The sequence below is a fragment of the Exiguobacterium sp. RIT341 genome (assembly GCF_000632205.1).
Taxonomy (GTDB): Bacteria; Bacillota; Bacilli; order Exiguobacteriales; family Exiguobacteriaceae; genus Exiguobacterium_A.
In genome coordinates this window covers 1-56,761 of sequence record NZ_JFYW01000009.1, presented here as the reverse complement: position 1 = coordinate 56,761, position 56,761 = coordinate 1, and the positions used below count along the sequence as shown (strand labels likewise).

The following is a 56,761-nucleotide window of genomic DNA, read 5'->3' as shown; positions in this document are numbered from 1 at the left end:
CGGAACATCAAAACCGGTCACACGGGCAATTGGTGCCCGTAAATAAAGAAACGCCGTATCGTTGATCAACGTGACGAGATCATTCCCGAGACCACCCATCGCTGCGGCTTCATGCACGATGACGGCACGACCGGTCTTTTGAACGGAAGCAGCGATTGTGTCCCGGTCAAGCGGATAGAGCGTCCGTAAGTCGAGGACTTCGCAAGAGATACCGTGTTCCTGTGCAGCCATCGCTGCCTTGTGAGCCACTTGGACCATTGCCCCCCAAGCGATCAACGTCACGTCCGTCCCTTCACTGACGCAGCGCGCTTTTCCGATCTCGACGGTATAGGACTCGCTCGGTACGACTTCCTTGAATGAGCGGTAACTACGCATCGACTCGAGGAACAACACGGGATCTGGATCTTCAATCGCAGCAATCAATAACCCTTTTGCGTCGTACGGTGTCGCCGGACAGACGACCTTGAGACCGGGCATTGATGTAAAGAGCGCCTCCGTACTATCGGAATGGATTTCCGGTGCCCGGATGCCGGCACCATAAGGCGCACGAATGACCATCGGCACACTATAGCGTCCCATCGTTCGCATCCGGATACGGGAGACGTGGGTCATGATTTGTTCATAGGCAGGGTAGATGAAGCCGAGAAATTGAATCTCGACGATTGGTTTAAAGCCATTGATGGCAAGTCCGATCGATGTACCGACGATGCCGGCTTCACTGAGCGGTGTATCAACGATCCGGTCTTCACCGAACTCTTCTTGTAAGCCGTCCGTCGCTCGGAAGACGCCACCGTTTTTTCCGACATCTTCTCCAAGAACGAGTGTCGTCTCATCCTCCGACAATTTTGTCCGCAGGGCATCCGTGACAGCTTGAACGAGTGTCATCTCTGTTTGACGATTGATTGGTGTTGCCATCTCATTTCCCCCTTGCTAGCAAATACGCTTCTTTTTGTTGCTGCACATCAACCGGTAAAGTCGCGTACGTATGATCGAACAAGTCATTGATGTCTGGCGCCTTGAATTGCTCCATCGCAGCTACTGCCGCTTCGACTTCTGTTTGATGCCGTTCCTGCAGCTGTTGCATCCATGTTTCGTCAAAATAGCCTTGGTGTTTTAAGAAGTGTTCGAGTCGATCGAGCGGATCAACTCGGTCGCGCGAGCGTGCTTGATCCCGGTATTTTGTTGGATCATCTGCTGTCGTATGGGCACCAAACCGCCACGTGACAGCTTCGATCAATGTTGGTCCACCACCAGAGCGGGCACGTTCAACGGCTGCTTGCATCGTAAAATAGACGGCAAAGGCATCATTTCCATCAATCCGAACACTCGGCATCCCGTAGGCAATCGCTTTTTGCGCAATCGTCTCAGAATGCATCTGTTTTTCGATCGGAACAGAGATCGCGAACTGATTGTTTTGGTTAAACAGGATGACTGGTGCTTGGAAGACGCTTGCAAAGTTCATTCCTTCATGGAAATCCCCTTCAGACGTCGCTCCGTCACCAAAGTAGGCGACCGCGACATTCGTCGTGCCTTTTCGTTTTTCCGCCCATGCGGCACCGACGGCATGCGGAATTTGCGTTGCAATCGGCACAGCAGGAGGAAAGATGTGTTTCTCAGACGGGACGCAGCCTTCAACACGACCGTTCCAGTAGAGGAGTGTCCGCACCATGTCGGCACCGAACGTCAACGTTGCGCCGTGATCCCGGTACGTCGGGAACAACCAGTCTTGATCGGACAACGCGAGTGCACTACCGACTTGCGCTGCCTCTTGTCCTTCGAACGGTGCATAAGTGCCGAGGCGCCCTTGGCGTTGTAAGTTGATCGCCTTCCGGTCGAACGTCCGGATCCGGTGCATCTGTTCATATAGGGTGAGGGCAAGCTCTTTTGTCAGATCGTGTTCTTTTGAGCCGTCGATGATACGACCTTCTTCATCGATAATGCGTTGAGTCGGAAAATGTTGCTCCATGTCAGTCCCTCCTTCAGTGGTTACGGATATCCCATTTTGGTTTTGTCGTGTTCGTGAAGATGTTGTTGTGTTTCGCCCGAATCTGCATCCGTTTTTCACACATCCGGTTCGCCGCTTCGACCGTCGTGATGTTTTCTGCTTGCGACTCTTTGAAGACTTCGAGAACTGCGTCATAGATGTGACGCGTTTTTAGGAGAACCCGTTCGTGATTTGCTCCATACAGTTCGTCTGCCACTTGGATCAGCCCACCACCATTGACGATATAGTCTGGGGCATATAAGATGCCACGATCCATCAAGACGTGCGCAAGTTGTTCTTCCGCGAGTTGGTTGTTCGCCGAACCACAGATGGCTTTGCACGGTAAGAGCGCGATGTTTTGAGCGTGAATGACACCACCGTATGCACACGGTACAAAAATATCAGCATCCGTCAGATGAATTTCATGAGGCGAGACGACGCGAACCGTGCCAGGCGCCATTTCAGCTTGGGTTACGATTGCTGCTAGTGCCGCTTCATTGACGTCAGAGACATAAATCGTCGCCCCGGCGAGCAACAGTTGTTCGGCGACCTTAAAGCCGACTTTTCCGAGTCCTTGGATCGCGTAGGTTGCCCGACTTAATTCATCTGAACCGAATAACGTCTCGATCGTCGCCCGCAGTCCATAGACGACACCTTCAGCCGTTGGAATCGATGAATCACCACTACCACCAAATGCTTCCGGAATGCCGACGATCCGTGATGTTTCTCGGCTAGCATGAACGAAATCATCCATCGTCGTGCCCATGTCCGTTCCCGTGTAGAACCGACCACCGAGCGAATCGACGAAGCGACCGAAGGCACGGAAAAGCTCTGGTGATTTATCCGTCGCTGGATTACCGATGATGACGGCTTTACCACCACCAAAATCAACATCAGCGGCAGCGCATTTGTACGTCATACCGCGCGACAAACGCAGCACATCGTCAAGTGCTTCATCAACAGAAGCATAAGGCGCCATGCGGCATCCACCGAGAGCAGGACCGAGCGTCGTATCATGAATGGCGATGATGGCTTGTAACCCCGAGACAGGGTCGTTGCAAAAGACGACTTGTTCGTGACCAGCGATTTTTTCCATGATCGAGAGCGTTGGATTCGTAGATGGGTTTAACATGTTCATAGTAGAGTCCTCCTCTATCAAATATAAGTAAGCGCTTTCATTTTGTCGGAACATTATTTTGTAATTTTTCTTGAATCCGGCTTTTTTCTAAAATGAATTGTGTGACTTCCCCTGTACCGATGATCGTTTGTCCGTCTCGGACTTCAATGCTCGCGTCAACGCGACGTGAGGTCATCGACGTTACTGTCGCGGTTATGATCAATCGTGCTCCTTCCGCTGCCATACCAAGATGCTTCAGTGAAACTGCACCCCCAACACCTTCTTCACCAGCTTCTAGGTAAGGCAAGATTAGTTGACGTGCTGCCCATTCCATGTGATAAACCATCGAAACGGTGGAGTATGCTGGATGAACGAGCTGACCTTCGAATCGTGCAAACATATCTTCCGAGACGACCGCTTGAATCTCTGCTGTATCCCCGACAGCTAACCCTAGTTTCATCGTGATCCCCTTTCACAACACGGCATCTTTATTCAACCAAGTGGTCTTACCAAAAATAGTATAACACTTGTCACACGATATTTTATCAACCCGTTACAAAATGAGCAAATCATTTCAAAAATATTTTCCAAAAAAAGACTGTCTATCATGAAATCTCTTGTTTAATGTTGATTAATTTATCGATAAGGTGCGTTGAAGTGATAGAGTGAGAATCGTTTGGGAGCATTTAACAAAACAAGATTGACAACATTGTGAACGTATCGTACGTTAAACATATAACTAAAAACAAACGACCGTTTTATTATTGTATACATGATGAGGAGGTGCAGATATGTACGATCAACATCACGAAACGATGGATGCTCAAACGCGGGAGCAGCTACAGATGGAGCGATTGCGCCAAACGATGGAACACGTCACGCGCGTCCCGTTCTATCAAGAACGTCTGCAGACCTTACAGATGACGGCGAACGATTTTCAAACGATCGAGGATCTACGAAAGTTTCCCTTCACACGTAAACAAGATTTACGCGATCATTATCCGTTCGGACTATTTGCCGTCGAACGAGAAGAGGTCACCCGGATTCATGCCTCGTCTGGAACGAGCGGTAAACCGACCGTCGTCGGATATACGCAAGAAGATTTAGATGACTGGGCCGGTGCCGTGGCACGCAGTTTAGTCTTAGCCGGTGGATCACCAGCTGATTTGCTGCACAATGCGTATGGTTACGGATTGTTCACAGGTGGTCTCGGGCTTCATGCAGGAGCAGAAAAACTAGGCATGACGATCTTACCGATTTCCGGTGGCAACACGGATCGCCAAATCACATTGATCGAGGATTTCCGACCGGACGGAATCTGTGGTACGCCTTCGTATATTTTACGCTTGGCAGAACGCATGATTGAACGTGGTATCGATCCACGGAAAACAAGTATGCGTTATGGCATCTTTGGGGCCGAGCCCTGGTCTGAGGAGATGCGGCAGACACTCGAACAGACCTTTGATCTGCAGGCATTCGATATCTATGGACTCAGCGAAATCATGGGACCGGGTGTCGCAATGGAGTGTCAAGAGCAGGCAGGTCTGCATATCATGGATGACTTATTCATTACGGAAGTCGTCGATCCCGTTACGGGGGAACCGTTACCAGATGGCATGGTCGGGGAACTCGTTTTTACAAGCTTGAAAAAGAAAGCGCTTCCAATCATTCGATACCGGACAGGCGACTTAGCTTCGATCACACGTAAAGTGTGCGCTTGTGGTCGGACGACGACACGAATGTCACGTGTCAAAGGGCGGACGGACGACATGCTGATTATCCGAGGGGTCAACGTCTTTCCGTCAGAAATCGAGCGGGTCTTGCTCCAACAACCGGACGTGACGCCACATTATCAAATCCATCTCGTACGTAAAGCCGGACTCGATGCTGTTGAGCTACATATCGAATTCGAAAATATCTCAGAACGACAAATGCGTTCGATATGTGACGCCATCAAGTCGGAATGTCTCATTTCCATTGATCTCGTCTGTCACCCGCATCAAGGGTTACCACGATCTGAAGGTAAAGCCGTCCGGGTCGTTGATCGACGCTCGACATCACTCGTCTGATTCAAAGGAGGAACTAGCATGTATGATGCAACACAACTGTTCGAACCCGTCCAACTGACGGAAGACGAAAAATTAGCACGCTTCAAAGAACGAATCGAGCAAGGTGAAAAGATCGAAGCCGATGACTGGATGCCTGCTTTTTACCGAGACACACTGATTAAACTGATTTCGATGCACGGTATCAGTGAAATCATGGGTGCACTTCCGGAAAAAGAATGGGTTCCAAAAGCACCATCGCTTCGACGAAAACTTGGCATCATGGCGAAGGTCCAGGATGAGATGGGACACGGGCAATTGTTGCTTCGTGTCGTTGAGGATTTGATGAAGCCATATGGCAAGACACGTGGGGATTTGATGGATGATTTATTTACGGGACGATTGAAATTTCACAACGTCTTCCACATGCCGACACGGTCATGGGCCGATGCCGGAATGATTGGTTGGCTTGTCGATGGGGCGGCAATTATCACGCAGACGAACATGCTCGGCGCTTCGTACGGACCGTACGCGCGTGCCTTGCAACGGATCTGTGCAGAGGAAGTCTTCCACGCACAACATGGGGAGTCAATCATCATGGCACTCGCAGAAGGAACACCGGAACAGCGGGCAATGATTCAAGAATCACTGGATGAGTGGTGGGAATCCTTGTTGATGTTCTTTGGACCAGCCTCGAAAGAGACGACCGGGACATCGAAACAGGACGTGACGATTGCTTATAAGATTCGGACGAAAACGAATGAAGAGCTCCGGCAAAACTTCTTTACAAAGTACGTGCCGCGGATTCGTTCGCTCGGACTCGTCATTCCAGACCCGACGTTACGTTTTGATGAAGAGACAGGGCAATGGGAATACGCACAGCCGGACTGGACGAAATTCAAGACGATCATCCAAGGTGGAGGACCGCGTTCGAAAGAGCGACTAGATCTGCGCCGGACATCTTATGAGAATAATGCTTGGGTACGGGATGCACTCGCTGAAACGAAGGCATGAGAGGGGAAGGTACGATGAACGAGACGTTCTATCACGAATTCGAAGTCTTTAGCAAACGGACGCCGAACGCGGCGTTCACGCATCAATTCAGTTTACTTGCTCCAAATAAAGAGATGGCGTTACTGATGGCACAAGAAAACTTCATGCGCCGGGAACCAGTCGTCGATATCTGGGTCGTCAAACGTGAAGATATCCGTGGTTTGTCACCGGATGAAAAGCAGATGCTCCAACGGCTCGACAATAAAGATTACCGGACGACGAAAGGATACGGCTACTTGAAGAAAAAATGGCGGCATTATGAGCAACAGATGCTCGATGAAAAAGAAATCATGTCGTGGCAAGGAGGCGATTCGAAATGACGGAACAAGAACGGACGGCACTCGCCTCTTTACTGTATCAACTCGCAGATGATGACTTTCTCTATGCGTATCGTGGTTCGGAATGGCTCGGGCTTGCACCGCATATCGAAGAAGATGTCGCTTCATCCTCGATCGCGCAAGATTCGATGGGGCACGCGGCAATGTATTACCAACTCCTTGAGGAACTTGGTGAAGGGAATGCCGATGCATTAGCTCATGTCCGACTGGCGCATGAACGAAAGAATTCGATTCTCGTCGAACGTGTCAATGGACCCGGCTACTATATGGAAAAACCCGAATATGACTGGGCATTCGCTGTCGTCCGGAACTACTGCTACACGGTCGCGAAAAAGATCCGGATTGACGCGTTGAAATCGAGCAGTTACGAGCCCCTTGCTGCTGCTGCCGTCAAGATCAACATGGAGTTGTACTATCATTTGCTGCACTGGCAAACGTGGTTCACCCAGCTCTATCAATCGACAGAAACAGCTCGCCAGAAGATGGATGCAGCCCTAGAGAAAGTCCTCTACGACTTCGGCGACATGTTCGATTATGGTGAACACGGTCAACTGATTGAAGAGATGCGATTGATTGAAGGGCAAGGAATTTTACTTGATCGTTGGTATCAGACGATCACGCCGTTACTCGTCGAATTGAACGTGACCCTTCCAGAAATGCAGATGACACACAATGGACGGGACGGCGATCACACAGAAGACTTGAATGACGCACTCGCGACACTCGGAGAAGTCTATCTGATTGATCAAACGGCGACGTGGTGAAAGGAGAGGGAAGCATGACGACACTTCAACATGCGATCCGTGAAGCCCTGAACGGCGTGAAGGATCCAGAAATCGATAGCGTCAGCATTTTAGATCTTGGCATGGTCGAGACGATGGGCGCGGAAGCGACGGCGCATGGCTACACGGTGCACGTCACGCTTCTCCCGACGTTTCTCGGTTGTCCGGCGCTTGAAATCATTAAAAAAAATACCGAAGCTGCCTTGCAGGTGATTCCGAACGTCGAACAGGTCGATGTCCAGTTCCGGTTTGATCCACCGTGGACGTCAGACCGGATCACAGAACAAGGGATGCAAGGATTAAAAGCATTCGGCATCGCACCCCCTCGATTCGAACAAGGAAAGTGGGAGATTGACTGTCCGTATTGTGGATCAACGTACGTGACGATGGAAAACCTATTCGGACCGACGGCATGTCGAAGTATTCTCTACTGTAAATCGTGTAAAAATCCATTCGAGGCGATGAAACCCGTCTCTACTCTCATGTGAAGGAAGGTAATCAAAATGGCAAAATTAATCGCATTGTACAAACACCCGGAAAACAAGGAAGCATTCGATCAGCATTACTTTGAGGTCCATGGTCCATTGACAGCAAAAATTCCAGGACTACAAGAAATGAACGTCACGAAAATCGTCGGTTCACCGATGGGCGGAGACGGAAAATATTACTTGATGTGCGAGATGGTCTATGAAAGTCAGGAAGCGATGCAAGCAGGCATGCGTTCGCTCGAAGGAAAAGCGTCCGGGAAAGACTTGATGAGCTTTGCGGGGGATCTCGTCACATTGATGATTGGTGAAGATGTCCATGCCGACACAACAGTACGTTAAGACGGAAATGGTTGATCGGATCGGTCGGATTCGACTCGACCGAACGGCACGATACAATGCGCTGAACCGGACGATGGTCCGGGAAATCGTCGAGGCGATGGAGACATTCGACCGAGACGAAAGGGTGACGGTCATCGTCTTGACCGGAAACGGAAAATCGTTCTCAGCGGGCGCCGATATCGAGGAGATGCTCGAGGCGACACCGATCTCGATGGAACTTCTCGATCCATTCGCGGACTGGGACCGGATCAGCCGAATCAAAAAGCCGATCATTGCAGGTGTCCACGGTTTTGTTCTCGGAGGCGGCTTCGAACTGGCGCTCGCTTGTGATTTAATCTACGCCGATCCTGCGACACAGTTCGGTTTTCCAGAAGTCGGACTCGGCGTCATGCCGGGAGCAGGCGGGACGCAACGTTTGACGAAATGCATCGGTCGGACGCGGGCGCTTGAATGGCTCTTCACGGGTGATCGGATGCAGGCAGACGAAGCAGAACGACTTGGCATCATCAATCGAGTGACGACGGACGTCGAAGCGACGGTGCTTGCGATGGCAGAGCGGTTATCGAACCAGCCGAGCATGGCGTTACGACTGATCAAGGACGCAGCAAACAAAGCCGTCGATTTGTCGTTGCAAGATGGTATGGAGCACGAACGCCGGAACTTCTATCTGTTGTTCGCAACAGCCGATCAAACAGAAGGCATGCAAGCTTTTCTCGAAAAACGCCCACCGATTTTCAATCAACAGGAACAGGAGTGAATACAATGTCGACAGTACATGAAAAAACACTTGAAATGAAACGGTCCGTCTATCACTTGCTCATCAATGGCGAACAAGTCGAAGGTGCAACAGGCGAGACATTTAAAACATATAATCCGGCAACAGGTGAAGTGATTGCGGAAGTTGCAAAAGCGTCGAAGGAAGACGCTGATCGTGCCGTTCAAGCTGCACGGGATGCGTTTGATCACGGGAAGTGGAAGATGTGGCCAGTCGGACGTCGCGCGCAAATCTTAAATAAAATTGCGAGCATCATGCGTTCCCGCTTCAACGAAATCGTCGAACTTGAGATTCTCGATACAGGGAAATCACTAGCAGCGGCGCAAGGACAAGTCACGCAAGCGATTGAAGACTTTGAGTTCTACGCAGGTGCGATCGTCGGTCATCGTGGTGTCGTCAATAACGTGCCGGGACAATTCCATAACTACACAGAAAAAGAAGCGGTCGGTGTTTGTGCGCAAATCATCCCGTGGAACTATCCATTGATGATGGCAGCTTGGAAAGTCGCACCAGCGATCGCAGTCGGTTGTTCGGTCGTCGTCAAACCAGCGACATTGACGCCGTTGACAGCGATCATTCTTGGTGAGATTTGTCTAGAGGCTGGTGTACCAGCGGGTGTCGTCAACGTCATTCCGGGATCTGGACGCGAAATCGGCAACCATCTCGTCGAGCATCCAAACGTCGATAAAGTCGCTTTTACGGGCTCGACACCAGTCGGAAAAGACATCATGGGACGTGCCTCGGAAACACTAAAACGAGTCACGCTCGAACTCGGTGGGAAATCGCCGAACATCGTTTTTGAAGATGCAGACGTGACAGCAGCCGTTGATGGTTCGTTGTTCGGAATCTTCTATAACAGCGGTCAATCGTGTGAAGCACGCTCGCGTTTGTATGTTCACGAAGAGATTTACGACGCGTTCATGGAGCAATTCGTCGCGAAGACAAAACAACTCGTTCTCGGCAATCCATTTGATAAAGGGACACACGTCGGAGCGATCATCGACCAACAACAAGTCGATGTCATCGATGGATACGTCCAGTCAGCGAAAGCAGACGGAGCGACAATCGTCACAGGTGGTCACGCTTCAGCACCAGAAGGATACGAAAAAGGCTTCTGGTACGCACCAACGATCATCACGGACGTCACGCATGAAATGAAAGCGGTCAATGAAGAAATCTTCGGACCGGTCGTCGTCGTCATGCCGTTCAAAGATGAAAAAGAAGCGATTCGTCTAGCGAATGATACGTCGTTTGGACTCGGATCAGCGGTTTGGACAAAAGACGGTGCAAAAGCGACGCGCGTTGCAAACCAAATCAAAGCCGGTATCGTCATGGTCAACTGTCCGTTCTCTGCTTTCCCAGGTACACCGTTTGGTGGGTATAAGCAATCAGGATTCGGTCGTGAACTCTGTATCGAGACACTTGATCTGTACACGGAAACAAAAAGTATCTTGTCGTATTACGGCAGTCGTCCACTTAATCCGTTCGGACTATAAGCAAGAGGGAAGGCTGGAGTTCCGTCGGGAAGTCCAGCCTTTTTTAACAGCACAGGGGATAAGGGGGAAATCAGATGATAGAACAAATTGTTGTCGTCGGATCCGGCGTCATGGGACGTGGCATTGCGTACGTTGCCGCACACCGTGGATTTCAGGTGACACTCGTTGATATTAAAGAAGCGTATGTCGAAAGTGCCTATCAAGAACTCGAACGCATCGCGGAGAAAGGCATCGCGCGGGGGAAAATGTCCGCGAGTGAAGTCGAGGGACTGTTCGATCGATTAAGTTTGTCGACGGATTTAGCAACAGCTGCACAACAAGCGGATCTCGTCATTGAGGCGGTACCGGAACAACTCAGCATCAAACAGCAAGTCTTTGAAACGTTAGAAGCGAATGCACGTCCGGACTGTTACTTTGCGACGAACACGTCGACGATGAGTCCGACGGAAATTGCCTCTTTTACGAACCGGGCGGACCGGGTCATGGCGATGCATTTCTTCAATCCGGTTCATTTGATGCCACTGATCGAGCTCGTTCGTGGTCTTGAGACGTCGGATGAGACGGTTGCAGCTCTTGAACAGGTAGCGCGTCAGATGCAAAAGGAAACGGTCGTCATCCGTGAGTTTCCCGGGTTCGTGACTTCACGGATCAGTGCGCTCGTCGGAAACGAAGCGTTTTATATGTTGCAAGAAGGGCTTGGAACACCGGAAGAGATCGATAAAGCAATCAAACTCGGCTTGAATTATCCGATGGGACCCTTTGAACTGGGTGACTTGGTCGGACTCGATACTCGACTCCACAACTTAAAGTATCTCCATGAGAAACTCGGTGAAAAATACCGTCCGGCACCACTGCTTGAACAGTATGTCAAAGCCGGTCGACTCGGTCGTAAAACAGGTCGTGGGGTTTACGACTACACGAATCGTGAGGTGACGTCATGAAACGTGTTGCCATCATCGATGCCGTTCGGACACCAATCGGTCGCTATAACGGCGCGTTGCGTCAAGTTCGCCCGGATGATTTAGGGGCACGTGTCATCGAAGCGTTGCTGAAGCGCAATCCACAAGTCGATCCAAAGACGATCGAGGAAGTCATTTTCGGCAATGCGAATCAGGCGGGGGAAGATAACCGGAACGTCGCCCGGATGTCCGGACTGCTGGCTGGTCTACCGGTCGAAGTCGCCGGTACGACGATCAATCGCTTATGTGGATCAGGACTCGACGCCGTCATCGCAGCAGCGCGTGGGATTGCCTTAGGTGAAGGGGACATCTATATCGCTGGAGGAACGGAAAGCATGACACGTGCACCGTTCGTCCTCGCGAAGCCGGATCAAGCCAACCCGCGTGGCAATCAGACGATGTATGATACGACGATTGGCTGGCGGTTCGTCAATGATCGCTTAGCAGATCAATATGGAACGGATTCGATGCCGGAGACAGCTGAGAACGTCGCCCGTCAGTACGGCATCTCACGCGAAGCACAGGATGACTTTGCGTTCGAAAGCCAGCAACGCGCAAAACGAGCCATCGAGGCAGAGCGCTTCACGGAAGAACTAGTTGCGGTTACGCAAACGGATCGGAAAGGCAACGTCAGCGTCTTTGATCAAGATGAACACCCACGCCCTGAGACGACACGTGAGAAACTCGCGACGCTTCGTCCTTTATTCCCGAACGGTACCGTGACGGCGGGAAATGCATCTGGCGTCAATGATGGTGCGTCGGCGCTGTTATTGATGAGTGAAGAAAAAGCAAACGAACTCGGCTTGACACCGCTTGGGTATTACCGAGCGAGTGCGACAGCAGGCGTTGAACCCGCCATCATGGGCATCGGACCGATCGATGCGACGGAAAAAGTTCTCCGGCGGGCAGGATTGACGGTCGAACAGCTCGATCAGATTGAGTTGAACGAAGCGTTTGCGGCTCAAAGTCTTGCTTGTATTGAAGCACTCGGTCTACCGAGCGAAAAAGTCAACGTCAACGGCGGAGCGATTGCCTTCGGTCATCCGCTCGGCGCAAGTGGAGCGCGGATTTTGACGACGTTATTGCATGAGATGCGCCGGACGAACCGGACATATGGTCTTGCCACGATGTGTGTCGGAGTTGGACAAGGGATCGCACTCGTCGTCGATCGGGAGGGACTCGTATGATTCATTTGGAACGAGAAGGCTATATCGCGATCGTCCGGATCGATCGCCCAGAACGGTTGAACTGTCTCGATTATCCGACACTTGTCGCCTTAAAGGAACAAGTCGATATGTTGTCAGTCGACTCGGAAGCGCGGGTCGTCCTGTTTACAGGAACCGGTAAAGCTTTCAGTGCCGGCGCCGATTTAAAGGAACGTGTACATTTGAATGAAGAAGAAGTCCGACGTAATGTCCTTGCGATTCGCAACGTCTTCACCTCGATTGCACAATTACCCCAACCGACAATCGCTGCCGTCAATGGGCACGCGCTCGGTGGTGGCTTTGAATGGATTCTTGCCTGTGATTTCCGGTTTCTCGTTGAGGATGCACTCGTCGGGTTGACGGAGACTAGCTTCGGAATCATTCCTGGGGCTGGCGGAACACAACGCTTGCCGCGATTGATCGGGGAGACACGAGCAAAGGAACTGATCTTCACGGCGAAAAAAATCGATGCGATGACAGCAGAACGTTACGGACTCGCGACAGCCGTCGTCGCCCGGGAAGCGTTGATGACGACCTGTCTTGAGTTTGCCGGTCAGATGTTACAAAACGGTCCGATCGCCTTGCGCCAAGCGAAACGAGCAATTGATCAAGGACGGGATGTCTCGCTCGAGAAAGGACTGCAGCTCGAGACGGAAGCTTATGAAGTCGTCATTCCGACCGCCGATCGTCAGGAAGCGCTACAAGCCTTCGCTGAAAAACGACCACCACGCTTTGAAGGAAGATGAGGATGGTCGACGTTTGAAATAACCCGTATACTAACGATACACACTATGAACGACTGAAGAGAGAGTGAATACCATGAGTGCGAACACCCAATCAATGATCTTTACGATTTACGGGGATTATATCCGTCATTACGGCAATCAAATCTGGGTCGGGAGTTTAATTCGACTCGTCAAAGAGTTCGGACATAACGAACAAGCCGTTCGGGTCGCAGTATCCCGGATGGTCAAACAAGGCTGGCTCGTCTCCGAGAAGCAGGGGAGTAAAAGCTTCTATTCGTTGACGCCACGTGGGGTGGAACGTATGGAAGAAGCAGCGCGCCGGATCTATAAATCAACACCGCACGACTGGGACGGGAAGTGGCGGACGTTAATGTACACGATTCCTGAGGATAAGCGACAGATTCGCGATGAGCTCCGTAAAGAACTGACGTGGAGTGGGTTTGGCAACTTATCAAACGGGGTCTGGATTTCGCCGAATCCGCTTGAAAAAGAGGCGGAACGATTGATTAAAGCGTACGAAATCGAAGAGTATGTCGATTTCTTCGTCGGTGAATACCACGGTCCAAAGCAAGACCAATCCCTTGTTGAGCGCGCTTTTCCACTAGAGGAATTGCAGGAACGTTACGAAACGTTCATCACGGATTATAGCCGGCAATACATCGTCCATCAGAGTCAGCTCCAATTAGGAGAAATGACGGATGAGCAGTGTTTCGTCGAACGGACGATGCTCGTACATGAGTACCGAAAATTCCTCTTCACGGATCCGGGACTCCCGCAAGAACTATTACCGGATGCTTGGAGCGGACACCATGCGGCACTGTTGTTCGAGCAATATTACCGTCTGCTTGCGCAACCAGCGAGCCGGTTCTTTGAATCAATCTTTGAAGAGACACACGATGTGTCACAACGTAGCGCTTCGTATGATGCAACAGAACACCCGCTGTTTGCGGAACGATGATATATAAAAAAGCGGGACGGATCACGCGATCCGCCCCGCATTCGTGTCATTCAGATGTGTTTTGTTCGGTTGATCCTGCGAGAATGTTTCGGAAAGCGTAACCTTTATCGACATAGGAATCAATCGACTCCTGAATCATCGCGAGGTCCGCTTCCGTCAGTTCACGCACGACTTTACCCGGTGAGCCGATGATCAGCGAACGGGGTGGGAAGACTTTTCCTGATGGAATCAACGTGTTCGCCCCGATGATGCATTCTTCACCAACATCTGCGTGATCAAGAACGGTCGCGCCCATTCCGACGATCGAACGACGTCCGATTTTACAGCCGTGTAAAATCGCGTTATGTCCGACCGTCACTTCATCCTCGATGACGACAGGTGCGCCTTCGTACAGATGAATCGTTGCGTTGTCTTGGATACTGCAGCGTTTGCCGATTGCAATCGGTCCTTCGTCACCGCGTAAGACAGCGTTGAACCAGATGGTAGACTCGGAACCGATCGTGACGTCTCCAATCAGATAAGCGCCAGGAGCGATGAATACATCGGATGCTACGTTCGGATGAATCGATTGATACGGAATCTTCATAACAGAACGACCTCATTTCTAGGATAAGATGAACTACTATTCATTCCCTGTCAGTATATCATGCGGTGGGAGTCGAGAACGGAGGAAAGATATGTTTCCGATTTGTGAGCTATTCAACATTCGTTATCCATTGATCCAAGGAGGGATGGGTAACATTAGTCATGCAGCACTCACGGCAGCGGTGTCGAATGCCGGAGGACTCGGAACGCTTGGGTGCGGTACGTTGTCGGTCGATGAAGTAGCGTCTCGGATTCAGGAGACACGAACCCTGACGGAGCAACCATTTGCCTTGAACATCGCGATTCGTGTATCTCCTTATACGGAAGCACTGATCGATCTCGCGATTGCAGAAAAGATTCCGGTCGTCTCTTTGTCGGCAGGAAATCCGGCACCATACATAGAGCGACTACAAGCCGCTGGCATCAAAACGATTGCGGTCGTCGCCTCGGTCAAACAGGCAGTAAAGGCAGAACAGGCAGGCGCTGATGTACTCGTAGCAGAAGGGGTTGAAGCGGCAGGTATCAATTCCCCGCTTGAACTGACGACCCTCACTTTGATTCCGCAGCTTGTCGACCGGGTCAAGATTCCAGTTCTTGCAGCGGGTGGGGTTGGCGATGGGCGTGGGCTAGCAGCTGTCCTGTTGCTTGGTGCTGCCGGCGTCCAGCTCGGAACACGGTTGATCGCGACGGAAGATGCGAAGGTCCACCCAGTTTATAAATCGCGCTTAACGGATGCGACAGATACCGATACACGCATCATCGGACGTTCCGTCGGATTCGTACGACGTGTCCTTGATGGTCCTTACGTCGAACACCTCACAGCCGAGACACCTGCTGCTTTTCTCGATCAGACGAATGAGTCGTATCATATTACAGGCGCTCTTGAAGGCGATGAAGAGAAAGGATATGTCAACGCTGGACTGGTTGCCGGTTTGATTCGTGATGTGCCAACGGTTGCTGAGTTGTTTACGCGCATGATGGAGGAAGCAGAGGAACAGCTGAAGCGGACGACTGCTCGTTTTGCGACATGAACATACAATGATGACCCGTAAACCCGCTTGTGGAAAGCGGGTTTTTTCATGTTTTTTGAAAATGGGACATTTGTCCTTTTCAAGTGAGGCACGAATAAGGTCTACTCTAGTGTAGAGATTAAAGGAGGAGATGACGTGCAAGGAGTCGTGTTTGCTTTGATGAGCGGTCTGTTCATCGCCCTGCAAGGTATATTCAATGCGCGCCTTGCGACAGGCGTCGGACCGTGGTTATCCGTATTGATCGTCCACTTTGTTGGTCTGATGGGTTGTTTAGTCATTTATAGCTTCGTACGAGATCGGAAAATCGGCGGATTCCGTCAGTTACCGTGGATTTATGCGAGCGGTGGTTTGATTGGCGTGCTAGTCGTCGTAACGGAACTCACAGCGATCCAAAAACTCGGGATGACATGGGCGATGTGTTTGTTACTCGTCGCGCAGATTTTATGTGCCTTTCTGATTGATTTAAAAGGATGGTTCGGTGTCTTAAAAAAACAAGGAAATCGTGGTCAGTGGGTTGGTGTGGGTCTCATGCTTGCAGGAGTTGCGATTTTCTCACTTGCCTAAAGGGAGGGAATGAACATGGAAACCGTCATCCAACAATATGGACTGGATACGATTTTAACGGAAGAGACGCGCGCTTGGTTGCGTGAAGAAACCTTCCGAAAAGGAGAACTCCTCTGTACGACCGGTGCGACAATCGACCGGATGTACTTCATCGTCGCAGGCAAGGTCAAGATTTCTGCTGCTTCGTCAGAAGGGAAACAACGGATTTTACGATTCAAAACACCACTGACAGTGATTGGTGACGCCGAGTTCATCAATGAACGAGAAGTGTTGAATACAGTTGAGGCGGTGACCGATGTCGAGGTGTTGAGCGTACCGTATGCGATTTTACGCGAGCACAATACAACGAACGTCTTTCTGCAATTCTTATTACGCACGATCACAGCGAAGTGGTATGCCGACTCGAAATCAGCGTCGCACCATGTATTGTATACAGTTGAAGAGCGATTTGCAGGGTATTTGTTGTCGATTGCTTCTGAAGCCAGTGACAGTTTATTTTATCAGGAGATGCGGACGTCGAACCTGCATGACGTTGCTGACTGGCTTGGAACGAGTTATCGCCATCTCAACCGGATCATCACGAAATTATGTGAAGAAGAGATTCTCGTTCGACGACGCGGGAAAATCATCATTGTCGATCTGGAGCGGATTCGCGAGAAGGCGAACGGCAACAGCTATGAGTAAGGAGGAACGAACATGGTAATAGGCATCGTGTGTGCCGTATTGGCAGGGATGCTAATCAGTTTGCAGACGGTATTGAATGCTCGGATGAGTGATGCATTCGGCGCATGGGCGACGACAACGCTGGTTTTCTTCGTCGGCTTCATCGGAGCAAGCATCACGTATGTCCTGTTTCATGGTGGAACGATCGGACAGATTCAAAATGTGTCACCACTCTACTGGTTCGGTGGACTCGTAGGTGTCGGTGTCGTCTTTTGTGTCATGCGCGGGATTCAATTGCTTGGTCCGTCCGTCGCGATTTCTGTCGTGTTGATTTCGCAGTTGAGCTTTGCCCTCGCTGTTGATACGTTCGGTTGGTTCGGTTTGCCGCAAATCGACTTATCGTTTGGTCAGCTCATCGGTCTCGCTGTCATGGTGTGTGGCATCTTCGTCTTGAAACGGTATCAAGTCGTGGCACCGGAACAACAGGCAAAGGATCAAGTAGAACGTGTTTCATGACTTACTTTTTCCATAACAATGAAACAGGTCAGCAAACCAACGTTTACTGACCTGTTTTTATATACATTTTTTTGAATCAGACCGTCGTCGTATCTTTCCATTCCTGTTCGATGAAGGCATCACGACCAGAAGCAGCACGATCTTTTTTGTAGTGTTCTGGATTTTTCTTATGGAAGTCTTGGTGGTACTCTTCCGCTGGATAAAATTCAGAAGCAGCATTGATCCGCGTCACGATTGGCTGTTTGAAACGGTTGCTTGCAGCAAGAGCGTCACGAGAAGTAATCGCAGCTTCATGCTGCGCATCCGTATGATAGAAGATTGCTGGCGCGTACTGCGTACCGCGATCTTGGAATTGACCTTCTGCATCCGTCGGATCCGTTTGGGGCCAGTAGAGTTCAAGTAAACGCTCGTACGGGAACAGGCTCGGATCAAACGTGATTTGGACGACCTCGAGGTGTCCCGTCGTTCCTGTTTTGACTTGCTCGTATGTCGGGTTATCGACGTGTCCGCCCATGTAACCTGATACGATTCCCTCGATTCCTGGTAATTCTTCAAATGGTGTCACCATGCACCAAAAACATCCACCTGCAAATGTTGCTTTTTCCATCTGTCTCTTCCTCTCCGTGGGAAATCCCCATTGTATGTCTGACAGCGAGAAAACGAAAACGACTCCTTCGCTTGGTTGCAAAAGGAGTCGCCGCTTTTTATCAACCAAAGCTTTCGCTTTGCTGGTCGTAGCACCTTGCTATGCGCAGGTTGCTGGGACGTCATCGATCCAGATCTCTCGGTCCACTCTTGATAAGGGTATATGAAGTTGATGTCATTCGTTATCATTGTTGTGATGATACCATTCACAAAGAAATAAAGTCAATCCTTAGAATTTAAGGCACGTAAAACGGTTGCTCCAAGTGTCTTCGCACCGATCAACAACGCTTGTTCATTGATCTCGTACTGTGGATGGTGCTGCGGATAGTTGACGCGACCGTCCGTATAGCCAGAGCCGGTAAAGAAATAACTACCCGGGACGTGTGTTAAGTAATGTGCGAAGTCGTCCGCCGCCATCATTGGTGTGAGTGCCCGGACGGATGCTTCCGGTAAGAAAGCAGCAGCTTCCTGAACGAGTTTTGTCTCATCCGGGTGATTCCAGAGCGCCGGGTAACCAGTCGTGAAGTCAATCGAATACGAAGCACCGATGCCGGCACACGTCGTCTTAGCGACAAGATCGACTTCTTGCCGGAGCTGATGCCGAAGTGTCTCATTGAACGTTCGGATTTCCCCGACAATGCGTGCCTCACCCGTAACGATATTTGGTGCTGTTCCTGCATGGAAAGAACCGATTGCGAGAACAGCCGGCTCAAACGGATCAACCCGTCGACTAACGAGATGTTGTAAGTTGCAGACGAGTTGCGCTCCAGCGACGAGAGCATCTTTTGTTTTATGCGGTGCCTGGGCATGCCCACCTTGACCATGGACGATGATTTCGAATTCGTCGATCGCACACAATGTATGTCCTTCCCGGAATCCGATCGTGCCAACCGGTAAATCATTTTCGAGATGTGTCGCGAAAATTGCATCGACCCCTTCGAGGACGCCGGCTTCGATCATTTGGATTGCTCCACCGGGAAAGACCTCTTCTCCATGCTGGTGGATGATCCGAATCGTTCCTTGCAATTGATCGCGTAACGGATAGAGTGTAGCAGCAAGGGCCATCACGATCGCCGTATGACCATCGTGTCCACATGCATGCATGACACCGGGATGGATCGACCGGAAGGCAAGCGTCGTCTCTTCTTGAAGTGGTAAAGCATCAAAATCGGCACGGACCGCAATCGTCGGACCAGGCTGTTTGCCTTCGATCGTCGCGACGACACCACGACCTCCGACGGCTGTTTGATGAGGAATGCCCTGTTCTGCGTAAAAGGCGGCAATCCGTTCTGGTGTGCGGACTTCCTGGAAAGAGAGTTCCGGGTGTCGATGAAAATCGCGACGTAACGCGATCATTGTCGGTTCGAATTGTTCGAGTGCTTCAAAAAGTTGAGTTTGCATGTTCAAGCTCCTTTAACGTGTGTCTTTTCGCGAAAATGGGTACAGATACAGGTAATCACGAAAGGGGATAATGTAACATGGGAGAAATCGTCGTCAATGCTGTACTTACAATCAAAGCTGGACTTGCGGATCAAGTCTTCCCGATTTTACAAACGGTTTATCATGCTTCACAAAAAGAAGAAGGATGCTTACGTTATTCCTTGCACCAATCGATCGAGGATGAGCATCAATTCATGTTGTATGAAGTGTATCGGGACGAAGAAGCGCTTGAAGCGCATATCGCATCCGACCACTATAAAGCCTACCGTGAACAGATCGAATTATACTTGATGGACCGACAAGTGGCGAAATACGTCGAGATGACTTTCTGACGTGTTGCGATAAGAAGAGACGAACCCGTCGAAACCGACGGATTCGTCTTTTTTATTACATCGATTTAAAGCCGAGGAAATGCTCCTGCCAACGCGGTTCATAGATTGAATTGATTTGCAGCTGTGAACCACCCGCATGGATGAAGTGTTCGTTATCAAGCATGATTCCAATATGCGATGGACCGTCTGTATAGGTGTTCTGGAAGAAGACGATATCTGAGCGTTTACCACTTGAGATGCTCGTCCGGCGATTCGTGAAGAACGCACCGTACCAGTAGCCACGAACGTTCGTCCGACCACCGTATTTTCCAGCCTTGTTCGTCGCATAGTGAATCAAACCGGAACAGTCAAAACCACCGTTCACGGCATCTTGCGAACCCCATGTGTAGGGTGTGCCGATATGCTGGACGGCTGCTTGGATCAGCTTTTCACCACGCGTATTGTTCTTTTTGACGACCCGTTTATCCGACGTGATCGTCACAGCGGATACAGGAAGATAGACAGGTGTCCAACCTGACTGGATGACATAGAAGTTTCCGACCCGGTGACGCGGATAGACGCGTTTGCCTTGTTCAACAAGTCCACTGCCTTTTGGGCTCGTCGGACTTGCGAAAAAGGATGTCGTCTGTTTGACGGTATAGATTTTCGCCCGGTCGATCGCTTTTTGTGCCAGGCTCATATCGGGTTTACTTGTGCTGATATAAGGGTTGAGGACATAACCGGTTTGACCACTGACTAAGCGGACTTGCCAAAAGTCATCATCAATCGATTTCAAACCGACTAATTTCGTCCCTTTCTTCAAATAAGCGGCCGGACGACTGTAAGCGACGTCGGCAGAGAAGAGGGGAGTTTGATCTAGATGAACATAAAACGTCGTCCCTTTTTTTGCTTTTGCCATCGGTTTGTTCAGTCCGATACGACTCGAATCGACGAAACCAAAGGTATTTTTGTATTTGACACGTGTATAATAACCGCTTTTTCCGTAGATCGAGATCGAGGCCCCTTTTTTTAATGTACCGATTTTTTTACCCGACAGTTTTGCCTGCGACCTGATGACGACGTCGTCTTCGGTCACGTAACGTTGACCAGAGACATCATACAGATCCGGCTTTTTTGTCACGAGATCCGTCGTCTTGACGTAACCGTAGATCGATCCTTTTTTCAAGCGTGTGTAACTACCGCTCGTTCCGTAAATCGTCAATTGATCAGCCCGTTTAACAGTATAGACTGTTTTACTGCTCGTCGAAGCCGACGTATAAACAGACAGGTTGCGTTTCGCGTATCGTGTCCCGGTTGATGCATAGACTTTTCCAGTACCGAGATCAGCTGTCTTGACGTAAGCATGAATCCCGCGGAAGATGATTCGACTATAGGCACCGTTCGTCCCGTAAACGGTCAGTAAAGTATTCGTTTGATGTTGCTTTAAGATAGGACTTGAAGATTTGGCATCCGAATAGATGGGTGTAGCGCGCTGAACATAGAGGCGTGCGGTCTTCGGATAGTACTTTAGTGTCCCAAGATGTGCCGTCAACACATAGGCGTAATCGTCGTTTCGTTTGATTCGTGTAAACGAACCCTCGATTCCGTACGTCTGAAGCGAGGTATTTACAGAAATCGATTGAAGGACTTTCCCTTTCGTAGTCGCAGTAGCATAGACTGTCGTCTGCTGTTGGACGTAACGCACTCCTGTTTCCGGATGGTTCACGACCGGCGCATCAGCTAAATCAGTCGTCAATACGAAAGCGTAACCCGTTTTAGTCGCCACACGCGTAAAAGTACCCGTCGTACCAAACGTTTCGAATACTTGATTTTGAACGATGGCTGTCTTCGTACTCGTCGTCTTCGGCTCAACGAAAAGGGAAGTTGCTCGTTTAACATAACGCAGTCCTGTTTCCGGATAATTTTCGACCGGCGCATCTGCTAAATCAGTCGTCAATACGAAGGCATAACCTGTTTCAGTCGCCACGCGCGTAAAGGTACCCACCGTACCGAATGTCTCGAATGATTGATTTTGAGTGACGGCTGTCTTCGTACTTGTCGTCTTCGGCTCAACGAAAAGGGAAGTTGCTCGTTTGACGTACTGTGTTCCAACCAATTTCGGAAGTTGCTCGAGTTGTGTCGTAGGTACGTAGACGTATTGCTCTTTCCATTTCAGGCGTGTGAACGTGTCAAAAGTGCCGTATGTATCGATTCGCTGATAAGCGGGAAGTGTCGTCACGACGGTGGAGTCAAAAGGTGAAGCGACTAATGAGAGTGGACTTTTCGAAGTCAACGTTGCTTGTTTTTGGAAGACAGGCGCTGTTTGCGTTAACGCACTTGTTGCGACATAAGCAATTCCTTCTTGCCAACTGACACGAGTGAAGTCACCGTCCGTATCGAGCGTCTTGAATGTCATTCCTGCTGGTAGTTGTTGGATGACAGCGGTAGAGTCAGCTGTTTGTAGCAATGCGGTATTCTCTTTCAAATAAGCCGTTCCTGTCGTTTCTGTGACTGTTTGTACTTCTGCCGTCGGTTGAGCAGGTGGCGATTCAGCGAAAGCAGGTGCGGGTAGAACCGAGCTCAACATCAATGTTGCAGCGAGTCCAGCAACATGAGCAGTCCATTTTTTCATCAAGAGGTTCACTCCAATTCTTAAAATTTGTCATTAGGAATAGTGTAGCATGCGCTTGTTTAAAAATTGATAAAAATCAAAAAAATAGGAGATTGGGCATAAAAAAACGGTATGCCGAAGCACACCGTTTGAAGTCATATTTTAGTCATCGTCCTCATGATCGACTTGCCATTCCCAGTCGAGCATGCCGTAAATCAAAGAGTCGCGCCAGTGGTCTTCTAAATAGACCGTCTCGCGAAGCTGTCCTTCCTTTGTCATACCGACTTTTTGTAAGACACGTTCAGAAGCGACGTTCCGTGGATCACATGTCGCTGTGATTCGGTGTAATTCTAGTTTTTCAAAACCGAATTGAAGAAGGAAAGAGGCAATTGACGTCGCGTACCCATTTCCCCATTCATCGGGTGAGAGGACATATCCGATTTCGGCGATTTTATGTTCCACGTCTGTAATGACGAGTTCACCGGCACCGATGACGACGTCACTTGGAAATGTCACGGCAAAGACATAACGACGTCTTGGTGTCTCGAGTTCACTTTCTAGTGCATCGTGCAGGAATTGTTTCGTATCGGTCTCGGAATTCGGTCCCCACGACTGAAATTGGCTGACGATGGGTTGTGACGCATAGGCGTGGACCGCTTCTACGTCTTCCGGTGTAAAACGACGAATCCGAAGTTGGTCATTGATTTTATAACGCATGCAGCATCCTCCTCTTTCAGATGAAGTCACTTTAATTCTATTAGACAAATCGAAGACGAATTCCTGTTTGACACGGGAAAAAGGGCGTGCTAGGGTGGACGTATCGAATGAAATAGGCAGTATCCTCTAGGGTTCCGTACGGCTGGACCGAGGGAGGAACATGGACGTTTGTCCATGCAACGGAGGGATAAAAGCCCGGGAGTAAAGCGAATCGTCTCGCTTGCTCCCGGGCTTTTTCATTTGAAATCATCTATTAGGAGGCAATTACTATGGCAAAGTATTGGATCGGGATCATTATCGCAGCGTGTTTTGAAGTCGGTTGGGTCATCGGGTTAAAACATGCGGCAACACCATTCGAATGGGGAGCGACAGTCATCTGTATCATCGTTAGCTTCACCGTATTGATTAAAGCAAGTAACCATTTACCGGTCGGAACGGTCTATGCTGTCTTCGTTGGTCTCGGGACGGCAGGGACGGTCTTGACGGACATCGTGTTGTTCGATCAAGCGGCTTCCGTGATGAAATTAGCATTGATCGCTGTCTTACTCGTTGGCGTCATCGGTCTAAAATTAGTCAGTGGAGAGGAGAAATCAGCATGAGTTGGGTGTATTTAGTCATTGCCGGAATCTTTGAGATGTTTGGTGTCGTCTTGATCAATACATTTAATCAAAATAAGAATGCGAAGAATCTACTGTTGATGGGAACAGGGTTCGGACTCAGTTTTCTATTCTTGACGCTTGCAATGAATGGCTTACCGATGGGAACAGCGTACGCGGTCTGGACAGGAATTGGAGCAGCGGGCGGAGCGATTCTCAGCATGGTGCTTTATAACGAATCAAAAGACTGGAAACGGCTCGTCTGTATCGGTCTTGTCTTAAGTGCGACGATCGGTTTAAAACTTGTCGGCGAATGACCGTTTACATGTCAAACAGATGACGTTTTAACGGAACCCATATTTTTTGGCATATTTTAATGCAAAAGAGGAAATACTCCTTATAGAAGCCACGCATGACAAATCGTGTTAATAAGGGGAGAACATCCATGAAAACGAAACAATATATCGGAACGTTCTATTCAGAAGACGAATTGATCTCAAAAATGGACGAACTACACATTCAAGGACATCGGGAAGAAGACTTTTACGTGATCGTCAAGGAGAAGTCGAATATCGCACTCGTCCGTAGCCAGATGGACGCAGAAATCGCGACAACAAAACCGTCTTGGATGGACCGGATTCGTGGGAACAAAGGTCGTGATCAAGAAGTCGATGATCTGTTCGAGTCACTTGATCTATCAGATAATGAAATCGAACAACGAAAAACGGAAGTCGAAGGTGGGGGCTTTGTTCTGTTACTTGAAGTCCAAGACATCCAGTTCGATCCACATTTAAATACAGACAACACACATCCTGATGTAAAAGTCCGTTATGGTAGTGGAGAAGAAACGCATACGTCATCAGACGCTAATTCTAACGCACAGCTTGGCTCAGGTAATTCGCTTGACGTTGATAAGGATTCAAAGGAAGAGCACGCGGAGATTGATTTGCATCGCGCAGGTACCGATAAGATGCCGCAAGACGAGCAGGCGATCGATCATTCGAAAAAGCTCGATGGAAACCGAGAACCGAATATTGCGATGCGTCGGGATGATGATTTCCGGCGTCCGGAAACAGAACGAGAAGAAAAGGAGCACGACTCAAAGCAGGATGGAGAAGGACATCGTCAATCAAAAGAACACTCAGATGACATTGCAAAACAAGACTATGGAAATAGTTTGGACCGTTAAGGAAAAATAAAATTGTTTCATAGATGAGGGTAAGAGTGTATTGACTTACAGGAATAGAAGAAGGTACTTTCCGGATCACGTCCGAAAAGTACCTTTTTTGAATAGATATTAGACGAGCACATTCATCTGTGGATCATTTTTCATCCGGATTTGATCCTGTACGCACATTAGCGTTCAATTGATCAATCGCTTGCATATCAGTGTCTGACAAGCTGAAGTCGAAGACATCGAGATTTTCGCGAATCCGGCTTGGTGTGACGGATTTCGGAATCGCGACGATGTCATGTTGCAAGTGCCAACGGAGAACGACTTGAGCAGGTGTTTTCTGATGACGGTCGGCGATATCGACGATGACCGGATGCGTCAACGCATCGCGTCCTTTCATCAACGGACTCCATGCTTCGACGACGATACCTTGCTTGCGGCAAAAGTCTCGAATCGCTTCTTGGCTAAGAAACGGATGGAGTTCAATCTGATTGACGGCAGGAACAACCGATCCTTCGGCTAAAATTCGTTCCAAGTGAGGAATATGGAAGTTCGAGACACCGATGGCACGCGTCTTCCCTTCTGCATAGAGATGCTCGAGCGCTCGCCATGTCTCGACATAGCGATCTTCTTTAGGCATTGGCCAATGAATCAGATACAAATCAACATAATCAACGCCGAGCTTTTGCAGACTCGTCTCAAAAGCGGCAAGTGTCTCTTCGTAGCCATGATCGGAATTCCAGACTTTCGTCGTCAGAAAGATCTCTTCCCGGGGAATACCCGAGTCACGCAGAGCACGACCGACGCCTTCTTCGTTCTCATAAATCATCGCCGTATCGATTGAGCGATACCCGGCGCGAAGCGCTTCGCTGACCGCTTCATATACTTCTTCTTCCGGTACTTTAAAAACACCATATCCGAGTTGGGGCATGCTGATACCGTTATTTAACGTGATCTGTTGCATCGATTCATCGACTCCTTTATAGTAAATTCTTTTCTTGTCTAGTGTACGCGCTCCTCCTATAAAAATCGAATGATTGCCGAAGCGCGTTCTTTTGCGTATACTGAGCGATAACAAATATTAGGAGGCGATTCTGTGATTCGACAAGCTGTTTTACAATACATACATGAGGAACACGCACTCGATCAACTCGAAGAAATAATAGGTAACCGTTCGGCAGTCTTGATTCATGGACGTCAAGCCTACGAAGCAGCTGCTTTTGCTTTACCGGATGTTCCCCGCTTTTTATTTGAAGGACATTGTACGGATCAACAGGTGGCATTCTTCAAACAAGTATGTGCTCCGTATGATGTGATTCTCGCACTCGGTGGTGGGAGTGTCATCGATACGGCAAAACAGGTCGCGTTTCAATTACAACGTCCTGTCATCGTCATTCCGACGATTGTCTCGAACTGTGCCCCGTGGACTCCGCTCAGTGTAATGTATAACGAACAGGGACAGTATATTCGATTTGACACGTTTCCTGTCGTGATTGAAGCTCTTTTACTCGATCATCGTATCATCGCAACGAGTCCGTATGATTATTTTGTCGCCGGACTCGTCGATACGCTAGCAAAATGGTATGAAGCACGTGCCTTGAGTGGGTCTACAGCAAGCGATCCCGTCATCGAGACGGCACTCCGGACAGCTGAGCGATGCAAGGATCTCATTTTGTCGACGAATGTGACAGAAAAACGTTTTCGTGAATATCCAGCTGAAATCCAATACCTCGTCGAGACCGTCATTCCATTAGCCGGAAGCATTGGAGGTTTTGGTGATGCGGCGACACGCGGTGCAATCGGACACGCGGTACATAACGCATTGTCTCCTTATCCAGAAACTCATGCGTTCTTACATGGGAGTAAGGTCGGTTACGGGTTACTCGTCCAAGAGAAGCTGCTCGGACATGATGATGATTATATAGAGTTGCGTGACTACCTTCTTGCACAAGAGCAGCCAACGACCCTCACTGATTTCGGAGTTTCGCTCAACATTGTCGAAGCACTTGCTTTTCAAACATCGAAAGAGGAGCTGTGCCGTCTGTTGCGTCCAATCGTATCAGCAGAACAACTAGTCGATGCCATCACACAGAACGAGACAGTTTCCGTTTCGACTTCTTAACCTAAAAATACGCACATGTTCCGAATCAGACGGTCCATGTGCGTATTTTTATTGTGCTTTCGCCAAATGAGCGTAAGGAGTGGGACGACCGAGTAGGTATCCTTGACCAAGATCAAAGCCGAGTTCGCGGCAAAAATCGAGTTCTTCTTGACGTTCGATGCCTTCAGCTAAGATTTGAATCCCCATTTCTCGCGTTAGATAACGGGCTTTTCGTAAGAACGCTTCGTTTTCTGAGTTCGTATCGCAGTGATTGATGAAGGAACGATCGATCTTAATATAATCCGGTTGAAGCAAGGACAACATATCAAGTGTTGAGAAACCAGCGCCGACATCGTCTAGTGCCACTTGAATGCCTTGCTTTTTATACTGTTCGAAGACGTGTTTCAAATGGTTGACGTCTTCAATTTTTTCCGTTTCGACGACTTCGAAGACAAGCCGACTTGGATCAACTTGATAACGCTCAACGATTTCAAACGTATGGCGCAGGCAGTACTCCGGATTATAGATCGTCGAAGGGAGAAAGTTGATGAACGTTTTTGTTGTGCCACCGATATGATGTGTCGCGCGAATCGCTTCTTCGCGCGCCCGTTGATCAAGCCGAGAATGAAGCCCCATCTTCGATGCTGTTGAGAATAGGACACCTGGTGAGATAGGAGTGTTGTCATCTGCTGCTCGCAGTAATGCTTCATTCGCAACGAGTACATTTTGTTGAATATCATAAATCGGTTGCAAATGGCTCGTCATGACACCGTGTTGGATAAAATCAATTGCTGACCGATGCTTTAGTTGTTCTAGAAGTGCTGAAGCTAGAATGGGTGCTGTCACATAACGCGATTGTGTGGCGCGACAGGATACCGAATAATCCGCTACACGCAAGAGCGATGTTAGTAACTGTTCGAGTTGTTCGAACGATTGATAGGAATAGATTTCTGGTGTTGGTGATTGGATATGGAGTGCTCCAGCTTCGACGAAACGGATTGATGTCGTACATTCGGCGCAAGGATGCCACATAAAAGATGTCCACCTCTCGATACATCAAAAGATGTATTTATTAAATTAGTTAAACTCTTTACCCTGAGAGAAAAAGAAATTAAACCTATTTTTCATAATCATTGACCTCATATAAAAAAGAGAAGGAAACGACGGATGCATTTCCGTACGTTCTCTTCTCTATCGGTCACATGATTTCATTGTGAAGTGTAAAATATCCAGAAAGCGAGATGCAACACAGCTGCAAGTGGCACCAACCATTGAAATTTCGCTTTCCGTGTCTTGTGCCGGACTGTATACATACCGATCCAAGAACCAAGCGCACCACCGAGAAAAGCAATCGTCAATAGTGTCGCTTCCGGTGTCCGGTAAGCATGTTGTCGTGCTCGACGTTTATCCTGCCACATCGAGCCAAATCCGATGAGTGTCAGGAGGATGTAATAGCCTAAGATAATCCTCATGAAAACCGACTCCTTTTCTAACGTTCGGCACCACCGCCGCCGGAACTTCCGCCACCACCACGACTACCGCCGTTTCCACCACCGCCACCGCGCATGATTGCGGAAAAAATGTTCAAAATTGCAAAGAAGAACATACCGCCAGTGAACTTCATATCGAGGAACAATAAGATCAGTAATCCGGCACCGATCAGAATCTTCGTCCACAGCGGAAGCCCACCATCATTTTGAGATTTCGGAGGGTCTTGCGACTCAAGCGACTGATCTTTTGAAATGACACTGACGACAGCTTTGTATGTTTCGCTTGCTGCTTTTCCATACTGACCATTCTCTTTATAAGGAACCGCGTATTGATCGAGGATACGACCGGCCGTGATATCGGTCAGAACCCCTTCGAGTTTATAACCGACCTCGATCCGAAATTGGCGATTCTTTTCGTTCGGAGCGACGACGACGAGTACACCATTGTCTTTTCCTTTTTGACCGATTCCTTGTCGCCGGAATGTTTCATTGGCGTAAGAACTTAAGTCCTGTCCTTTTAGATCGGGAACCGTCTTCAGCACGACTTGCGCCGTCGTGTACTGTTCGAGTTCCTGACCGAGTTGCGCGAGTTCGGCTTCTTCCGACGGTGTGAGCAACTGAGCATCATCTTGAATGAAAAAGGCTGCTCCCGTTCGTTCTGAAACGGCACTAGCCGTCGGAACGAAGAGGAAGAAGACGAGGAACGCGCTCAACAGAAGTCGCGTCCACCGCCGAATCATTTCGAATCACTGTTAAAGTCGACAGTCGGATTTTCTCGGTCGCTGTCTGAAATTTCGTAATACGGCTTTTTCTCAAATCCGAATGCAGAGGCATAGAGTGCTGTTGGGAAGCTCCGACGTTTTTTGTTATAAAGCGTCACGGCATCGTTGTAATCCTTGCGGGCGATCCCGAGACGATTTTCTGTTCCTTCCAGCGTATCCATCAATGATTGGAATCGTTCGCTTGATTTTAGTTCCGGATAAGTGGTTTGCAAAGCAATCAATCCACGAAGCGAAGACGTGACTTGTTGATCGGCTTCAATCCGTTGTTCGGTTGACGCGGCGCGCGCAAGACCAGCTTGAGCTTCAGCGACTTTGCCGTATACTTTTTCTTCTTGACCCGCGACACCTTTGACCGTTTCGACGAGGTTCGGAATTAAATCCGCACGACGCTTGATCTGGTTATCGACTTGCGACCATTTATTCGATACATCTTCTTCTACATTGACGAGGCTGTTGTATTGGCCGATTGCTAAAAACGCAATCACGACGACGACAACGACTCCGATGATTAATGGGAGTTTTGATCGACTCCGACTTCTGCGTGCCATATGGCGTTCACTCCTTTAAGTATGTCTCATCCCTATATACCCTTAACCGAATGAATTAGTTTCAAAAAAAATAAAAAACCGTCAGCTAAAATAGCTAACGGTTAGAATTTACATGTAGACGATGACAGCAAGAACAGCTGCTAAGACAAGACGGTAGATCGCGAACGGGACGAGTTTGATCTTGTTGATCAGCTTCAAGAAGAAGCGAATCGATAAGAGGGCAAACACGAACGATGCGATAAATCCGACGGCATAGAAACCGAAATCACTCGCATGAATGTTATCCCAGTTCTTAACGAGTGAGAGGAAACTGGCACCGAACATGATCGGTACGGCCATGATGAACGTGAAGTCAGCTGCCGTCCGGTGATTCATGCCGAGGAAGACCCCTCCTGAAATCGTTGAACCAGAACGGGAGAAGCCAGGCCAAAGGGAAATACATTGGAACAGACCGACGAATGCTGCTTGGCGATATGTAATCTGATCAAGCGATGTCGTTTTCGGTTCCTTTGGTCCGAGTTTGTCGGCTGCAATCATCAAGAGGGCACCGACCGCAAGACCGATGATGACTGTTTCAATCGAGAAGAGGTTCTCATCGATGAAGTCTTCGAATAACAATCCGAGAATAGCAGCAGGTAATAGACCGATCAAAACGTGACGTAGTTTTAACTTGTGTGTACCCGTCGCATCGTGTTCTCCTTCAATTTTATACAGACCAATCAAACTGAAGAGACGTTTCCAAAAGACGACGATGACCGCAAGGATTGATCCGAGCTGGATGACGACCTTAAAGGTGTTCGCTGAGTATTTACCGAGAAATTCGGTTGTTTGTAACCACATGTCATCAACGATGATCATATGACCTGTTGAAGAGACAGGTGCGAATTCCGTCATTCCTTCGACGAAACCGAGTAAAAGAGCTTTCAAGAGTTCAATGATATGCATGGTAATCTCCTTCTATAATGATGTGCTATGTAAAAACATATCATGTTTTATTCTTGTGAGATAGAACCAATCGGAATATCGGGCGCAGGTCTGAGGGAACGTGACCAATCTGATCCGTGAAGACGCACTTCGATCATAGAAAGCAAGAGAGACGAAATACTTAGGACAGCAACGCAAACTTCAAGACGAAGTTTGTGTGTAGGACGGCATCTTGAATAAAATCCTCCGCTTATCACACAAGGTCAGGACAACTTCAAATTGAATAATGATTCGAATGGGAATAGATAAACGAGCAGTGGAGGATTCAATCCACTGCTCGTTGCTTTTGAGCTCAACCTAAAGCGACATCGAGAATCATCATGACCGTGAAACCGACCATTAGACCAAGTGTCGCTAAATCGGATCCGTTCTCTGCTTGTGATTCCGGAATCAATTCTTCGACGACGACGAAAATCATCGCACCAGCAGCAAACGATAACGCATATGGTAGAAGTGGTTGAACGAAGAAGACAGCCGCCGCACCGACCATCGCGGCAATCGGTTCAACGATTGCTGACAATTGACCGTAATGAAAGGCACGCCGGCGCGACATCCCTTCACCGCGTAACGGAATCGATAACGCAGCACCTTCGGGCATGTTTTGAATGCCAATCCCGAGTGCGAGTGTCAAAGCCCCGGCGACGGTCGCTCCGTCCATATTCAAGGCAGCGGCACCAAAAGCGACACCGATCGCAAGACCTTCCGGAATGTTATGCAACGTGATCGCAAGAAACAGCAACGTCGTTTTCTTAAGTCCTGTTGAAGGACCTTCAGCTGTTTCAAGTGGTGCGGATAAGTGCAAATGCGGTGTGACGAAGTCAAGGAGACGGACGAAAAATCCACCCGCAAGGAATCCAATTGCAGCAGGAATCCACGCGATGCCACCGTCCTGCTCCGTGAATTCGATCGCTGGGGCGAGCAAAGACCAGAATGAAGCGGCGATCATGACACCGGCTGCAAAACCAAGCATCATGTTCATGACGCGTTTTTCAATCGTTGTAAAGACGAAAACGAGTGCCGCACCAAGTGCGGTTAATCCCCAAGTCATCATACCGGCAAGTAATGCTTGCACGACGACGGGGAGGGAAGTGAACCAATCCAACATGACTATTCCTTCTTTCCGGGCACGATTTGAAGCGGCTATCTGTATGAAAGCTTACCCGTTTTCGATCCGAACGATTCGTGTGAAGGAGATTTCTACTGCAACACGACCACGCAGAAAGAGAACAGAACGTTCAGGCTCTAGCCGTTCAACAAAACCGACGACCGTCACGTAGCTACTTTCCTTATAATACGTGATTTCGAGTTCGTTTCCTTCTATTAAAGCCTCTTGAAGTAGAAAGTGCCACGATTCTTGCAGTTGTTCATCGATTTCAGGCAAGTCGATCTGATGCATTTGTACATAATACTCCCGGAGCAATTGCAAGTGCTCCGGCATGAGAAAAGGGATCCACTTTAAATTCCCTCGATCACGATACGCTGTCATGAAGATCACCTCCTGGATGACCGCCAACGAAACGAAGCCGCCGTTTGGCGACGCTCGTATCGAGAAACGAGACAGCGAGACGAATCGTTCCTTTCCCGTAGCGGAGGTTAACGATGTCCATTGCTTTTAATAACCGCCGCCGCTTCCAGAGTCGCGTATTATCCTCGAACAAGGATAACTGTAAGGTGCCTTGATCGGCAGTTAGATGTCCCACTGCGACAGATAAAAAACGAACGGGTTCCCCGTCAAGCCAATTCGGTTCGAATAATTGTAAGACATGACGCAGAATGATTCGCTCATCGGATGTCGGATAAGGCAACCGGACTTGACGCGAGAAGCCACTTCGGACGACGTTTCGAGAATAGCGGACACCGATATGAACAGTCCAACCAACTTGATTCGAAAAGCGGCAACGTGCCGCAACATCCTGCACGAGTTCGTTGAGCACATTCCGGATACGTTCGAATTGATAATAGTCCTGCATCAAGGTCACACCGTGTCCAATCGTCCGTTGAGGGGCTTTCTCGAACAAATGGCGAGGGGCAAGCAGTGTCGGTGACGCGTCAAGACCCCAAGCGTGGTGCCATAGTTCGGCGCCGATGACACCGAAGCGTTCATGTAACTCTTCGACTGGGCGCATGGCAAGGTCACCAATCGTTTCAATCCCCATCATCTGCAGATGTTGTTCCATGCGGTGTCCGACTCCCCACATCTTCCGAATCGGAAAATCATGGAGACGTCGTGCGACATCAGCGTATCCACATTGTGCGATGCCTTCTTTTTTCCCGATTAAGTCAAGCGTCAGTTTCGCGATGACGTTATTTGGACCAATCCCGATGCGGACGTGAATGCCGGTCTGCTTCAGAATCGCTTCTTGAATCTTTTTGGCAGCTTGCAGATCGGAACCAAACAGGCGATCGGTTCCAGTCATGTCAATGAAACTTTCGTCAATCGAATAGACACGAATCGCTTCAGGTGGGGCAAATTGATGCAGGACATCTAAAACACGAATCGACGTTTTCATATAAGCGAGCATGCGCGGTTCGACGAGTTGAATCGTACGACGAATGGCGTAGGGTAATTGCTCGATTTCGTACAGTCGACCGGCTGTCTTGATTCCAAGCGCTTTTAAGGCGGGAGTAGCGGCGAGAATGACGGATCCGCTTCGTTTTAAATCGGAGACGACCGCAAGACGTGTCGTTAAGGGAGGGAGATTGCGATACTGGCATTCACAGCTGGCGTAGAAGGAAACACTGTCAACACAAAAAATACGTTTATTCTGTGGTAAAACGACGGAAGGAAACATTTGAATCACTCCTTTACATAAAAGAACATATGTTCTTATTTTGATTTTCTTTGACTATAGCATGGTCTCAAAGTGTCTCAAAATAAAAAACTGTTGAAAAAAGAGGGAATTCGAACGATTGACCCTTATGCAAAAGGAGTTTGATACACTAAAGGAGAGAAAAAGGGGGAATTTCTATGAAAGAGATCGTTATCCGTTTACCAGAATTACCGAAAACGCTTCAAGCAGAGACGTTCGATCAAGTCGAAATCGACGATCCATATCTGAAAGGAGCACGTTATGAAAAGGAGTCGATGCCTGTCGAACTGACGGAGCGTATCGATGCCTATCAAGTATGTTTTCAAAATGTCTCGTTCGCGAACCTCACCTTTGACCGCGGTTCGTTCGAAGATATTCGTTTCGAGCAATGTGACTTAACAGGATGTCACTTCCAAGAAACCCGTTTTCACCGCGTGTCTTTCGTCGGATGCCGGATGACGGGTGTTCAGTTTGAAGATTGTACGCTTGATCATCTGACGATCGAAGAAGGACTCGCAGACTATGCCCAGTTCATTCGTAGTACTGTCCGTCATCAGCATTGGAGTGAAACGACGATGAAAGAAGCACAGTTCTTCGAAGTGAAACCGACCCATTGGAAACTCGAAGCGGTCCGGCTTACTGATAGCCAATGGATTGAAACACCATTAAAAGGTCTTGATCTCCGGCAGACGGAACTCTCTGGTATCACAATCGATCCGCGATTTTTACCGGGCGCAGTCATTACGGAAGAACAAGCAGTCGCCTTCGCTCGATTATTAGGATTGGTCATTCCATGAAAAAAGTCTCTTTTCGATGAATTTCGAAAAGAGACTTTTGATTTGTTCTTAAAATGACATCGTTTCGCCATCTTCCGGAATGAGGAAATGGGCAGAGAGGTGGTAAGCAGCTAAAAAGTCAGCAATCATGTCGCGCCGTAGGAGACAGTGATTGACGGACTCGAGGTGCGAGACGATGATCGTTGCTTCCGCTGCTGCTTCGTGTACGGCAAGGAGATCACGCTGCGACATCGTGATCGGTTCTCCCGTCAGAAACTGGGCAGCCCCACTGTTGACGACGATGATATCTGGTGTATGTTGTTCAATCGCATGCGCGACCTCGTCACACCAGATCGTATCACCTGCGATATAAAGCGTCGGTTCGTCCGGATGCGTGAGGACGAGTCCGGAGACATGTCCCATTCGTTCACCGATTTCACCGACACCATGCTGTCCACCTGTTCGATGGACCTGGATATCACCGATCGTCACACCGGAATCGAAGGAAGAGACGTTCGTGAAGCCGGCTTCTCGGATTTGCCGTGCGTCTTCTTCTTGCTGCGCATAGAATGGCAAATGCTTGGGTAGAAATTGTTTTGCAGCATCATCGAAATGATCCGCGTGCAGATGCGTGACGAAGACAGCGTCAGGATCGAGCAGTGTCTTAACATCGACCGGTAAGTCGACGAGTGGATTGGCGACGGCATTCGGCGTTTGACCGAAAGGAGGTAAACTGCCTTTTTCGCCGAGAAACGGATCGATTAGTAAAACTTGATTGGCATACGTGACGACAAGCGTCGCATTACGAATTTGTTGAATATCCATTAGGTTCATCCTCTCTCAATGACTCGGATTGATTATTCCCTGTCTGGCATTCAATGAATCCTATCGTAAGCGTTTCTCCATCGCCATGACATCGACGTAGTCGCCGTTCAAGCGACCTTGTTCCTTAAATGTCCCAACAATCCGGAATCCGGAACGGATGTAGAGCTTTTGTCCGATTTTATTGAACGGGAAGGTAAAGAGAATCAGCTTATGCATCTGATGATCGCGCGCATGTTGTTCGGCAGTTTCTAACAACTGTGTCCCGATCCCTTGTCCGCGATGTGTTCGAGTAATGTAGACGGAAATCTCACCAACTGTCGCATAGACAGGACGCGGGTTATACGGATCAAGAGAAATGAAGCCGAGGACACCTGTCTCATCTTCTGCGACATATCCAGCGTAGCGATGCGTACGCTCTGCATACCACTGGGTCATGAACGATAAATCTTTTCGATCCGTCTCAAGCGTTGCGATTCGGTCTTCGATGCCTTCATTATAAATGGATAGAACGGCGGGTAAATCATGTTCCGTTACAGGACGAATATGCATGTTGCTCACTCCCCAATCGCTTTTCCCTCATTATATCTGTTACGTGTCGATGTAGTGATATGTTTGTGAGATAAGAAAAAGCGCCGATTCTCCTTATATAGAAGAAATCAACGCTTTTGTCGTTCTTAAGAGACCGTGGATGTCTCGTTCTCGTAAATTGGAACCCACCCATCTGTCGTGACGAAAATTCGAACAGCGACGACTTTCCGATCCTCTTGGAGCGTAAAGTAGTGGCGTGTATTGACAGGAACAGAAATCAAATCACCAGGATTGAGTTCGATGTTATAGTAGCCGACTTCTTCGTCTTTGATCGCGAAGACGCCGTGACCGCTTACGATGAAACGGACTTCATCATCCGTGTGATGATGTTCTTTCTGGAAGTTGACGAGCAACTCGTCAAGGTTCGGTGTCGTATCCGAAAGTGAAATGATATCAGCTGTCTGATATCCACGACGTTCTGATACGTCTTTGATTTCTGGAGCGAACGTATCGAGAATCGTTTGTTTGTCGGCATCCGTCAGTGTGAAGTTCTCAACGAGAGGTGCTGGTAGTTTTGAGACGTCCCATTGTTCGTAAAGAACGCCGCGCGATGCGAGGAAGTCAGCGACTTCCGTTTGATCCGTATACCGTGTGTTTGTTTCTTGGAATAAGACTGTTGCCATGAGATGATTCCTCCTTTTAATAGATAGATTGACGGCATGATTGCAACGTCAACGTATAGTTGAATAAAAACTCGAAGGCTTCGAGGTGTTTCTTTGCTTCAAAGGCGGTCGGTGCCCAGACCGTGATTCCGTGATTGCGAATCAGGACGGCACCGCTGTCCGCTGTGACATATGGCGCAAAAGCAGCAGCGAGTGTCGGGATGTCCGCGTGATTCAGAATGATCGGCACCGTGACCGTCGCATCTTCTTCCCAGTGACCGAGTGCCTTGATGATTTCTTGACCGGAGAAGGTGATACTTCCCTGATCGCCATATAACTCCGAAATCACATTGTTCGCAATCGTATGGACATGCAGGGAACATCCGGCGTTCGTTCGGTTGAACACTTCGACATGGAGCAATGTCTCAGCAGAAGGGCGCCCGGATTGCTCGCCGATCAATTGACCGGTCGCATCGACATGAACGAAGTCGTCAGGAGTCGTCTGCCGCTTATCTTTCCCACTTGCCGTCACAAGAAATTCAATCGGAATACCGGACGTCCGAATGGCGAGGTTACCACTCGTACCAGGGAACCAATCGCGCGCTGCAAGTTCTTGTTTGATGGCGCGTAGTTCTTCATACCGTCGCATGAATGTCATATCGTCACCTCCGATCGTGCTAAATCATGAACGATATCGTGGAACGTCTCAAAAGGTGTATAGGCGATATCATTTTCTTCACACAACGTGATCAGATAATCACGGGCATAGACACGATCCGCTTGTTTTGCGAGTTCGAAGTCCGTCACTGAGTCACCGATGACGATGATGACGTCATCGTCTTTGCATAATGTACGGGCAACGGATGTTTTACAACAGCCGCATCCATTCGTGCAATGGGCATCGCAGGCGTGTGGCCAATCGATGTGGACGAATGGACCACTGAAATCGGCAATGTTACAGTAAATCTGCTCTTGCTCGAGGAACGGTGCTAAGATCGGTTCGACGAAAAAGTCCATTCCACCGCTAACAATCGAAAAATGGATTCCTTGACGACGACTGTACTGAAGCAACTCCGAAAATCCTTCGCGAATGACGGCGCGCTCCATCAAGAAATCAAGATAGTCCGCTTTACCGTCGGACGGCAGAAGCGCGAACATCTGCCCGACACCACTTTGGATCGATAACGTCCGGTCGAGCACGCCACGTTTCAACGGTTCGAAGTCATTCACTGGCGCAAATACCTCCATGAGTGCAATGATGTTATCCTGCATCGTCACGGTACCGTCGAAGTCACAAAGAATTCGTAAGGTCATGACTTGATCCCCCAAGCGTCGAGCGCGACTCGTAATTCTTCATGTCGTGACGCAGCATTCGATAGGGATTCATTTGCGAGTGCCGCATCAAGTGCTTGACGAAAAGCGATAACACCAGCCGCAGCACCTTGCGGATGACCATGTACGCCACCACCAGCGTTGATGACGGAATCGATCCCGAAGTCGCGTACGAGTTGAGCAACGAGTCCTGGGTGAATACCGGCTGAAGGGACAGGGAAAATCGCTTTCGTCTGACCGAGGCGAGTCGCTTCGACCGCGATGCCGCGGGCGACGTCCTTCGGAAGAGCGACATTGCCGTAAGGTGACGGGAATAGTGTTAAGTCTGCACCAGCAACGCGCGGTAATGTGCCAAGTAAGACAGGCGCTGCAACACCGTGGTTCGGGCTGGCAATCAATGCACCGCTGTAAGCCGGATGATTGAAAATGGGAACGTTGATCTCCGGATCACTTGCCAATTCACGTAAGACGTCGAGTCCGTATGTGAAGGTATTCAACAAGAAAGCAGTTGCTCCAGCGTCAATCAATCGTTTGGCTTGATCCTTGAGCGTAAAGACGGGACCACTAAGTGTGATCGCATACAACGCACGTTTACCGGTCCGGTGGAAATGAGCATCGATAACCTCACGTCCGATCCGTGCCCGATCAATCGTCGGTGTCAACGGATTGTCATATAGGATCTCATCGTCCTTGACGAGATCGATCCCACCAGCAAGTTGTCCTTCGAGTTGATCACGAAGGAACGATAAATCGCGTCCGATGACCCCTTTGAAGATGCTCATTAACAGTGGACGATCTTCGACACCAATCAAGGAACGAATCCCTTCAATCCCGAACTTCGCACCTGGAAAATCCGACGTGAATGTATCGGGTAGTAGCAGTTCTGTTAATTTGATTTCACCGTCGAGTGAGAGTTTCCCGAAGACGGTCGTCAAGATCGCAGAAAAGTCGCGCGATACATTGTGTTCCGGGTAACGAATCGTGATATAGCCTTTACCGTCGCGCTCTTCCGTATGTACGACTTCTCCTTTGAATGAGGCGAGTTGTTGTTGCTCAAGATGATTCAGCTCCGTCCAGGAACCAACCGTCAGACCAAGCGCGAGTTGTTCGGCGCGTTGCTCCAGTCGATCGCGGGCGGTCAATTGATAAGTAGCTGTGATGTAAGCCATGTCTTTCCTCCTTCAATAAAAAAATGGTCTCTTGTCAGCGACAAGAGACCATGAATGATTCGAACGTGGACTCTTATCTGTCAGCTTAGTAGCTGCAAGAATTAGCACCGTGCCAAAAGGTCGGTTGCTGCGACATCGTAGGGCTTGTCCCTCCGTCTGCTCTTGATAAGAATTGGATGAAATTGTGAAATCTAATTGCAATTTTTACATGAGAGTCACGACTTGTCAAACTATTTTTAGAAAATTTATTTTTTTGAAAATACTCTTTCTATAGATGGCATGAAAACGATGTCCATTTCTCCCTGATTTTAGTTTGACAGCAGGGAAGAGGATTGCGTAAGATTCAAATCAATATCACACACGACAACTACATACGACTCTTATCGCGAGTTGGCAGAGGGAATTGGCCCGATGACGCCGCAGCAACCGACCACTTGGCACGGTGCTACATCCAACAGACGTTTCGTCTGAGAGATAAGAGGACGCAGTGACTTTCCTGCGCCTCTTTTCGATGACGAAAAGAGGCGCTTTTTCGTGTATCACACAGGGGGAACTGAGATGACATACAAAGCATTTACAGAACAGGACGCGATCGAACGGGTCCGCTCACTAGGACTGATCGGCGACGGAGCCGTCGAAGCAGAAGAGATTGGCGACGGCAATCTCAATCTTGTCTTTCGAATTCGAGAAGGTGAACATCGATTGATTCTAAAACAAGCACTTCCGTACGCGAAAGTCGTCGGTGAAAGCTGGCCACTATCACTCGAGCGGGCGTGGATCGAGCAATCCGCACTCCGTGAATTCGCCCGGCATGCCGTGCCGTTCGTACCGCGTGTTTTTCATGCTAGTCACGACGAGGCGTATACGGCCATGGAAGATCTTTCACATCTGACAATCGTTCGAAGCGGTTTACTCGCAGGTGAACAGTATCCGTTGCTTGCGGAACATATTGGTTCTTATCTCGCTCGGACTTTATTCCATACATCGGACTTTGCGCTTGGTCCGGTTGAAAAAAAACGTGTCGCCCGAACGTACTACAATCCGGACTTGTGCGACATCACGGAAAAATTAATCTTCACGGATCCGTTCCATGACGCGGAGACGAACGAGATTGAAGCCGGGCTTGAAGAAGAGGTGGCACGTCTATGGGCGGACGATGAGTTGAAACGCGAAGTCGCAAAACTCGAAGCGCTTTTCATCACGAAAGGAGATGCGTTGCTACACGGCGATCTACATACAGGAAGCATCTTTGCTTCGGCAACGGAAACGAAAGTCATCGATCCAGAATTCGCCTTTTATGGTCCATTCGGATTTGATGTCGGACAGTTCATCGCCCACTTATTCTTTGCAGCATACCCGGATTATTCAGCACTTCGTGATGCCCGGATTCGCGACATCGATACGTTCTGGCTGACGTTCGCTTCGACGTTCCGCGCCTTATGGGAACGCGAAGCCGTCGAACCATTCCGGACATCGGGACTCGTCGACGATGTACTGAGCACGATCTTGCAGGATGCCCTTGGCTTTGCCGGTTGCGAACTGATTCGTCGGACGATCGGACTCGCACCAGTCGCTGATTTAGAAACGATTAGTTCTATGACGGAACGACTAGAACGAAAACAACATGCTTTACGTTTAGGATCGGCGTTAATCAAACGTCGGACCGAATGCCGGACATTTGATGATTTACGAAACTTCGACGTAACGGAGGAACTTAGCCGATGAGTACATTCGTTCAAAGTATTCGTTATGAAGATCGTGTCTTGACGATTCTCGATCAGACACGTCTACCGCAGGAAGAACACTATGAAGTCATTACCGATCTTGCACAAGCGGTCGAAGCGATTAAACAACTGCGCGTCCGAGGGGCGCCTGCGATCAGTTTATTTGGCGGATTCGTACTCGTTCAAGAGGCGTACCGGTTTGAAGCAGAACTGTCGATCTATAAGCAGACTTTGCTTGAGACATCAGCGACGTTACTCGCGACACGACCGACGGCTGTTAACTTACGAAATGTCCTTGATCAATTGAATCCAATCATTCAAGACGGGACGTCGGTAGAAGAGATCCGCGAACGGCTCGAGCAGCGAACGATTGCCTTATACGATCAGGATGCGCAGACGTCACGTCAAATCGGGATTCATGCACTTGAATTGTTCCAGTCAGGTAACCGGATCCTAACGATCTGTAATGCTGGATCGATTGCGACCGCTGCTTATGGAACAGCACTTGCGCCGTTCTATATCGCAAAAGAACGCGGCATTGAATTATCTGTTTTTGCGAGTGAGACGCGACCATTACTGCAGGGAGCACGACTGACGACATGGGAGCTACAACGTGCCGGCATCGATGTCACGCTAATTACAGATAACATGGTCGCCCATACGCTGAAAGAAAAACAGATCGATGCAATCATCGTCGGGGCGGACCGGATTACACGCAACGGAGATACGGCGAATAAGATCGGAACGTTCCAACTAGCATTACTCGCTCAAGCTTTCGGTATCCCGTTTTACGTCGCAGCACCGCTCTCGACGTTTGATTTCTCACTTGTTTCCGGAGACGCGATCGAAATTGAAGAACGTGATCCGCAGGAAGTGACGACTGTCCAAGGTGTTGCGACAGCACCAGAAGGAGTTGCTGTCTTCAACCCAGCCTTTGATGTCACACCACACACCTTAATCACGGGCATCATCACCGAACTTGGTGTCATCACGCAACCGAATGAAGAAACGATTGAACAATTAACAGGGCTTCAACCCCTTGGATAAGGAGATATGTCATGAAAAAACTAGCTTACGCCGTCCTAGCACCGGCACTGTTACTAGCAGCTTGTGCGAATGGAGAAGCCACGACGAAAGTCGTCAAGGATGTACCAAAAGGAGTTCAATCGGACGTCAAGATCGCCGTCATCCGTAACCTCGCATCGGACGACCATACGAAGCAATTCCTTGATGGCGCACGAAGTGAAGGAGAAGCGCTCGGCTTTAAAGTCAGCACGTTCATTTCGGAAGGTAACGATGTCAAGTTCAAGGAACTGGTCGCGCAGGCGATTCAGCAAGATTATGATGGGCTCATCATTTCGCACGGTAAGGAAGACTATGCCTATGACATGATCAAACCAGCAGTCGATAAAGGACTGAAGGTCGTGACGTTCGATACGGTCACGAAGAAAAAAGGGGCATCTCTACAAGACGTGACGGAAACGTTCCAAAACGATCATCAACTTGCGAAGCTATCACTCGATGAAGTGACGAAGGTGACGGACAAAAAGCCGGTCCGTGTCATCAAACTCTGGTTCGGACCAGGTTTTGCCCCTCTCGATCGTCGTCAAGAAATCTATAAGACGTACGAAGCAGACGGCAAAATCAAAACGCTTGAGACGGTTGGACCGACGAACTTCCAAGATGTCCAAGGGGATATCGCGACAAAGATGAATGCCATTCTCGCGAAATACCCGAAAGGAAGCGTTGATGCCGTTTGGGGAGCATGGGACGAAGTCGCAAAAGGCGCTTACAAATCGCTCAAGGATAATAAACGTCAAGAAATCCCATTGATCTCGATCGATGTCTCAAATCAGGACATCAACCTGATGCGTGAGAAAGGCAGCAACTGGGTTTCGACGAGTGCGGTGGATCCATTCCTGATTGGACAAACGGACATGCGACTACTGGCTAAGAAAATCGCCGGAGAGAAGACACCAGATAGCTTTGATCTCGATGCGAAACTCGTTGAGCAGAAGGCATTGAGGCAGGACACAACGATGTATAATCTCGATACGATCATCAAAGGTTGGAGTACGTCGGATAAATTCAATGAGCCGTGGATGGACCGGTTGCGTGACGTCCATAAAAAACAATGACGTCTATCAATCATCACCTGGAAATGACCGGGATTTCACTTGCGTTTCCGGGAGTCCAGGCACTCAAGCAAGTCTCCTTTGAGGTGAAGTCTGGTGAAATTCATGCGCTTGTCGGTGCGAATGGTGCCGGTAAGTCGACGCTGATGAAAGTCTTATCTGGAGCGGAAACAGCGGATGAAGGAATCATCCGTCTTGACGGGAAAGAACTGTCAATTCAATCTCCGCGTGATGCAAAACGAATCGGGATCGATCTCGTCCAACAAGAGGTTGATGTGGCGCTTGTCCCGTATTTGACGGTTGCTGAGAATATCTGTCTCGATCTGTTGACGGACGGAACAATGACGGGTTTGGTATCCCAACGCCGTTACATACAGCGTGCGAAAGAAGCGTTAGCGACATTACAGGCGGATATTTCCGTCAAGACACGTGTCGAAGAATTACGTCTTGCTGAAAAGCAACTCGTATTGATTGCACGCGCCCTCGTTCAGGAACGTCGTTTTTTAATTTTGGATGAACCGACGGCACCTCTCAGTCAGGCGGAAACAAGCCATCTCTTTTCAGTCGTGCGTCGTTTAGCGGAACGGGGACTTGGGATCATTTTCATTTCCCACCGCCTACAAGAATTGTATGACATTTGCGACTCCATCTCGGTCATGCGCGACGGTCAACTCATCTCGCGACATCTTTTGACAGACATCACGAAGGAAGCTGTCGTTGAGCAGATGCTCGGGCGTAAGCTTACGTCTGTCGCGAAAACGTCACGGATCAATGCGACGAACGTACTGACGGTCGAGAGTGCCACGAATGCGGACGTCCGCGACATCTCCTTGACGGTTCAAGCAGGGGAAGTCGTTGGTATCGCGGGTCTTGTCGGTGCCGGTAAAACGGAATTATGCAAAGCATTATTCGGTGATCGCCCGTTTCAGGAAGGGGAGGTTCGTATAGGTGGAAAAGCCCATCGCCTTTGCAATCCACAAGCTGCGATTCAAGCGGGAATCGGTCTCGTTCCGGAAGAACGGCGAAAAGAAGGAATTCTTGTTGCCGATTCTGTCGCAGAAAACCTGACAGCAGCGGCAGCTCATGATTTCGTCAACCGCTGGGGACTGATGGATCGTCGTAAAGAAGTCGAACAGGCATCGAAATGGGTCAAGGAGCTGGGCATCAAAGTGGCAGACGTGAAACAGGACGTAGGTCAACTATCCGGTGGGAATCAACAAAAAGTCGCCATCGGAAAATGGTTACTGACCGATGTTTCTGTCCTCGTCTTAGATGAACCGACGAAAGGTGTCGATGTCGGAGCTAAACAAGATATCTATCGTCTGATTGACGAACTCGCGCAACAACAAAAAGGGATCCTTTACGCGACGAGTGAATGGGATGAACTTTTGACCGTCACGGACCGAATCTACGTCATGTTCGATGGACGGATTGTCCATGAAACGAAGACGGCGGATACATCAGAAGAAACCTTGTTGTGGTATGCGACAGGAGGAGGGCAACGATGAATGAGGTAGTATCAAAACAAACGAATCGGGGGAAAGGTTTACGTCCGGTCCTTGGATTCTTGAACGACTGGGGGATCGTCCTCGCGATCCTTGCCCTCGTCCTGTTTTTTGCGACGACGGCTCCAACATTCCTACAAGGGACGAATTTGATTAATATTTTACGAAGTATCTCCATCGTGACGATCATCGCGATTGGTTTGACGGTTTCATTGACGATTAATGGATTTGACTTATCCGTAGGATCAACTGCAACACTTGCAAGTTCCTTCGTCGTCTCATTCTTCGTTTGGTACAGTCTGCCACTCGGTGTCTCGATTGGTTTAGCACTTCTCTTATCTCTTAGCGTTGCTCTGGTGAACATCTTACTCATCGTCTGGTTTAAGATTCCGGATTTGTTTGCGACGCTTGCAACGATGTTCATCGTCGAAGGTGTCGCAATGACGTATACCGGTGGTGGTTCAATCAGTGCCGGAATGCCGCGCCTGGACGGTACACCAACAGTCGGCACGATTCCGGAGGCTTTCGCGAAAATCAGCCAGGCGCCTTGGATCATCGTCATCATGCTCGTCGTCGTCGCTGTGACACACGTCTTCTTAAGCCATACGCGACACGGTCGTTTTCTCTATATCATCGGTGGGAATCCGGAAGCCGCACGACTGACAGGAATTCGTGTCAACCGCTACCGGGCACTCGCGTATCTGATTGCTGGGTTACTTGCGGCAATCGGTGGGATTTTGCTTGCGTCACAAGTCGGATCGTCGCAAATCAACGCCGGGTCCGGTTACTTGATGCCAGCGGTCGCAGCTGCCTTCATCGGCTCGTCGTTCGCAGGGCAAGGAAAACCGAATGCCCTTGGCACACTCGTCGGGGCTTGTCTCGTCGGGATTCTTGAAAATGGTCTTGTCATGTTGTCTGTTCCATACTATTCGTTGAATATCATCAAAGGGCTGGTCCTTGCGGTCGCACTCGCGACGACCTATGCGCGGTATCGGAAAAAATAATTAAAATTCGACGTTTCATTTATAACATATTCGGTAATATTCAATATATGAAAGGATGGTGATGCACATGAATGATTACCAATGTAGAGGGAACGATCGCATGTCGCTTCTGAAAGAAGAGGATCACCGGACTTGACGAACGTTGTCCATTGACACGGAAGTATTCGTGTTTTACGTGCAACTGCACGGTTCAAGAACGGATCACGGCATGTGTTCGTTCCTGAAACAAATAAGGGGAAACGCTACGGCGTTCCCCCTTTTTCACGTGCTTGAAACTGCTCGTATTTCTTTAAAAGCATAGCGGAATATGAGATGATATAAAAAGTCAGAAAATTCAACTACTACGAGAGCAAGGGGCCTGACAATGCGAACATACACTAAGGAGATTCAAGCGATTATCGACAACGTAGAGAAAGTCATCATCGGTAAGGAAGATGTCATCACACAATCATTGGCAGCATTACTAGCGGGCGGTCACGTCCTATTAGAAGACGTACCGGGAGTCGGGAAGACGATGCTCGTCCGTGCGTTCAGCCGATCGATCGGGTTGACCTTCAAACGTGTTCAGTTCACGCCAGACCTACTTCCGTCAGATTTGACGGGTGTATCGATGTATAATCAGAAAACAAGCCAGTTCGAATATAGACCGGGTCCTTTAATGGGAAACATCGTCTTAGCCGATGAGATCAACCGAACATCACCAAAAACTCAATCTGCCTTACTGGAGGGAATGGCGGAAGCGAACGTCACCGTCGATGGTGAGATTCATACGCTTCCGAATCCCTTTTTCGTCATGGCGACACAAAACCCGATTGAACATGAAGGAACGTATCCGTTACCAGAAGCACAACTCGACCGTTTTCTCGTCAAAGTCAAAATGGGTTATCCTGATTTCCAGCAAGAAATGAAGTTGCTCACGCGTTTTGAACGGGATGAACCAATCGAAACACTCGAAGCTGTGATTGGTCGCGAGCAATTGCTCCAGATGAAAGAAGACGTCAAGAACGTCCATGTCTCACAGCCTGTCAAAAAATATATCGTCCATCTCGTTCAAGCGACACGGACGAATGGGTCACTCTACCTCGGCGCGAGTCCTCGTTCTTCGATCGCCTTGATGAAGGTCGCGCAAGCGTGGGCGTACATGGAAGGACGCAGTTTCGTTTTGCCGGATGATGTTAAACATCTCTTGATTCCAGTCCTGTCACACCGCCTGATTTTGACAGCGGATGCGCGTTATCACGGTCAATCGTCGGAACGGATTTTAGAACAGATCAAAAAAGAGGTTGCTGTACCGATCCAACAAGACGTGGAGTCCCTATGACGAAGTGGCAAATTGGTTGGCGTTACGCTGTATTACTTTTGACGACGGCAGCCTTATGGGCATATGCGCGCGTTGATGGCGGAAATGTCGCTTCCTTGCTGTTTTACGTCATGGCTGGTCTGACCGTCTACTGGACGCTCTTCCTCGTTTGGCCCGTCACGCAGGCACTTGCGACGCGCGAAGTATCGAACAAGATGCTCGTTGCTGGAACCGATATCCCGGTTTCCTTACGGGTTCGTCGACGTTTTCCGTTTCTCGTCGGAGCCGTCGAAGTGACGGAGGTGATTCCGAACGAACTCAGTGAAGAAAAACTCGATATCAGCCGTCCACTCCGAGCCCATTACCGGAAGACGGAGCAAATCGATTACACGATACCATCGATTCGTCGAGGGGTGTATCAGATTCCAGGCTGTATCGTCGAAATCACGGATCCATTCGGGTTATTCAAGCGGAAGCGGATGTTTCCGGTCGAGACGTATCTTGCGATTGAACCAGCGCGCCTTGCCGTTCAGCTTCCCCATGAGGAAGACCGTGGCGATGGCGGGATCTCACCGGTGTCACTTGATCTTCGCCAGTCGTCCTTTACCGTCGTCGGGGTCCGGGAATACGTCAGTGGGGATCGGATGAATCAGATTGACTGGAAAGCGACAGCGAAACGCCAAGGGTTGATGACGAAGACGTTCGAACGAGAGCAAGAACGGGAGACGACGATCGTCTTTGATGAGGGAACGGAGGCGGGTGAAGCCTTCGAACGTGTCATCTCGATGCTCGCAGAAACGACGGATCAGTTGAACAAACGACGACTGAGCTATCGGATCCATCTCGTCGGGCATGCCGTTCAATCATTGTCGTTACCACTTGAAGGAGCGAAACTGACGCATTACCTGATGACGGCGCAACCGAGTCGGACGCGGACGTTCATCGAGTCATGGGAGTACTCGTCCAAGGCGCTTCGATTGAGCGGGAATGTCCTCTTTATCACACCGGATCTTGAATCAAACAATGAACTATGGATTTCGAAGATTAATCAAGAAGCCACCGTTCATGTCTATACACCAGAACGGAGGGGAGTGCGATGATACGACGATTAATCTGGAACGCCATCGCAGCAGCCCTTTTGACTTGTTTCATGCCACCACTTCTCGAACTGACTACATTCGAGCATCTTTGGTCCTTCTTACCGATGCTGTTCCTGCCTTTACTGTTATCGCATCTCGCGCGACGTTACTTCTTACTTGGCAGTCTCGCGGGGCTACTATTGTCGTTCTACTTGATTTTGACACCGGGTTCTGCACCGTGGGGAATTTTTACGGAAATCAGCTCGGATATTCGAAGTGTCATCAATGGTGAATTACCGGGACGACCAGCCTTTGCGCTGTCGATTGGTTTGATCAGTTTCTTGATCGCTTATCTCGCGCGCCGGACGTTCCCGAATCGTGGGTTCGTCTTCGGACTTGCCTTCGGAGTCATCGGGTTCATCGCCTATTGCGATACCTGGACGGATTACTCGGGAGAGACGTTCATTCTTTATCCGATCATCTTGTCTTTGGTATTGCTGTATGCGACGGAGGTCAATGAACGACCGCGTGCTTCCTACGTACGCCCACTAAGTGCCTTATTCATCATGGGGGCTGTTATCGTCGCTGCTGTCCAAAGTCCTGTCATCAATGCGACATGGCAAGACAGTTGGTATGATTTGACGTCTGATCTTGAAGGGGAAGGGGAGCCGACAAATGCGATTCAAAAGGTCGGATACGGTAACAACGATGAGCAACTCGGAGGACCATTCCAAATGGACGACCGGGAAGTCTTCCAAGTCGAAAGTGAAGGGAACCGCTACTGGCGAGTCGAGACGAAAGACATCTATACTGGTAAAGGCTGGGTCTTATCGAAGTCAAACCCTGAAATCGATGGACGTGGTTTTTTCTCGACCTTCGGTACAGAGGTCAAGACCCGCGAAGAGACAGCAACATTTGAAATGGCGCGTGAATTACCATTCGTGCCATATAATGGTGACAATGTACGGGTCGAAGTGAATCAACAACGACAAAATGTGTTGGTTGACCCCGAGAATCAAAAAATTTCGTATCTCGACGAGGCGGATCGTCAACGGAACTATCGAATCGACTATTCGTACCCACTCTTTACGGAAGAACAGCTCCAGACAGATGAACCCGTCAATTTATCTGAGAATGAAACGGAGCGGTATCTCCAACTGCCGGAAGGTTTACCGCAACGAGTTCGTGATTTAGCGGAACAAATCGTCGAGGGTGAGGAGACACCATGGGACAAAGCACGGGCGATTGAAAATTATTTCGAAGAAGAAAACTTTGAATACAATACAGAAGATGTTGCTGTACCGAAAGAAAATCAGGATTACGTCGATCAGTTCCTGTTCGAGACGAAACTCGGATACTGTGATAACTTCTCGACATCAGCCACTGTATTACTTCGGGCAGCTGGGTTACCCGCACGCTGGGTGAAAGGATTCACGGGGGGCGAATCCGACGTCATCGGAGCTGCCGTGACGAGTTATACAGTACGCAATAAAAATGCCCATTCGTGGGTCGAAGTTTACATTGAAGGACCAGGCTGGGTACCGCTTGAACCGACAGTCAGTTTCGATGGAGCAGGACAATACACGATCGATCGGGAAACGAACAACGAGACGGAACAAGCAAATCCGCAACGTGAGACAGAAGATAATACGGAGACAACGACGCCAAATCGTCCTCAAGAAAATCTTCTCGATGAAGAACAGACGACTAGCGCCGGACAGACGGAGCAGAAGTCAATTCCATTTTGGCCAATCTTCCTGACGGCACTTGCTCTCTTGTTCCTCTACTTGTTCAGAAAACCGATTATTCGGACGCTTGCGATTCTCTTCTTCCGGAGACAGATTGAACGACCGGAAGGATTCCGACGGATGTATCGGTATCTCTTGCGGCGTCTTGATAAAAAAGGATTCCATTATCAAGATGGTCGGACGCTTGCGGAACTTGCTCACGAAGTCGATGGGTACTACGAGACGTACGCGATGCGACCGTTGACGGATGCTTACGAGCGGATGGTTTATGGTGGAGAATCATTATCGGCTGATAAAAAACGTGAATATTTCGAAAATATCATTCGTCATGTAGAGGGTTGATATTTACGAAACGATACAGGTACAATGGGAACAACGTAAATCACACACATGCAATCTCCTTTGTATATACTCGCGAATATGGCGCGAGAGTCTCTACCGGGTCACCTTAAACGACCTGACTATGAAGGAGCAGACCCTTCGTATACATTTTTTTGTGAAGCGGCCTGCTCTTTTTCCATTTTATCCATGGGCGAAGAGCGGGCTTTTTTCATAGGGTACGCATGAAATCAGAAAGGCGGGAACAGATTTGGAAGCACATTTGGACCAGGAAATGATTCTCGTCCTCGATTTTGGAGGACAGTACAATCAATTGATCACACGTCGTATTCGGGACCTTGGTGTCTACAGTGAATTGCATTCGCATAAAATCACTGCAGCTGAAGTAAAAGAAATCGCACCTGCTGGTATCATCTTCTCAGGTGGTCCACGTAGCGTCTACGCGGAGGATGCGTACCGGTGTGACCCGGAAATCTTCGACCTCGGTATTCCAATCTTCGGAATCTGTTACGGCATGCAGCTCATGTCACAACATTTCGGCGGAACAGTGGAACGTGCGGGACATCGTGAATATGGAAAAGCCACATTGACGTTACAAGACCCGTCACCGATGTATGCGAACTTACCGCTAGAACAAACGGTCTGGATGAGTCACAGTGACCTCGTCACATCTGTGCCAAACGGATTCGTTATTGATGGGACGAACGTGTCATGTCCAATCGCTTCGATCAAGAACGAAGAGTTGAAAATGTATGGTGTGCAGTATCACCCAGAAGTAAACCATACGGTCTTTGGAAAAGAATTGCTCAAGAACTTCCTCTTTGAAGTCTGTAAATGTGCAGGCGACTGGTCAATGGAGAACTTCATCGAAATCGAAGTAGCGAAGATCCAAGAACAAGTCGGCGATAAAAAAGTTCTTTGTGCCCTTTCAGGTGGTGTCGACTCGTCTGTCGTCGCAGCCTTGATCCACAAAGCAATCGGTGATCAATTGACATGTATGTTCGTCGATCACGGTTTACTGCGTAAGGGAGAAGCGGAAAGCGTCATGAAGACATTCGCGGATCACTTCCACATGAACGTCATCAAGATTGATGCTCAGGATCGTTTCCTCGATAAACTCCGTGGTATTTCGGATCCGGAGCAAAAACGTAAAATCATCGGCAACGAGTTCGTCTACGTCTTCGATGAAGAAGCTTCGAAGCTGACGGATATGGACTTCCTTGCACAAGGTACACTCTATACGGATATCATCGAGAGTGGTACGGATACGGCACAAACAATCAAATCACACCACAACGTCGGTGGACTGCCGGAAGACATGCAGTTTGAATTGATCGAACCGATCAACACGTTGTTCAAGGATGAAGTCCGTGAACTCGGGAAAGAACTTGGTCTTTCTGATGAAATCGTCTGGCGTCAGCCGTTCCCAGGACCAGGTCTCGGGATTCGTGTCCTTGGTGAAATCACAGATGAGAAACTCGAAATCGTTCGCGAATCTGATTTCATTCTTCGTGATGAGATTAAAAAAGCTGGACTCGAGCGCGAAATCTGGCAGTACTTCACAGTCCTTCCTCCAATCCGTTCGGTTGGTGTCATGGGCGATGAGCGGACATACGACTATGCTGTCGGAATCCGCGCTGTTACGTCAATTGACGGGATGACTTCAGACTGGGCACGTATCCCATGGGACGTGCTTGAGAAGATCTCGGTTCGAATCGTCAACGAAGTCCAGAACGTCAACCGCGTCCTATACGATGTGACGTCGAAACCACCTTCAACGATTGAGTGGGAATAAGAACTAGACTTGCTGAGAAAATTCGTCTCATGAAGCCTGTCCTATCAATGTGTTAAAGGGGATAGGTGAAATGAAGTCTGTTTCACCTTCAACAATTCGATTTCAAAATGAAGCTCTCTTTTGTTCACATTATTTGTGAATGGAAGTGAGCTTTTTTCGTAACCAATCGCATCGAACTGTTGGATGACATTAGACAAAATCAATTTATTCGAGAGATTCAATTAAGATGTATCGAGATATTTTGTTAGTTTTTACTGGAATATATAATAAATCATTAAACGGATAGGATGCACGCTCTCATAATAGATTGGGCATGAGCTGAAGTCGATCGACTAGATTATGGTTTAGTCATAAATTTGACCATGCTATGATGTGGCTGTGTTTGTTTTTCATATCAATAAAAAATATTATCGTATAATTCCGGGGACAGGGTTTGAAAGACTTTACAGGAACACCGTAATGATTGCTATTATGGCGCACATACAACATCGTACGTTTATTGAAACGGCTTTTACTTCTTAGGTAAGGGTCTTTTCTTGTTGCGTAGCATGACTAAAACGTTTTAAACAGGAAAAATTTTAATAATTAACATGCTCTAGTAAACAGGATCAATACATTCCAAAAAGACTTCAATAATTAAAAAAGGTGTACAAAAAATTCAGGTTTAATCAGAAAAAAAGTAGGGGAAATTCAAACTGTTGGCATATAAGATTGATTTTCAAGAGCTAATTATTATTTTTTGTGGCATTTATTAAAAAGGAGGAAGAGATCATGACGAGAAAAGAAGATACATTTATCCAAGTATTTAATACCCAAGCGGAAGTACTGAGTAAAGTAAACGAATTGAAAGCGCAGGGATATGACGAAAGAGATATGTATGTCGTGGCTCAAGATAAACATTCCTTCTCCATGGTAGAGAATCAGACAAACGTCAATGTAGATACTGCCGGTGAACAAGAGCACCAAGGATTTATGGGGAAATTCATGGCTGCCTTTTCAGACGACTCTTCTACGGAAGCCTTCCGCGGAATGGGCTTATCGCATGATGAATCAGAAGAATACCGTCGTCAGGTAGAAAGCGGCAAGCTGGTTTTATATGTAGACAGCGACTATGGCGATTCTTACGAAAAGCATAATCAAAGCTACAACCAAACTTCTGGAGTAAACGATAATCAATATGATCGCACGGGAGTCGAAGCAAATCGGGATCACAACGACCATCTCTCTGATAACGGCTCTCTTTCCCGGACAGATCGAGACCAAGGCTACGACAACACTTTAAGTGCAGACCGAAGCCAAGACTATGACGATACTCCAGGGGTCGATCGGTCTGGTGCAGATCGGACTGGCGTTACTGAAACGAACAGTGATACAGAAGAAGAACGCCTTCGCCTGCATGAAGAACGGTTAAATGTAGATAAAGAAAGAGTGCAAACAGGGGAAGTAAACGTCAGTAAACACGTAGTCGAAGATCAACAATCGATCGAGGTGCCGGTAGAGAGGGAAGAAGTTTATGTGGAACGGCGTAAAGTGGATCATAATGCGTCGGGAACAGATGCTTTTGTAGATGAGAACGACTCCATCCACGTACCGCTTTCAGAAGAAAAGGTAGTAGTATCAAAAGAAGATGTAGTCTCTGAAGAAATTGTTGTTGGAAAACGTAAAGTGCGAGATACAGAAACTGTATCTGAAACGGTACGACGCGAGGAAGCAGATATTGATGAAGGTACGGATACGAGAACGGACGTAGAACGTGACGATCATAAACGACTGTAATAGATCAAACTAAGAGGGGAGATAGCGATCAGCTATCTCCTTTTTTAAGGAAATTAAAAAGAATAATGGATGCCTCATTCATTACGTCTTTTTACTACAAATTAAAGATAACTCAAAAATAACGCTTACAAAACCGAACGTTCGGATAAAATAAGTGGTTAAATTTCGTTTTTATGGTTGACCCATGAATTTGACCGTGCTACGATGTGTCTGTTCTTATTTTTCATACCACTAAAAAAACATAAATAATGCCGTATAATTCTGGGGATAGGGCCCGGAAGTCTCTACAGGAACACCGTAAAGGTTCCTACTACGGCGCACATGCAACATCGTGCGCTTATTGAAACGGCTTTTACCGCTTAGGTAAGGGCCGTTTTTCGTTTTCAAGGAGACGGCTTATTTGGAAGGAAGGCAATCATGAGCACACAATTGAAACAGCCACACCAACCGAAAGCAAAAGAAAATGCGATTGCGCGTTTCTTTGATTTCAATGGGCTTGGTACGAACATGCGTACAGAGTTCATCGCCGGCATGACGACGTTCTTCGCGATGGCGTACATCTTATTCGTCAACCCGAACACATTAGCAGAGGCAGGCATGGATGCGGGAGCGGTATTCGGTGCTACAGCGCTCGTCGCAATCATCGGTTCCATCACAATGGGAGTATTTGCGAATTATCCAATTGCGCTTGCACCGGGTATGGGTTTAAACGCCTTCTTCGCATATAGTGTCGTCATTGGCATGGGTATTCCATGGCAAACTGCACTTTCGGGCGTTCTCGTCTCAGGTCTCGTCTTCATGGTATTAACGGCTTCAGGCATTCGTGAAGTGATCATCAATGCGATTCCAGAGCCGTTGAAAATGGCAGTCGCAGCAGGTATCGGTTTGTTCATCGCCTTTATCGGCTTGAAAACAGGTGGTTTAGTTGTCGCGAACGAAGCAACACTTGTTTCGCTCGGTGACCTAAGCAAGGGAACAACACTTCTCGCAGTATTCGGTCTTGTCGTATCAGCTGTCTTGATGACACGCGGTGTCAAAGGCGCGATTTTCTTTGGAATGATTATAACAGCCATTGCCGGAATGATTTTCGGATTAATTCCAGTTCCGACTAGTTTTGGTGAAATCGTTTCAGCACCACCAAGTATTGCACCGACCTTCGGACAGGCATTTCTTCACTTTAATGAAATCTTCACGGTCCAAATGATGATCGTCATCCTGACTTTCTTCTTCGTTGATTTCTTTGATACAGCGGGCACGTTGGTTGCGGTAGCAAACCAAGCGGGTCTAATTAAAGAAAATAAAGTACCACGCGCAGGTCGCGCATTAATCGCTGACTCAACAGCAACCGTAGCCGGTTCGATTCTCGGAACATCGACGACGGTTTCATACGTTGAATCCAGTGCTGGAGTCGCAGCAGGCGGTCGTTCAGGGATGACAGCCATCGTTACAGCATTGTTCTTCGGTCTCGCTTTATTCTTCTCACCGTTACTCGCGATCATCACTGCGCCGGTCACAGCACCCGCATTGATCATCGTCGGTGTATTGATGGCAGCTTCATTGCTGCAAATCGATTGGAAAAAATTCGAGTATGCGGTTCCGGCTTTCTTGACCGTCATCATGATGCCATTAACGTATTCGATCGCAACAGGGATTGCATTCGGTTTCCTCTTCTACCCGGTCACGATGATCGCAAAAGGACGAGCAAAGGACGTACACCCAATCATGTACGTATTATCACTTGGATTCCTCGGTTACTTCATCTGGTTGCACTAATTCAAACTGCGTCTTTCTTCTATATAGAAGAAAGACGTTTTTTTGTTAGGGAGAGGGTAAGGGAGAAGAGAGAGGGTGATTCAGATGTTACAGCAGATTACTGGACCTGTATTCGAGTACTTGGCTGAGAATAAGTTACTTATTCAATTCGCCAGAAAAGTCGGGTTACCACTTGGTGGAACATTGTTCGTCGGAGGGCAGGGCGCGGAAGAGACACTCGACACAGTCAAACAGTTCAATCAAGATGGACGAGCGGCGACAGTAGATTGTTTAGGCGAATTCATCGAGACTGAACAAGACGCAGTAGATATTGCGAATGAATGCATCAAAGTCATCGGACAAATCAAAGCATATGATCTAGATGCACAAGTATCTTTAAAACTTACTTCAATCGGATTAAGGATTGATCCAGATATCGCCTATCAACAGTTGAGTCGTATTGCAGAGGTTGCTGATCAGAGAAATATGCGTGTGACAGTCAACATGGAAGAAGCAACGATGGTTGAGTCGATTGTGCAAATATTTGAACGCGTGCATGAACGATATCCGAACGTCGGAATTGCATTACAGGCAAATGTATACCGCAGTCGTTTTGATCTAGAACGTCTTCAGGCAACAGTACGTGTCGTCAAAGGCGCATACGATGGAGACGATGAAACCTATATTCAACCTAAAAAGACCGTCGATGAGACGTACCTTCAATTAGTGAAGATTAATTTGTTAGAAGGCAACTACACGCAAATCGCGACACATGATGAACAAGTTATTCAGCAAATCATTGACTTTACTCAAATGAAACAAATTGATCCATCACGGTTTGAATTTCAAATGCTTCAAGGCATGCGACCAAAACGACAACAAGAGTTAGTTCGACAAGGTTATCGTGTCGTCATCTACGTTCCGCATGGTTTGGACTGGTATACGTATTTGATGAGACGGCTAGCAGAACGCCCAGCGAATATCGCGTTTACAGTAGGCGCCATGTTAAGAAGGTAAAGACTTTGCGAAGAGGATTTAAACTCTTTGCAAAGTTTTTTTAAAATAATGCTTGTGTTTGTCGAATTTTGTTGTTATATTAATAAATGTTCCAGCGAGACGCCTTTTATAAACGGTTCGTTGGGGCTGAAAAGTTTTTTAAAAAGTATGGTTGACATAAACAAAACAACCTGTTAATCTATTAAAGTCGCTAAGGCGACAGACGAACTTTGAAAACTGAACGATGAGGCAAAAATCGTATTCTACGGAATACAAAAACGAATGAAGCGCAAGCTTCGTCAATCGTGACTCCGGTCACAACAACGAGCAAGTCAAACACTTTATGGAGAGTTTGATCCTGGCTCAGGACGAACGCTGGCGGCGTGCCTAATACATGCAAGTCGAGCGCAGGAAGCTGACGGAACTCTTCGGAGGGAAGGCAGTGGAATGAGCGGCGGACGGG

The 56,761-nt window shown here is 48.5% G+C and carries 58 protein-coding genes, 1 rRNA gene and 5 riboswitches (1 of these 64 cut by a window edge); of the genes, 35 read left to right on the top strand and 24 right to left on the bottom strand.

From position 1 onward, the window contains the following. The 4 genes in view from BW42_RS11265 to BW42_RS11250 are tightly spaced (at most 37 nt apart) and all read right to left on the bottom strand, a layout consistent with a single transcriptional unit that may run on beyond the window. A protein-coding gene (locus tag BW42_RS11265; RefSeq protein WP_035411072.1) for an alpha-ketoacid dehydrogenase subunit beta crosses the window boundary here: on the bottom strand, positions 1-915 show its 5' portion. The gene continues 84 nt to the left of window position 1, outside the view; only the first 915 of its 999 coding nucleotides appear in the window; its start codon is at positions 913-915; its stop codon lies off the left edge, out of view. Position 916: 1 nt separating this feature from the next. Next, positions 917-1,966 carry a pyruvate dehydrogenase (acetyl-transferring) E1 component subunit alpha gene (gene pdhA / locus BW42_RS11260; RefSeq protein ID WP_035411068.1) on the bottom strand — a complete coding sequence of 350 codons (1,050 nt, stop codon included), beginning with the start codon at positions 1,964-1,966 and terminating at the stop codon, positions 917-919. Between the two features lie 13 nt (positions 1,967-1,979). Next, complete coding sequence (locus tag BW42_RS11255) at positions 1,980-3,122, bottom strand: Glu/Leu/Phe/Val dehydrogenase (protein ID WP_035411065.1); 1,143 nt, start codon at positions 3,120-3,122, stop codon at positions 1,980-1,982. A gap of 37 nt (positions 3,123-3,159) precedes the next feature. Further along, positions 3,160-3,561, bottom strand: a complete 402-nt coding sequence (locus BW42_RS11250; RefSeq protein ID WP_035411062.1) for a thioesterase family protein — start codon at positions 3,559-3,561, stop codon at positions 3,160-3,162. A gap of 331 nt (positions 3,562-3,892) precedes the next feature. On the opposite strand from BW42_RS11250, the gene BW42_RS11245 reads away from it, so the two are divergent. The 12 genes from BW42_RS11245 (at position 3,893) to paaX (ending at position 14,285) form a co-directional block, all read left to right on the top strand. Further along, a complete protein-coding gene (locus BW42_RS11245) occupies positions 3,893-5,170 on the top strand; it encodes a phenylacetate--CoA ligase family protein (RefSeq protein ID WP_052019121.1) in 1,278 nt (425 codons plus the stop codon). Positions 5,171-5,188: 18 nt separating this feature from the next. Beyond that, positions 5,189-6,160: a 1,2-phenylacetyl-CoA epoxidase subunit PaaA gene (paaA, locus tag BW42_RS11240; protein ID WP_035411059.1), complete on the top strand. Its 972-nt coding sequence runs from the start codon at positions 5,189-5,191 to the stop codon at positions 6,158-6,160. Positions 6,161-6,174: 14 nt separating this feature from the next. After that, the gene (paaB, locus tag BW42_RS11235) at positions 6,175-6,519 is read left to right on the top strand and encodes a 1,2-phenylacetyl-CoA epoxidase subunit PaaB (protein ID WP_023466991.1); all 345 of its coding nucleotides are present in this window, start codon (positions 6,175-6,177) and stop codon (positions 6,517-6,519) included. Further along, entirely contained in the window at positions 6,516-7,301 is a 786-nt protein-coding gene (gene paaC, locus BW42_RS11230; protein WP_035411057.1) for a 1,2-phenylacetyl-CoA epoxidase subunit PaaC, read from the top strand. Before paaB ends, paaC begins: the two co-directional genes overlap by 4 nt. Positions 7,302-7,315: 14 nt before the next feature. Beyond that, on the top strand, positions 7,316-7,807 hold the full coding sequence (gene paaD, locus BW42_RS11225) for a 1,2-phenylacetyl-CoA epoxidase subunit PaaD (RefSeq protein ID WP_035411054.1): 492 nt from the start codon (positions 7,316-7,318) through the stop codon (positions 7,805-7,807). A gap of 15 nt (positions 7,808-7,822) precedes the next feature. Further along, entirely contained in the window at positions 7,823-8,146 is a 324-nt protein-coding gene (locus tag BW42_RS11220) for an EthD family reductase (RefSeq protein WP_023466996.1), read from the top strand. After that, on the top strand, positions 8,124-8,903 hold the full coding sequence (locus BW42_RS11215; protein WP_035411051.1) for an enoyl-CoA hydratase/isomerase family protein: 780 nt from the start codon (positions 8,124-8,126) through the stop codon (positions 8,901-8,903). Before BW42_RS11220 ends, BW42_RS11215 begins: the two co-directional genes overlap by 23 nt. A gap of 5 nt (positions 8,904-8,908) precedes the next feature. Further along, on the top strand, positions 8,909-10,417 hold the full coding sequence (locus BW42_RS11210) for an aldehyde dehydrogenase (protein ID WP_035411048.1): 1,509 nt from the start codon (positions 8,909-8,911) through the stop codon (positions 10,415-10,417). Between the two features lie 74 nt (positions 10,418-10,491). Further along, the gene (locus tag BW42_RS11205) at positions 10,492-11,358 is read left to right on the top strand and encodes a 3-hydroxyacyl-CoA dehydrogenase (protein WP_035411045.1); all 867 of its coding nucleotides are present in this window, start codon (positions 10,492-10,494) and stop codon (positions 11,356-11,358) included. After that, entirely contained in the window at positions 11,355-12,563 is a 1,209-nt protein-coding gene (locus BW42_RS11200; RefSeq protein WP_035411043.1) for an acetyl-CoA C-acyltransferase, read from the top strand. Before BW42_RS11205 ends, BW42_RS11200 begins: the two co-directional genes overlap by 4 nt. Then, positions 12,560-13,327, top strand: a complete 768-nt coding sequence (locus BW42_RS11195) for an enoyl-CoA hydratase-related protein (protein ID WP_035411040.1) — start codon at positions 12,560-12,562, stop codon at positions 13,325-13,327. The genes BW42_RS11200 and BW42_RS11195 overlap by 4 nt, the downstream gene beginning before the upstream one ends. A 73-nt stretch (positions 13,328-13,400) precedes the next feature. Continuing rightward, a complete protein-coding gene (gene paaX, locus BW42_RS11190) occupies positions 13,401-14,285 on the top strand; it encodes a phenylacetic acid degradation operon negative regulatory protein PaaX (RefSeq protein ID WP_035411036.1) in 885 nt (294 codons plus the stop codon). A gap of 46 nt (positions 14,286-14,331) precedes the next feature. Here paaX and BW42_RS11185 read toward each other — a convergent pair whose 3' ends face one another. Beyond that, positions 14,332-14,871: a gamma carbonic anhydrase family protein gene (locus BW42_RS11185; protein WP_035411033.1), complete on the bottom strand. Its 540-nt coding sequence runs from the start codon at positions 14,869-14,871 to the stop codon at positions 14,332-14,334. A gap of 91 nt (positions 14,872-14,962) precedes the next feature. On the opposite strand from BW42_RS11185, the gene BW42_RS11180 reads away from it, so the two are divergent. The 4 genes from BW42_RS11180 to BW42_RS11165 all read left to right on the top strand — a co-directional run bounded on the left by BW42_RS11180 (position 14,963) and on the right by BW42_RS11165 (position 17,644). Beyond that, positions 14,963-15,901 (top strand): nitronate monooxygenase family protein, encoded by a 939-nt coding sequence (locus tag BW42_RS11180; protein WP_035411030.1) that lies wholly within the window; start codon positions 14,963-14,965, stop codon positions 15,899-15,901. Positions 15,902-16,036: 135 nt separating this feature from the next. Then, on the top strand, positions 16,037-16,465 hold the full coding sequence (locus BW42_RS11175; protein ID WP_035411027.1) for a DMT family transporter: 429 nt from the start codon (positions 16,037-16,039) through the stop codon (positions 16,463-16,465). Positions 16,466-16,480: 15 nt separating this feature from the next. Next, positions 16,481-17,149: a Crp/Fnr family transcriptional regulator gene (locus BW42_RS11170; protein WP_052019120.1), complete on the top strand. Its 669-nt coding sequence runs from the start codon at positions 16,481-16,483 to the stop codon at positions 17,147-17,149. 12 nt (positions 17,150-17,161) lie between these two features. After that, entirely contained in the window at positions 17,162-17,644 is a 483-nt protein-coding gene (locus BW42_RS11165; RefSeq protein ID WP_035411021.1) for a DMT family transporter, read from the top strand. Between the two features lie 76 nt (positions 17,645-17,720). On the opposite strand, the gene msrA is transcribed toward BW42_RS11165, so the two are convergent. After that, complete coding sequence (gene msrA, locus BW42_RS11160) at positions 17,721-18,251, bottom strand: peptide-methionine (S)-S-oxide reductase MsrA (protein ID WP_035411018.1); 531 nt, start codon at positions 18,249-18,251, stop codon at positions 17,721-17,723. Between the two features lie 94 nt (positions 18,252-18,345). Then, positions 18,346-18,449: riboswitch (SAM riboswitch) on the bottom strand. 62 nt (positions 18,450-18,511) lie between these two features. After that, positions 18,512-19,690, bottom strand: coding sequence for a M20 family metallopeptidase (locus BW42_RS11155; RefSeq protein WP_035411015.1), 1,179 nt, complete (start codon positions 19,688-19,690; stop codon positions 18,512-18,514). A 77-nt stretch (positions 19,691-19,767) separates the two neighbouring features. Here BW42_RS11155 and BW42_RS11150 point away from each other — a divergent pair, with 77 nt between their 5' ends. Beyond that, on the top strand, positions 19,768-20,061 hold the full coding sequence (locus BW42_RS11150) for a putative quinol monooxygenase (protein ID WP_035411012.1): 294 nt from the start codon (positions 19,768-19,770) through the stop codon (positions 20,059-20,061). Between the two features lie 55 nt (positions 20,062-20,116). On the opposite strand, the gene BW42_RS11145 is transcribed toward BW42_RS11150, so the two are convergent. Continuing rightward, complete coding sequence (locus BW42_RS11145) at positions 20,117-22,672, bottom strand: SH3 domain-containing C40 family peptidase (protein WP_231496908.1); 2,556 nt, start codon at positions 22,670-22,672, stop codon at positions 20,117-20,119. Between the two features lie 141 nt (positions 22,673-22,813). Then, entirely contained in the window at positions 22,814-23,368 is a 555-nt protein-coding gene (locus BW42_RS11140) for a GNAT family N-acetyltransferase (RefSeq protein ID WP_035411009.1), read from the bottom strand. A gap of 269 nt (positions 23,369-23,637) precedes the next feature. On the opposite strand from BW42_RS11140, the gene BW42_RS11135 reads away from it, so the two are divergent. The 3 genes from BW42_RS11135 to BW42_RS11125 all read left to right on the top strand — a co-directional run bounded on the left by BW42_RS11135 (position 23,638) and on the right by BW42_RS11125 (position 25,153). Further along, a complete protein-coding gene (locus BW42_RS11135; protein ID WP_035411006.1) occupies positions 23,638-23,967 on the top strand; it encodes a multidrug efflux SMR transporter in 330 nt (109 codons plus the stop codon). Next, the gene (locus BW42_RS11130; RefSeq protein WP_035411003.1) at positions 23,964-24,281 is read left to right on the top strand and encodes a multidrug efflux SMR transporter; all 318 of its coding nucleotides are present in this window, start codon (positions 23,964-23,966) and stop codon (positions 24,279-24,281) included. The genes BW42_RS11135 and BW42_RS11130 overlap by 4 nt, the downstream gene beginning before the upstream one ends. A 128-nt stretch (positions 24,282-24,409) precedes the next feature. Beyond that, positions 24,410-25,153, top strand: coding sequence for a general stress protein (locus BW42_RS11125; protein WP_035411000.1), 744 nt, complete (start codon positions 24,410-24,412; stop codon positions 25,151-25,153). Between the two features lie 133 nt (positions 25,154-25,286). Here the strand turns inward: BW42_RS11125 and BW42_RS11120 are convergent, their stop codons facing one another. Next, complete coding sequence (locus tag BW42_RS11120; protein WP_035410997.1) at positions 25,287-26,102, bottom strand: aldo/keto reductase; 816 nt, start codon at positions 26,100-26,102, stop codon at positions 25,287-25,289. 132 nt (positions 26,103-26,234) lie between these two features. Here BW42_RS11120 and BW42_RS11115 point away from each other — a divergent pair, with 132 nt between their 5' ends. Next, positions 26,235-27,260 carry an iron-containing alcohol dehydrogenase family protein gene (locus BW42_RS11115; RefSeq protein WP_035410994.1) on the top strand — a complete coding sequence of 342 codons (1,026 nt, stop codon included), beginning with the start codon at positions 26,235-26,237 and terminating at the stop codon, positions 27,258-27,260. Positions 27,261-27,308: 48 nt separating this feature from the next. Here the strand turns inward: BW42_RS11115 and BW42_RS11110 are convergent, their stop codons facing one another. The 8 genes from BW42_RS11110 to BW42_RS11075 form a co-directional block, all read right to left on the bottom strand. Continuing rightward, complete coding sequence (locus BW42_RS11110; protein WP_035410992.1) at positions 27,309-28,271, bottom strand: EAL domain-containing protein; 963 nt, start codon at positions 28,269-28,271, stop codon at positions 27,309-27,311. Positions 28,272-28,447: 176 nt separating this feature from the next. After that, the gene (locus BW42_RS11105) at positions 28,448-28,711 is read right to left on the bottom strand and encodes a DUF1294 domain-containing protein (RefSeq protein ID WP_035410989.1); all 264 of its coding nucleotides are present in this window, start codon (positions 28,709-28,711) and stop codon (positions 28,448-28,450) included. A 17-nt stretch (positions 28,712-28,728) separates the two neighbouring features. Then, complete coding sequence (locus BW42_RS11100) at positions 28,729-29,469, bottom strand: YgcG family protein (protein ID WP_035410986.1); 741 nt, start codon at positions 29,467-29,469, stop codon at positions 28,729-28,731. After that, positions 29,466-30,059 (bottom strand): LemA family protein, encoded by a 594-nt coding sequence (locus BW42_RS11095; RefSeq protein WP_029340715.1) that lies wholly within the window; start codon positions 30,057-30,059, stop codon positions 29,466-29,468. Before BW42_RS11095 ends, BW42_RS11100 begins: the two co-directional genes overlap by 4 nt. Before the next feature lie 108 nt (positions 30,060-30,167). Further along, positions 30,168-31,004 carry an undecaprenyl-diphosphate phosphatase gene (locus BW42_RS11090; RefSeq protein ID WP_035410984.1) on the bottom strand — a complete coding sequence of 279 codons (837 nt, stop codon included), beginning with the start codon at positions 31,002-31,004 and terminating at the stop codon, positions 30,168-30,170. Between the two features lie 331 nt (positions 31,005-31,335). Continuing rightward, on the bottom strand, positions 31,336-32,148 hold the full coding sequence (locus BW42_RS11085) for a ZIP family metal transporter (RefSeq protein WP_023467025.1): 813 nt from the start codon (positions 32,146-32,148) through the stop codon (positions 31,336-31,338). A gap of 51 nt (positions 32,149-32,199) precedes the next feature. After that, a complete protein-coding gene (locus BW42_RS11080; protein ID WP_035410981.1) occupies positions 32,200-32,529 on the bottom strand; it encodes a YolD-like family protein in 330 nt (109 codons plus the stop codon). Continuing rightward, on the bottom strand, positions 32,513-33,835 hold the full coding sequence (locus BW42_RS11075) for a DNA polymerase (protein ID WP_035410978.1): 1,323 nt from the start codon (positions 33,833-33,835) through the stop codon (positions 32,513-32,515). The genes BW42_RS11080 and BW42_RS11075 overlap by 17 nt, the downstream gene beginning before the upstream one ends. Positions 33,836-34,011: 176 nt before the next feature. On the opposite strand from BW42_RS11075, the gene BW42_RS11070 reads away from it, so the two are divergent. After that, positions 34,012-34,650, top strand: coding sequence for a pentapeptide repeat-containing protein (locus tag BW42_RS11070; RefSeq protein WP_035410976.1), 639 nt, complete (start codon positions 34,012-34,014; stop codon positions 34,648-34,650). A 48-nt stretch (positions 34,651-34,698) separates the two neighbouring features. On the opposite strand, the gene BW42_RS11065 is transcribed toward BW42_RS11070, so the two are convergent. The 6 genes from BW42_RS11065 to BW42_RS11040 form a co-directional block, all read right to left on the bottom strand. Further along, positions 34,699-35,454 carry an MBL fold metallo-hydrolase gene (locus BW42_RS11065; protein ID WP_035410974.1) on the bottom strand — a complete coding sequence of 252 codons (756 nt, stop codon included), beginning with the start codon at positions 35,452-35,454 and terminating at the stop codon, positions 34,699-34,701. A 60-nt stretch (positions 35,455-35,514) separates the two neighbouring features. Continuing rightward, positions 35,515-36,003, bottom strand: a complete 489-nt coding sequence (locus BW42_RS11060; protein ID WP_035410971.1) for an arsinothricin resistance N-acetyltransferase ArsN1 family A — start codon at positions 36,001-36,003, stop codon at positions 35,515-35,517. Between the two features lie 125 nt (positions 36,004-36,128). Next, on the bottom strand, positions 36,129-36,665 hold the full coding sequence (locus BW42_RS11055; RefSeq protein WP_035410968.1) for an acireductone dioxygenase: 537 nt from the start codon (positions 36,663-36,665) through the stop codon (positions 36,129-36,131). A 16-nt stretch (positions 36,666-36,681) separates the two neighbouring features. Further along, positions 36,682-37,302 carry a methylthioribulose 1-phosphate dehydratase gene (locus tag BW42_RS11050; RefSeq protein ID WP_035410965.1) on the bottom strand — a complete coding sequence of 207 codons (621 nt, stop codon included), beginning with the start codon at positions 37,300-37,302 and terminating at the stop codon, positions 36,682-36,684. Then, positions 37,299-37,958 carry a 2-hydroxy-3-keto-5-methylthiopentenyl-1-phosphate phosphatase gene (locus BW42_RS11045; protein ID WP_035410962.1) on the bottom strand — a complete coding sequence of 220 codons (660 nt, stop codon included), beginning with the start codon at positions 37,956-37,958 and terminating at the stop codon, positions 37,299-37,301. Before BW42_RS11045 ends, BW42_RS11050 begins: the two co-directional genes overlap by 4 nt. Then, positions 37,955-39,145 (bottom strand): 2,3-diketo-5-methylthiopentyl-1-phosphate enolase, encoded by a 1,191-nt coding sequence (locus BW42_RS11040; RefSeq protein ID WP_035410959.1) that lies wholly within the window; start codon positions 39,143-39,145, stop codon positions 37,955-37,957. The genes BW42_RS11045 and BW42_RS11040 overlap by 4 nt, the downstream gene beginning before the upstream one ends. 70 nt (positions 39,146-39,215) lie before the next feature. Next, a riboswitch (SAM riboswitch) is annotated at positions 39,216-39,317 on the bottom strand. Between the two features lie 205 nt (positions 39,318-39,522). Beyond that, positions 39,523-39,626, top strand: a riboswitch (SAM riboswitch). 77 nt (positions 39,627-39,703) lie between these two features. Here BW42_RS11040 and mtnK point away from each other — a divergent pair. From mtnK to BW42_RS10975, 13 genes are all read left to right on the top strand, one after another. Continuing rightward, positions 39,704-40,870, top strand: coding sequence for an S-methyl-5-thioribose kinase (mtnK, locus tag BW42_RS11035; protein ID WP_035410957.1), 1,167 nt, complete (start codon positions 39,704-39,706; stop codon positions 40,868-40,870). Further along, on the top strand, positions 40,867-41,916 hold the full coding sequence (gene mtnA, locus BW42_RS11030; RefSeq protein ID WP_035410956.1) for an S-methyl-5-thioribose-1-phosphate isomerase: 1,050 nt from the start codon (positions 40,867-40,869) through the stop codon (positions 41,914-41,916). The genes mtnK and mtnA overlap by 4 nt, the downstream gene beginning before the upstream one ends. Positions 41,917-41,927: 11 nt before the next feature. Further along, a complete protein-coding gene (locus tag BW42_RS11025; RefSeq protein WP_035410954.1) occupies positions 41,928-43,007 on the top strand; it encodes a sugar ABC transporter substrate-binding protein in 1,080 nt (359 codons plus the stop codon). Then, on the top strand, positions 43,004-44,512 hold the full coding sequence (locus BW42_RS11020; RefSeq protein WP_035410952.1) for a sugar ABC transporter ATP-binding protein: 1,509 nt from the start codon (positions 43,004-43,006) through the stop codon (positions 44,510-44,512). The genes BW42_RS11025 and BW42_RS11020 overlap by 4 nt, the downstream gene beginning before the upstream one ends. Beyond that, the gene (locus BW42_RS11015; RefSeq protein WP_035410949.1) at positions 44,509-45,513 is read left to right on the top strand and encodes an ABC transporter permease; all 1,005 of its coding nucleotides are present in this window, start codon (positions 44,509-44,511) and stop codon (positions 45,511-45,513) included. Before BW42_RS11020 ends, BW42_RS11015 begins: the two co-directional genes overlap by 4 nt. Before the next feature lie 364 nt (positions 45,514-45,877). Beyond that, positions 45,878-46,834 carry a MoxR family ATPase gene (locus BW42_RS11010; protein WP_035410946.1) on the top strand — a complete coding sequence of 319 codons (957 nt, stop codon included), beginning with the start codon at positions 45,878-45,880 and terminating at the stop codon, positions 46,832-46,834. Next, positions 46,831-47,913 carry a DUF58 domain-containing protein gene (locus BW42_RS11005; protein WP_035410944.1) on the top strand — a complete coding sequence of 361 codons (1,083 nt, stop codon included), beginning with the start codon at positions 46,831-46,833 and terminating at the stop codon, positions 47,911-47,913. The genes BW42_RS11010 and BW42_RS11005 overlap by 4 nt, the downstream gene beginning before the upstream one ends. Further along, the gene (locus BW42_RS11000; RefSeq protein WP_035410940.1) at positions 47,910-49,982 is read left to right on the top strand and encodes a transglutaminase domain-containing protein; all 2,073 of its coding nucleotides are present in this window, start codon (positions 47,910-47,912) and stop codon (positions 49,980-49,982) included. Before BW42_RS11005 ends, BW42_RS11000 begins: the two co-directional genes overlap by 4 nt. Positions 49,983-50,022: 40 nt before the next feature. Next, positions 50,023-50,124, top strand: a riboswitch (purine riboswitch). Between the two features lie 129 nt (positions 50,125-50,253). Then, positions 50,254-51,774 carry a glutamine-hydrolyzing GMP synthase gene (gene guaA / locus BW42_RS10995; protein WP_052019142.1) on the top strand — a complete coding sequence of 507 codons (1,521 nt, stop codon included), beginning with the start codon at positions 50,254-50,256 and terminating at the stop codon, positions 51,772-51,774. 771 nt (positions 51,775-52,545) lie between these two features. Beyond that, positions 52,546-53,550: a DUF2382 domain-containing protein gene (locus tag BW42_RS10990; RefSeq protein ID WP_035410934.1), complete on the top strand. Its 1,005-nt coding sequence runs from the start codon at positions 52,546-52,548 to the stop codon at positions 53,548-53,550. A gap of 231 nt (positions 53,551-53,781) precedes the next feature. Next, positions 53,782-53,883, top strand: a riboswitch (purine riboswitch). Positions 53,884-54,018: 135 nt separating this feature from the next. Further along, the gene (locus tag BW42_RS10985; protein WP_035411623.1) at positions 54,019-55,323 is read left to right on the top strand and encodes an NCS2 family permease; all 1,305 of its coding nucleotides are present in this window, start codon (positions 54,019-54,021) and stop codon (positions 55,321-55,323) included. An 84-nt stretch (positions 55,324-55,407) separates the two neighbouring features. Next, positions 55,408-56,319, top strand: a complete 912-nt coding sequence (locus BW42_RS10980) for a proline dehydrogenase family protein (protein ID WP_035410931.1) — start codon at positions 55,408-55,410, stop codon at positions 56,317-56,319. A 319-nt stretch (positions 56,320-56,638) separates the two neighbouring features. Then, positions 56,639-56,761: ribosomal RNA gene (locus BW42_RS10975) — 16S ribosomal RNA — on the top strand; the annotation flags it as partial.

What these genes read in the sequence shown, in the direction of transcription:
- pdhA (WP_035411068.1), bottom strand. Translation starts at nt 1,966, where the DNA reads ATGGAGCAACATTTTCCGACTCAACGCATTATCGATGAAGAAGGTCGT.
- BW42_RS11255 (WP_035411065.1), bottom strand. Translation starts at nt 3,122, where the DNA reads ATGAACATGTTAAACCCATCTACGAATCCAACGCTCTCGATCATGGAA.
- BW42_RS11250 (WP_035411062.1), bottom strand. Translation starts at nt 3,561, where the DNA reads ATGAAACTAGGGTTAGCTGTCGGGGATACAGCAGAGATTCAAGCGGTC.
- BW42_RS11245 (WP_052019121.1), top strand. Translation starts at nt 3,893, where the DNA reads ATGTACGATCAACATCACGAAACGATGGATGCTCAAACGCGGGAGCAG.
- paaA (WP_035411059.1), top strand. Translation starts at nt 5,189, where the DNA reads ATGTATGATGCAACACAACTGTTCGAACCCGTCCAACTGACGGAAGAC.
- paaB (WP_023466991.1), top strand. Translation starts at nt 6,175, where the DNA reads ATGAACGAGACGTTCTATCACGAATTCGAAGTCTTTAGCAAACGGACG.
- paaC (WP_035411057.1), top strand. Translation starts at nt 6,516, where the DNA reads ATGACGGAACAAGAACGGACGGCACTCGCCTCTTTACTGTATCAACTC.
- paaD (WP_035411054.1), top strand. Translation starts at nt 7,316, where the DNA reads ATGACGACACTTCAACATGCGATCCGTGAAGCCCTGAACGGCGTGAAG.
- BW42_RS11220 (WP_023466996.1), top strand. Translation starts at nt 7,823, where the DNA reads ATGGCAAAATTAATCGCATTGTACAAACACCCGGAAAACAAGGAAGCA.
- BW42_RS11215 (WP_035411051.1), top strand. Translation starts at nt 8,124, where the DNA reads ATGCCGACACAACAGTACGTTAAGACGGAAATGGTTGATCGGATCGGT.
- BW42_RS11210 (WP_035411048.1), top strand. Translation starts at nt 8,909, where the DNA reads ATGTCGACAGTACATGAAAAAACACTTGAAATGAAACGGTCCGTCTAT.
- BW42_RS11205 (WP_035411045.1), top strand. Translation starts at nt 10,492, where the DNA reads ATGATAGAACAAATTGTTGTCGTCGGATCCGGCGTCATGGGACGTGGC.
- BW42_RS11200 (WP_035411043.1), top strand. Translation starts at nt 11,355, where the DNA reads ATGAAACGTGTTGCCATCATCGATGCCGTTCGGACACCAATCGGTCGC.
- BW42_RS11195 (WP_035411040.1), top strand. Translation starts at nt 12,560, where the DNA reads ATGATTCATTTGGAACGAGAAGGCTATATCGCGATCGTCCGGATCGAT.
- paaX (WP_035411036.1), top strand. Translation starts at nt 13,401, where the DNA reads ATGAGTGCGAACACCCAATCAATGATCTTTACGATTTACGGGGATTAT.
- BW42_RS11185 (WP_035411033.1), bottom strand. Translation starts at nt 14,871, where the DNA reads ATGAAGATTCCGTATCAATCGATTCATCCGAACGTAGCATCCGATGTA.
- BW42_RS11180 (WP_035411030.1), top strand. Translation starts at nt 14,963, where the DNA reads ATGTTTCCGATTTGTGAGCTATTCAACATTCGTTATCCATTGATCCAA.
- BW42_RS11170 (WP_052019120.1), top strand. Translation starts at nt 16,481, where the DNA reads ATGGAAACCGTCATCCAACAATATGGACTGGATACGATTTTAACGGAA.
- BW42_RS11165 (WP_035411021.1), top strand. Translation starts at nt 17,162, where the DNA reads ATGGTAATAGGCATCGTGTGTGCCGTATTGGCAGGGATGCTAATCAGT.
- msrA (WP_035411018.1), bottom strand. Translation starts at nt 18,251, where the DNA reads ATGGAAAAAGCAACATTTGCAGGTGGATGTTTTTGGTGCATGGTGACA.
- BW42_RS11155 (WP_035411015.1), bottom strand. Translation starts at nt 19,690, where the DNA reads ATGCAAACTCAACTTTTTGAAGCACTCGAACAATTCGAACCGACAATG.
- BW42_RS11150 (WP_035411012.1), top strand. Translation starts at nt 19,768, where the DNA reads ATGGGAGAAATCGTCGTCAATGCTGTACTTACAATCAAAGCTGGACTT.
- BW42_RS11145 (WP_231496908.1), bottom strand. Translation starts at nt 22,672, where the DNA reads ATGAAAAAATGGACTGCTCATGTTGCTGGACTCGCTGCAACATTGATG.
- BW42_RS11140 (WP_035411009.1), bottom strand. Translation starts at nt 23,368, where the DNA reads ATGCGTTATAAAATCAATGACCAACTTCGGATTCGTCGTTTTACACCG.
- BW42_RS11135 (WP_035411006.1), top strand. Translation starts at nt 23,638, where the DNA reads ATGGCAAAGTATTGGATCGGGATCATTATCGCAGCGTGTTTTGAAGTC.
- BW42_RS11130 (WP_035411003.1), top strand. Translation starts at nt 23,964, where the DNA reads ATGAGTTGGGTGTATTTAGTCATTGCCGGAATCTTTGAGATGTTTGGT.
- BW42_RS11125 (WP_035411000.1), top strand. Translation starts at nt 24,410, where the DNA reads ATGAAAACGAAACAATATATCGGAACGTTCTATTCAGAAGACGAATTG.
- BW42_RS11120 (WP_035410997.1), bottom strand. Translation starts at nt 26,102, where the DNA reads ATGCAACAGATCACGTTAAATAACGGTATCAGCATGCCCCAACTCGGA.
- BW42_RS11110 (WP_035410992.1), bottom strand. Translation starts at nt 28,271, where the DNA reads ATGTGGCATCCTTGCGCCGAATGTACGACATCAATCCGTTTCGTCGAA.
- BW42_RS11105 (WP_035410989.1), bottom strand. Translation starts at nt 28,711, where the DNA reads ATGAGGATTATCTTAGGCTATTACATCCTCCTGACACTCATCGGATTT.
- BW42_RS11100 (WP_035410986.1), bottom strand. Translation starts at nt 29,469, where the DNA reads ATGATTCGGCGGTGGACGCGACTTCTGTTGAGCGCGTTCCTCGTCTTC.
- BW42_RS11095 (WP_029340715.1), bottom strand. Translation starts at nt 30,059, where the DNA reads ATGGCACGCAGAAGTCGGAGTCGATCAAAACTCCCATTAATCATCGGA.
- BW42_RS11090 (WP_035410984.1), bottom strand. Translation starts at nt 31,004, where the DNA reads ATGCATATCATTGAACTCTTGAAAGCTCTTTTACTCGGTTTCGTCGAA.
- BW42_RS11085 (WP_023467025.1), bottom strand. Translation starts at nt 32,148, where the DNA reads ATGTTGGATTGGTTCACTTCCCTCCCCGTCGTCGTGCAAGCATTACTT.
- BW42_RS11080 (WP_035410981.1), bottom strand. Translation starts at nt 32,529, where the DNA reads ATGACAGCGTATCGTGATCGAGGGAATTTAAAGTGGATCCCTTTTCTC.
- BW42_RS11075 (WP_035410978.1), bottom strand. Translation starts at nt 33,835, where the DNA reads ATGTTTCCTTCCGTCGTTTTACCACAGAATAAACGTATTTTTTGTGTT.
- BW42_RS11070 (WP_035410976.1), top strand. Translation starts at nt 34,012, where the DNA reads ATGAAAGAGATCGTTATCCGTTTACCAGAATTACCGAAAACGCTTCAA.
- BW42_RS11065 (WP_035410974.1), bottom strand. Translation starts at nt 35,454, where the DNA reads ATGGATATTCAACAAATTCGTAATGCGACGCTTGTCGTCACGTATGCC.
- BW42_RS11060 (WP_035410971.1), bottom strand. Translation starts at nt 36,003, where the DNA reads ATGCATATTCGTCCTGTAACGGAACATGATTTACCCGCCGTTCTATCC.
- BW42_RS11055 (WP_035410968.1), bottom strand. Translation starts at nt 36,665, where the DNA reads ATGGCAACAGTCTTATTCCAAGAAACAAACACACGGTATACGGATCAA.
- BW42_RS11050 (WP_035410965.1), bottom strand. Translation starts at nt 37,302, where the DNA reads ATGACATTCATGCGACGGTATGAAGAACTACGCGCCATCAAACAAGAA.
- BW42_RS11045 (WP_035410962.1), bottom strand. Translation starts at nt 37,958, where the DNA reads ATGACCTTACGAATTCTTTGTGACTTCGACGGTACCGTGACGATGCAG.
- BW42_RS11040 (WP_035410959.1), bottom strand. Translation starts at nt 39,145, where the DNA reads ATGGCTTACATCACAGCTACTTATCAATTGACCGCCCGCGATCGACTG.
- mtnK (WP_035410957.1), top strand. Translation starts at nt 39,704, where the DNA reads ATGACATACAAAGCATTTACAGAACAGGACGCGATCGAACGGGTCCGC.
- mtnA (WP_035410956.1), top strand. Translation starts at nt 40,867, where the DNA reads ATGAGTACATTCGTTCAAAGTATTCGTTATGAAGATCGTGTCTTGACG.
- BW42_RS11025 (WP_035410954.1), top strand. Translation starts at nt 41,928, where the DNA reads ATGAAAAAACTAGCTTACGCCGTCCTAGCACCGGCACTGTTACTAGCA.
- BW42_RS11020 (WP_035410952.1), top strand. Translation starts at nt 43,004, where the DNA reads ATGACGTCTATCAATCATCACCTGGAAATGACCGGGATTTCACTTGCG.
- BW42_RS11015 (WP_035410949.1), top strand. Translation starts at nt 44,509, where the DNA reads ATGAATGAGGTAGTATCAAAACAAACGAATCGGGGGAAAGGTTTACGT.
- BW42_RS11010 (WP_035410946.1), top strand. Translation starts at nt 45,878, where the DNA reads ATGCGAACATACACTAAGGAGATTCAAGCGATTATCGACAACGTAGAG.
- BW42_RS11005 (WP_035410944.1), top strand. Translation starts at nt 46,831, where the DNA reads ATGACGAAGTGGCAAATTGGTTGGCGTTACGCTGTATTACTTTTGACG.
- BW42_RS11000 (WP_035410940.1), top strand. Translation starts at nt 47,910, where the DNA reads ATGATACGACGATTAATCTGGAACGCCATCGCAGCAGCCCTTTTGACT.
- guaA (WP_052019142.1), top strand. Translation starts at nt 50,254, where the DNA reads ATGATTCTCGTCCTCGATTTTGGAGGACAGTACAATCAATTGATCACA.
- BW42_RS10990 (WP_035410934.1), top strand. Translation starts at nt 52,546, where the DNA reads ATGACGAGAAAAGAAGATACATTTATCCAAGTATTTAATACCCAAGCG.
- BW42_RS10980 (WP_035410931.1), top strand. Translation starts at nt 55,408, where the DNA reads ATGTTACAGCAGATTACTGGACCTGTATTCGAGTACTTGGCTGAGAAT.